This window comes from Helicobacter sp. MIT 21-1697 (genome assembly GCF_026241255.1).
Lineage (GTDB): Bacteria > Campylobacterota > Campylobacteria > Campylobacterales > Helicobacteraceae > Helicobacter_C.
The window spans coordinates 1-57,671 of sequence record NZ_JAPHNC010000003.1; the positions used below are offsets into that span (position 1 = coordinate 1).

Annotated in this window: 63 protein-coding genes and 1 CRISPR repeat array; of the genes, 26 read left to right on the top strand and 37 right to left on the bottom strand. The window is 35.8% G+C overall.

What is annotated here, in order from left to right; translation table 11 throughout:
* The 3 genes from OQH61_RS03480 to aspA all read right to left on the bottom strand — a co-directional run.
* Positions 1-1,075: cache domain-containing protein (locus OQH61_RS03480; protein WP_266025903.1), on the bottom strand; the 1,075-nt coding region annotated here is incomplete at its 3' end.
* 170 nt (positions 1,076-1,245) lie between these two features.
* Complete coding sequence (locus OQH61_RS03485; protein WP_266025904.1) at positions 1,246-1,434, bottom strand: hypothetical protein; 189 nt, start codon at positions 1,432-1,434, stop codon at positions 1,246-1,248.
* A gap of 69 nt (positions 1,435-1,503) precedes the next feature.
* The gene (gene aspA, locus OQH61_RS03490) at positions 1,504-2,943 is read right to left on the bottom strand and encodes an aspartate ammonia-lyase (RefSeq protein WP_266025905.1); all 1,440 of its coding nucleotides are present in this window, start codon (positions 2,941-2,943) and stop codon (positions 1,504-1,506) included.
* A 193-nt stretch (positions 2,944-3,136) separates the two neighbouring features.
* Between aspA and OQH61_RS03495 the strand changes: the two genes are divergently transcribed.
* The 6 genes from OQH61_RS03495 to OQH61_RS03520 are packed head-to-tail and all read left to right on the top strand — an operon-like array spanning position 3,137 to position 9,553.
* On the top strand, positions 3,137-5,200 hold the full coding sequence (locus OQH61_RS03495; protein WP_266025906.1) for a TonB-dependent receptor: 2,064 nt from the start codon (positions 3,137-3,139) through the stop codon (positions 5,198-5,200).
* 30 nt (positions 5,201-5,230) lie between these two features.
* Entirely contained in the window at positions 5,231-6,337 is a 1,107-nt protein-coding gene (locus OQH61_RS03500) for an ABC transporter substrate-binding protein (protein WP_266025907.1), read from the top strand.
* A 41-nt stretch (positions 6,338-6,378) separates the two neighbouring features.
* Positions 6,379-7,122, top strand: a complete 744-nt coding sequence (locus OQH61_RS03505) for a class I SAM-dependent methyltransferase (RefSeq protein ID WP_266025908.1) — start codon at positions 6,379-6,381, stop codon at positions 7,120-7,122.
* Positions 7,123-7,162: 40 nt separating this feature from the next.
* Positions 7,163-8,161 (top strand): FecCD family ABC transporter permease, encoded by a 999-nt coding sequence (locus OQH61_RS03510; protein WP_266025909.1) that lies wholly within the window; start codon positions 7,163-7,165, stop codon positions 8,159-8,161.
* Positions 8,154-8,918, top strand: coding sequence for an ABC transporter ATP-binding protein (locus OQH61_RS03515; protein ID WP_266025910.1), 765 nt, complete (start codon positions 8,154-8,156; stop codon positions 8,916-8,918). Before OQH61_RS03510 ends, OQH61_RS03515 begins: the two co-directional genes overlap by 8 nt.
* Complete coding sequence (locus OQH61_RS03520; protein ID WP_266025911.1) at positions 8,903-9,553, top strand: hypothetical protein; 651 nt, start codon at positions 8,903-8,905, stop codon at positions 9,551-9,553. Before OQH61_RS03515 ends, OQH61_RS03520 begins: the two co-directional genes overlap by 16 nt.
* A 12-nt stretch (positions 9,554-9,565) precedes the next feature.
* Here OQH61_RS03520 and OQH61_RS03525 read toward each other — a convergent pair whose 3' ends face one another.
* Complete coding sequence (locus OQH61_RS03525; RefSeq protein ID WP_266025912.1) at positions 9,566-11,761, bottom strand: TonB-dependent receptor domain-containing protein; 2,196 nt, start codon at positions 11,759-11,761, stop codon at positions 9,566-9,568.
* Positions 11,762-12,000: 239 nt separating this feature from the next.
* On the opposite strand from OQH61_RS03525, the gene OQH61_RS03530 reads away from it, so the two are divergent.
* Together OQH61_RS03530 and OQH61_RS03535 are read left to right on the top strand one after the other, a co-directional pair.
* The gene (locus OQH61_RS03530; protein ID WP_266025913.1) at positions 12,001-12,177 is read left to right on the top strand and encodes a hypothetical protein; all 177 of its coding nucleotides are present in this window, start codon (positions 12,001-12,003) and stop codon (positions 12,175-12,177) included.
* Between the two features lie 236 nt (positions 12,178-12,413).
* Positions 12,414-12,563 (top strand): hypothetical protein, encoded by a 150-nt coding sequence (locus tag OQH61_RS03535; protein ID WP_266025914.1) that lies wholly within the window; start codon positions 12,414-12,416, stop codon positions 12,561-12,563.
* 29 nt (positions 12,564-12,592) lie between these two features.
* On the opposite strand, the gene OQH61_RS03540 is transcribed toward OQH61_RS03535, so the two are convergent.
* From OQH61_RS03540 to OQH61_RS03550, 3 genes are read right to left on the bottom strand one after another with little or no spacing between them, the layout of a single operon-like run.
* Positions 12,593-12,859 (bottom strand): hypothetical protein, encoded by a 267-nt coding sequence (locus OQH61_RS03540; RefSeq protein WP_266025916.1) that lies wholly within the window; start codon positions 12,857-12,859, stop codon positions 12,593-12,595.
* Positions 12,860-12,880: 21 nt separating this feature from the next.
* Positions 12,881-13,228 carry a hypothetical protein gene (locus OQH61_RS03545; protein ID WP_266025917.1) on the bottom strand — a complete coding sequence of 116 codons (348 nt, stop codon included), beginning with the start codon at positions 13,226-13,228 and terminating at the stop codon, positions 12,881-12,883.
* Positions 13,229-13,279: 51 nt separating this feature from the next.
* Positions 13,280-13,429, bottom strand: coding sequence for a hypothetical protein (locus tag OQH61_RS03550; protein WP_266025918.1), 150 nt, complete (start codon positions 13,427-13,429; stop codon positions 13,280-13,282).
* 191 nt (positions 13,430-13,620) lie between these two features.
* Between OQH61_RS03550 and OQH61_RS03555 the strand changes: the two genes are divergently transcribed.
* From OQH61_RS03555 to OQH61_RS03565, 3 genes are all read left to right on the top strand, one after another.
* Positions 13,621-13,791: a hypothetical protein gene (locus tag OQH61_RS03555; protein ID WP_266025919.1), complete on the top strand. Its 171-nt coding sequence runs from the start codon at positions 13,621-13,623 to the stop codon at positions 13,789-13,791.
* Positions 13,792-14,016: 225 nt separating this feature from the next.
* Entirely contained in the window at positions 14,017-14,193 is a 177-nt protein-coding gene (locus tag OQH61_RS03560; RefSeq protein WP_266025920.1) for a hypothetical protein, read from the top strand.
* A gap of 1,069 nt (positions 14,194-15,262) precedes the next feature.
* Complete coding sequence (locus tag OQH61_RS03565) at positions 15,263-17,086, top strand: relaxase/mobilization nuclease domain-containing protein (RefSeq protein WP_266025921.1); 1,824 nt, start codon at positions 15,263-15,265, stop codon at positions 17,084-17,086.
* Here the strand turns inward: OQH61_RS03565 and OQH61_RS03570 are convergent.
* The 28 genes from OQH61_RS03570 to mnmA all read right to left on the bottom strand — a co-directional run bounded on the left by OQH61_RS03570 (position 17,083) and on the right by mnmA (position 41,236).
* On the bottom strand, positions 17,083-17,394 hold the full coding sequence (locus OQH61_RS03570) for a ribbon-helix-helix domain-containing protein (RefSeq protein WP_266025922.1): 312 nt from the start codon (positions 17,392-17,394) through the stop codon (positions 17,083-17,085). The two genes, OQH61_RS03565 and OQH61_RS03570, sit on opposite strands and share 4 nt — an antisense overlap.
* Positions 17,391-18,254, bottom strand: a complete 864-nt coding sequence (locus tag OQH61_RS03575; protein ID WP_266025923.1) for a Fic family protein — start codon at positions 18,252-18,254, stop codon at positions 17,391-17,393. Before OQH61_RS03575 ends, OQH61_RS03570 begins: the two co-directional genes overlap by 4 nt.
* A gap of 8 nt (positions 18,255-18,262) precedes the next feature.
* Positions 18,263-18,928 (bottom strand): ParA family protein, encoded by a 666-nt coding sequence (locus tag OQH61_RS03580; RefSeq protein WP_266025924.1) that lies wholly within the window; start codon positions 18,926-18,928, stop codon positions 18,263-18,265.
* Positions 18,929-19,183 carry a hypothetical protein gene (locus OQH61_RS03585; protein ID WP_266025925.1) on the bottom strand — a complete coding sequence of 85 codons (255 nt, stop codon included), beginning with the start codon at positions 19,181-19,183 and terminating at the stop codon, positions 18,929-18,931.
* A gap of 192 nt (positions 19,184-19,375) precedes the next feature.
* Entirely contained in the window at positions 19,376-20,401 is a 1,026-nt protein-coding gene (locus OQH61_RS03590) for a tyrosine-type recombinase/integrase (protein WP_266025926.1), read from the bottom strand.
* Positions 20,402-20,650: 249 nt separating this feature from the next.
* Positions 20,651-21,100 carry a single-stranded DNA-binding protein gene (locus OQH61_RS03595; RefSeq protein ID WP_266025927.1) on the bottom strand — a complete coding sequence of 150 codons (450 nt, stop codon included), beginning with the start codon at positions 21,098-21,100 and terminating at the stop codon, positions 20,651-20,653.
* Positions 21,100-22,137: an ArdC-like ssDNA-binding domain-containing protein gene (locus tag OQH61_RS03600; RefSeq protein WP_266025928.1), complete on the bottom strand. Its 1,038-nt coding sequence runs from the start codon at positions 22,135-22,137 to the stop codon at positions 21,100-21,102. The genes OQH61_RS03595 and OQH61_RS03600 overlap by 1 nt, the downstream gene beginning before the upstream one ends.
* Positions 22,138-22,148: 11 nt before the next feature.
* Positions 22,149-22,298 (bottom strand): hypothetical protein, encoded by a 150-nt coding sequence (locus OQH61_RS03605; protein ID WP_266025929.1) that lies wholly within the window; start codon positions 22,296-22,298, stop codon positions 22,149-22,151.
* Between the two features lie 116 nt (positions 22,299-22,414).
* Positions 22,415-23,266, bottom strand: a complete 852-nt coding sequence (locus OQH61_RS03610; protein WP_266025930.1) for a hypothetical protein — start codon at positions 23,264-23,266, stop codon at positions 22,415-22,417.
* A 91-nt stretch (positions 23,267-23,357) separates the two neighbouring features.
* Complete coding sequence (locus OQH61_RS03615; RefSeq protein WP_266025931.1) at positions 23,358-23,615, bottom strand: hypothetical protein; 258 nt, start codon at positions 23,613-23,615, stop codon at positions 23,358-23,360.
* 177 nt (positions 23,616-23,792) lie between these two features.
* Positions 23,793-24,002, bottom strand: a complete 210-nt coding sequence (locus OQH61_RS03620; RefSeq protein ID WP_266025932.1) for a hypothetical protein — start codon at positions 24,000-24,002, stop codon at positions 23,793-23,795.
* Between the two features lie 127 nt (positions 24,003-24,129).
* Positions 24,130-25,536 (bottom strand): PcfJ domain-containing protein, encoded by a 1,407-nt coding sequence (locus OQH61_RS03625; RefSeq protein WP_266025933.1) that lies wholly within the window; start codon positions 25,534-25,536, stop codon positions 24,130-24,132.
* Positions 25,536-25,817, bottom strand: coding sequence for a hypothetical protein (locus OQH61_RS03630; RefSeq protein ID WP_266025934.1), 282 nt, complete (start codon positions 25,815-25,817; stop codon positions 25,536-25,538). The genes OQH61_RS03625 and OQH61_RS03630 overlap by 1 nt, the downstream gene beginning before the upstream one ends.
* On the bottom strand, positions 25,814-26,374 hold the full coding sequence (locus tag OQH61_RS03635; RefSeq protein ID WP_266025935.1) for a thermonuclease family protein: 561 nt from the start codon (positions 26,372-26,374) through the stop codon (positions 25,814-25,816). The genes OQH61_RS03630 and OQH61_RS03635 overlap by 4 nt, the downstream gene beginning before the upstream one ends.
* Before the next feature lie 2 nt (positions 26,375-26,376).
* Complete coding sequence (locus OQH61_RS03640; protein WP_266025936.1) at positions 26,377-27,051, bottom strand: hypothetical protein; 675 nt, start codon at positions 27,049-27,051, stop codon at positions 26,377-26,379.
* Entirely contained in the window at positions 27,052-28,272 is a 1,221-nt protein-coding gene (locus tag OQH61_RS03645) for a hypothetical protein (RefSeq protein WP_266025937.1), read from the bottom strand.
* Between the two features lie 124 nt (positions 28,273-28,396).
* A complete protein-coding gene (locus OQH61_RS03650) occupies positions 28,397-28,858 on the bottom strand; it encodes a hypothetical protein (RefSeq protein ID WP_266025938.1) in 462 nt (153 codons plus the stop codon).
* 54 nt (positions 28,859-28,912) lie between these two features.
* Complete coding sequence (locus tag OQH61_RS03655; RefSeq protein ID WP_266025939.1) at positions 28,913-29,113, bottom strand: hypothetical protein; 201 nt, start codon at positions 29,111-29,113, stop codon at positions 28,913-28,915.
* Between the two features lie 107 nt (positions 29,114-29,220).
* Entirely contained in the window at positions 29,221-30,405 is a 1,185-nt protein-coding gene (locus OQH61_RS03660) for a toprim domain-containing protein (protein ID WP_266025940.1), read from the bottom strand.
* Positions 30,405-30,578, bottom strand: a complete 174-nt coding sequence (locus OQH61_RS03665; protein ID WP_266025941.1) for a hypothetical protein — start codon at positions 30,576-30,578, stop codon at positions 30,405-30,407. The genes OQH61_RS03660 and OQH61_RS03665 overlap by 1 nt, the downstream gene beginning before the upstream one ends.
* Entirely contained in the window at positions 30,575-30,847 is a 273-nt protein-coding gene (locus OQH61_RS03670) for a hypothetical protein (RefSeq protein ID WP_266025942.1), read from the bottom strand. Before OQH61_RS03670 ends, OQH61_RS03665 begins: the two co-directional genes overlap by 4 nt.
* A gap of 14 nt (positions 30,848-30,861) precedes the next feature.
* Positions 30,862-32,946: a CRISPR direct-repeat array (repeat unit 36 nt; unit sequence GTTTTAGCCGCTTTTTAAATTCTTTTATGCTAAAAT).
* 288 nt (positions 32,947-33,234) lie between these two features.
* A complete protein-coding gene (gene cas2 / locus OQH61_RS03675; RefSeq protein WP_266025943.1) occupies positions 33,235-33,558 on the bottom strand; it encodes a CRISPR-associated endonuclease Cas2 in 324 nt (107 codons plus the stop codon).
* Positions 33,521-34,486 (bottom strand): type II CRISPR-associated endonuclease Cas1, encoded by a 966-nt coding sequence (gene cas1, locus OQH61_RS03680; protein ID WP_266025944.1) that lies wholly within the window; start codon positions 34,484-34,486, stop codon positions 33,521-33,523. The genes cas2 and cas1 overlap by 38 nt, the downstream gene beginning before the upstream one ends.
* Entirely contained in the window at positions 34,479-37,538 is a 3,060-nt protein-coding gene (cas9, locus tag OQH61_RS03685; protein WP_266025946.1) for a type II CRISPR RNA-guided endonuclease Cas9, read from the bottom strand. The genes cas1 and cas9 overlap by 8 nt, the downstream gene beginning before the upstream one ends.
* Positions 37,539-37,617: 79 nt before the next feature.
* Positions 37,618-38,019, bottom strand: a complete 402-nt coding sequence (locus OQH61_RS03690) for a hypothetical protein (protein ID WP_266025947.1) — start codon at positions 38,017-38,019, stop codon at positions 37,618-37,620.
* 64 nt (positions 38,020-38,083) lie between these two features.
* Entirely contained in the window at positions 38,084-39,892 is a 1,809-nt protein-coding gene (locus tag OQH61_RS03695) for a phosphoethanolamine transferase (RefSeq protein ID WP_266025948.1), read from the bottom strand.
* A 91-nt stretch (positions 39,893-39,983) separates the two neighbouring features.
* A complete protein-coding gene (locus OQH61_RS03700; protein WP_266025949.1) occupies positions 39,984-40,118 on the bottom strand; it encodes a hypothetical protein in 135 nt (44 codons plus the stop codon).
* Positions 40,119-40,198: 80 nt separating this feature from the next.
* Positions 40,199-41,236, bottom strand: a complete 1,038-nt coding sequence (mnmA, locus tag OQH61_RS03705; protein WP_266025950.1) for a tRNA 2-thiouridine(34) synthase MnmA — start codon at positions 41,234-41,236, stop codon at positions 40,199-40,201.
* 143 nt (positions 41,237-41,379) lie between these two features.
* Here mnmA and OQH61_RS03710 point away from each other — a divergent pair, with 143 nt between their 5' ends.
* The 6 genes from OQH61_RS03710 (at position 41,380) to OQH61_RS03735 (ending at position 47,918) form a co-directional block, all read left to right on the top strand.
* Positions 41,380-42,222, top strand: coding sequence for an ATP phosphoribosyltransferase regulatory subunit (locus OQH61_RS03710; protein ID WP_266025951.1), 843 nt, complete (start codon positions 41,380-41,382; stop codon positions 42,220-42,222).
* A gap of 27 nt (positions 42,223-42,249) precedes the next feature.
* Positions 42,250-43,503 (top strand): adenylosuccinate synthase, encoded by a 1,254-nt coding sequence (locus tag OQH61_RS03715; protein WP_266026135.1) that lies wholly within the window; start codon positions 42,250-42,252, stop codon positions 43,501-43,503.
* Positions 43,504-43,508: 5 nt separating this feature from the next.
* Positions 43,509-43,937, top strand: a complete 429-nt coding sequence (locus OQH61_RS03720) for a flagellar export protein FliJ (RefSeq protein ID WP_266025952.1) — start codon at positions 43,509-43,511, stop codon at positions 43,935-43,937.
* A complete protein-coding gene (locus OQH61_RS03725; RefSeq protein WP_266025953.1) occupies positions 43,934-44,743 on the top strand; it encodes a MotE family protein in 810 nt (269 codons plus the stop codon). Before OQH61_RS03720 ends, OQH61_RS03725 begins: the two co-directional genes overlap by 4 nt.
* A gap of 95 nt (positions 44,744-44,838) precedes the next feature.
* Complete coding sequence (locus OQH61_RS03730) at positions 44,839-45,432, top strand: heme-binding protein (protein WP_266025954.1); 594 nt, start codon at positions 44,839-44,841, stop codon at positions 45,430-45,432.
* Positions 45,432-47,918, top strand: a complete 2,487-nt coding sequence (locus OQH61_RS03735; RefSeq protein ID WP_266025955.1) for a molybdopterin guanine dinucleotide-containing S/N-oxide reductase — start codon at positions 45,432-45,434, stop codon at positions 47,916-47,918. The genes OQH61_RS03730 and OQH61_RS03735 overlap by 1 nt, the downstream gene beginning before the upstream one ends.
* Before the next feature lie 158 nt (positions 47,919-48,076).
* On the opposite strand, the gene OQH61_RS03740 is transcribed toward OQH61_RS03735, so the two are convergent.
* Positions 48,077-48,322 (bottom strand): helix-turn-helix domain-containing protein, encoded by a 246-nt coding sequence (locus tag OQH61_RS03740; protein ID WP_266025956.1) that lies wholly within the window; start codon positions 48,320-48,322, stop codon positions 48,077-48,079.
* Positions 48,323-48,423: 101 nt separating this feature from the next.
* Between OQH61_RS03740 and OQH61_RS03745 the strand changes: the two genes are divergently transcribed.
* The 6 genes from OQH61_RS03745 (at position 48,424) to OQH61_RS03770 (ending at position 55,208) form a co-directional block, all read left to right on the top strand.
* Positions 48,424-48,735: a YkgJ family cysteine cluster protein gene (locus OQH61_RS03745; RefSeq protein ID WP_266025957.1), complete on the top strand. Its 312-nt coding sequence runs from the start codon at positions 48,424-48,426 to the stop codon at positions 48,733-48,735.
* Between the two features lie 10 nt (positions 48,736-48,745).
* Positions 48,746-49,765 carry a hypothetical protein gene (locus tag OQH61_RS03750; protein WP_266025958.1) on the top strand — a complete coding sequence of 340 codons (1,020 nt, stop codon included), beginning with the start codon at positions 48,746-48,748 and terminating at the stop codon, positions 49,763-49,765.
* Between the two features lie 98 nt (positions 49,766-49,863).
* Positions 49,864-51,531 (top strand): hypothetical protein, encoded by a 1,668-nt coding sequence (locus OQH61_RS03755; RefSeq protein ID WP_266025959.1) that lies wholly within the window; start codon positions 49,864-49,866, stop codon positions 51,529-51,531.
* Between the two features lie 93 nt (positions 51,532-51,624).
* Positions 51,625-52,101, top strand: coding sequence for a type II 3-dehydroquinate dehydratase (gene aroQ / locus OQH61_RS03760; protein WP_266025960.1), 477 nt, complete (start codon positions 51,625-51,627; stop codon positions 52,099-52,101).
* Positions 52,102-52,104: 3 nt separating this feature from the next.
* Positions 52,105-53,160, top strand: coding sequence for a M24 family metallopeptidase (locus OQH61_RS03765; protein WP_266025961.1), 1,056 nt, complete (start codon positions 52,105-52,107; stop codon positions 53,158-53,160).
* Positions 53,161-53,165: 5 nt separating this feature from the next.
* Positions 53,166-55,208 (top strand): 6-hydroxymethylpterin diphosphokinase MptE-like protein, encoded by a 2,043-nt coding sequence (locus OQH61_RS03770; protein WP_266025962.1) that lies wholly within the window; start codon positions 53,166-53,168, stop codon positions 55,206-55,208.
* Positions 55,209-55,214: 6 nt separating this feature from the next.
* On the opposite strand, the gene OQH61_RS03775 is transcribed toward OQH61_RS03770, so the two are convergent.
* A complete protein-coding gene (locus OQH61_RS03775; RefSeq protein ID WP_266025963.1) occupies positions 55,215-55,625 on the bottom strand; it encodes a Fur family transcriptional regulator in 411 nt (136 codons plus the stop codon).
* Positions 55,626-55,765: 140 nt separating this feature from the next.
* Between OQH61_RS03775 and ffh the strand changes: the two genes are divergently transcribed.
* The 3 genes from ffh to OQH61_RS03790 all read left to right on the top strand — a co-directional run bounded on the left by ffh (position 55,766) and on the right by OQH61_RS03790 (position 57,662).
* Complete coding sequence (ffh, locus tag OQH61_RS03780; RefSeq protein WP_266025964.1) at positions 55,766-57,109, top strand: signal recognition particle protein; 1,344 nt, start codon at positions 55,766-55,768, stop codon at positions 57,107-57,109.
* 65 nt (positions 57,110-57,174) lie between these two features.
* A complete protein-coding gene (gene rpsP, locus OQH61_RS03785; protein WP_266025965.1) occupies positions 57,175-57,405 on the top strand; it encodes a 30S ribosomal protein S16 in 231 nt (76 codons plus the stop codon).
* Between the two features lie 17 nt (positions 57,406-57,422).
* On the top strand, positions 57,423-57,662 hold the full coding sequence (locus OQH61_RS03790) for a KH domain-containing protein (protein WP_266025966.1): 240 nt from the start codon (positions 57,423-57,425) through the stop codon (positions 57,660-57,662).
* The last annotated feature ends 9 nt before the right edge of the window (positions 57,663-57,671 follow it).

Below are 57,671 nucleotides of genomic sequence, written 5' to 3' on the forward strand. Positions count from 1 at the left end.
GTTCGTGATTTAAGAAAGAAAAGAAAGAGGTAAGCGTGCGTAGAATTGATTGTATGCGTTTTGCTACGGAAATCCGAAGATAGAGTATTGTCCCTATGACGATAATTAATATCGTGGCTATGCTACACATTATAATAACCCATAAAAGTTTTATCAGAGATTGAGTAATAGACTTGCTAGGAATATATGATAAAGCACTCCAATATTTTCCGCCTTCTTTGAGTGGGGCAACAGAATGCATACCGATAACTCCCTCTAGTCCAGCAGCAGTGCGATAAGGAAAGATACCATTTTTACCTTCTTTGGCTGCCATAGCGATATTTTTTGCTTCTTGTGTGGGAACAATATCAACAAGCTTTTTGCCTATAAATTGAGGGTTTTGATTTACAAGAATAACGCCACTTTCATCAATAACAAAACGTTGGTCGTTTGTAAAAACCCGCGCTTCATCACTTAATAAAGGTGCGCCAAGTGTGCCAAAATCAACAAAGCAGCCCAAAGCACCTATGACCTCGCCATTTTTATTGTGGATAGGAACAGCAAAACCCTGCACAAAGTATTCTTTATTTTGAAAAGTGATTGATGTAGCAGACGATAAACTTGGTTTATTATTTGTAATAGCATCTTGAATAGATTCAAAATTTTTTATTGAATCTTCGGCTTTAATTAAATGTGCTTTCTTTCCTCTTTCCCCATTTTCTTCTGCAAGTAGGATAACTTCCCCTTTATCTGCGAGTGTGGTATATAAATACGCGTATTTTATGTTATCCACATTGTTTGGAATCCCGACAATAATATCTCTGAGATCTTCAATATTGACTACTTTTCTTTCCATTTGAGCGTTAATAATCGTGGCGTTAATAGATAGCGCGTCTAGTATCTCTGAAGCGACACTTTCTAGTAATGTGCCATATCGGTAAGAAGCTTGATGCAAGATTCTGTAACTTTCTTCTTCTAAAGTATTCTTTGAAGTGAGGATAATACAAGTTGCTAAAACACATACACAAACAATAACAAGCAAAGCAATCGCAAATGCGACTTTTGCTCCAATATTTAAACGAGAAAATAAATTCATTATTTACCTTTTATATTTATATAATGTTCAAAAAAATAATTTCATTAGGATAGCAAGAAGTTATTTGAGAATCAAGAGTGGGTAAAAATATTTTTACCTAATGTCAAAATAGTAACAAAAAATTAATGAATCATTATTACACAGGATAAAAAGCAGCCTGTGTAAAAAATTTAGGCAAAAAATGGAGCAACTAGAAAACCCAATCCTACCGCGAATATTATTGCAAGTGTGCCGGGCACAACAACGCCTAATCTTCCTGTATAGTCTGTTGCCATACCTCTTAATCGGATACCTAAAAAATTGCTCCAAATAGCACGGCTACTTGTAAAATCAGCGCTATTGTATCCATTAATAGTCATTATTTTTCATCAATAGCTCATTTATAGGGCTACACTTTCCTTAAATTGCTTCCTGCCAAAACCTAGAGGCTACGCAAAAGGCGAATTTTTTTGGAATTTTGCTCTATCTTCAGCACTCATATGTGGATTAAGCATATTTTTAGGTTGGAATATTTCATTGAGCTGCTCTTCGCTAAGAAGTTTTCTCTCTAGTGCAATATCTTTGACAGGTTTGCCTGTTTGCAAAGATTCTTTAGCGATTGATGCAGAATTTTCATAGCCAATATAAGGATTAAGCGCTGTAACAATGCCAATACTATTATAAACAAAATCACTGCATACCTTTTCATTCGCAGTGATACCATCAATACATTTACTCGCAAGGGTGAGCATAGCATTTCTCATCATAGAGATAGAGTTAAAGAGCCCATACGCAATCACAGGTTCAAATACATTAAGTTGCAGTTGTCCGCCCTCGCTAGCAAAGCTTACGGTTACATCATTGCCAATAACCGCATAGCATACTTGATTCACCACTTCGGGAATCACAGGATTGACTTTGCCCGGCATAATAGAGCTTCCGGGCTGCATTTTGGGGAGATTGATTTCATTCAGTCCTGCTCTTGGTCCCGAGCTAAGTAATCGTAAGTCATTGCAGACTTTGGAGAGTTTCACAGCTACTCTTTTAAGCACCCCGCTCACTTGCACATATGCACCCGTATCTTGTGTGGCTTCAATAAGGTCATCTGCAGTTTTAAATGGGTGTCCTGTAACTTCGCAAAGCTTCCTTTGGACAATTTTGGGATAATCAGGGTGTGAGTTTATACCTGTGCCAATGGCTGTTCCGCCCATATTAATTTCAGTTATAAGGCTTCTCGCTTCAAGCACACGCGCAATATCTTCGCCCATCATTACTGCAAAAGTATGAAACTCCTGCCCCAAAGTCATAGGCACAGCATCTTGGAGTTGAGTGCGCCCCATTTTAAGCACATCTTTAAATTCTTGAGATTTTTTATGAAAAGAAGTTTTAAGCACTTCCATATCTTTGGCAAGAGCAGAAAGTTCATCATAGAGAGCTACGTGAATGGCAGTAGGATAGGAATCATTTGTAGATTGTGAGAGATTGACGTGGTCATTTGGGTGGCAGTATTGATACTCACCTTTTTTATGCCCCATAATTTCTAGTGCTAAGTTTGCTATTACTTCGTTCGTATTCATATTTGTGCTTGTTCCTGCACCGCCTTGAAGCATATCTACTACAAATTGCTCTCTTAACTCACCTGCGATGAGTCTATCGCACGCCTTGCAAATCGCCTCTTTTTTTTGTTCATCTAGCAATTTAAGTTCATAATTTGCCAAAGCTGCTGCTTTTTTCACTTGTGCAAAAGCCTTGATAAAGCTTGGATAGCCACTTAATTTATCGCCTGTAATATTAAAATTTTGTAATGCTCTAAAAGTTTGCACCCCATAATACATATCATCGGCGATTTCAAGCTCACCGATAAAATCGTGTTCTATTCTAGTCCCCATTGTAGCTCCTTTGAGTTAGTACATAATGCGTTATCGCTGATAACTGCCAAGAATTATATACCCTCAAAATTAAAACTCATCTGAATATACATCAATAATTAACGATAATGATTTCATTATATAAAAATTTATATATCATTAAGATTTATTCATATATAATACGATATATATAATTTTATAGAATGGAGGGGAGATGAAAAGTTTATGGCACACAATGGCAAATACAAGTTTTGCATTAAGTTGTTGTCTAGGGGGGGGGCTATACGCAAATGAAGTTTATGATTTAGGGCGCATAGAAATCTCAAGTAAAAAAGTAGATAGTAATGCTACTTTAGGCATTATCACAAGCAAAGATATTGCAAATACCGCTTCAAATGATGTAGCAGCTGCACTTCGTTATACACCCGGTGTGTTTTATCAGCCACCAGCAGCAGGGCGAGGAGAGCCTACACTTGGCATACGCGGATATTCTACGATTCATATAGGAATGTTTATTGATGGAATCCCTGTGCATAGCGTTTATGATAGGCAGAGTGATTGGAGTCAGTTGAGTTCCTTTAGTATTTCAGAGATTAATGTGAGCAAGGGCTACACAAGCCCCATTTATGGCGTGAATACACTCGGTGGCGCAGTGAATATCATCACTTCTAAACCTAAAGATAAGCTGGAACTTACCGCGAAATATAATTTCATCAGCAATAATGAGAATCAAGCCGCCCTCTCCTTTGGTAGCAATGTGGGCAAAGTGTATTATCAGCTAAGCTACACCCTTACCGATAGAGATTCTCTGTCCCTCTCATCAAAGTTTAAAACTACGCAGCTTCAACCTACTAAAGATAAAGTCAATTCAAATTATAAAAATCACACTTTGCGTGCGAAACTAGGCTTTGAGCTAAATGAGAATCACGAATACTCGGTGAATTTTATCTACCAAAAGGGTGAGAAAGGCGGTATGATGGACGCAAATGGCACAAGCACGAATTGGTGGAATTGGCCCAACTATGACAAAATCACCGCCTATATCTTGGGCAATTCTACATTTAATGATGTTATCTCGCTCAATTCTAAGCTCTACTATGATAGCTTTGATAATAGATTAAAAGTCATTGGTGCTTGGAATGGGAGTAGTATTTTAAGCACTACTTGGGCAAGTTCAAGTGTCAGTCCAAACCAACCTTATATTTCGCATTATGATGATTATTCTTTAGGGCTTATAGAGACATTAAGTTTTGATTTTGATGAAAGCAAAAATCTCAAAGTGGGATTAAATCTCAAGCAAGACAATCATAATAACACCTTAACGCGTTGGAATACAAGTAATACTTTCACAAGGAGTGATGATAAACTAAAAGACATTTCTACTTCACTCTTTGCCGAATACGCCCATACTTTGAATGATACTTTTCGCCTTGCCATAAATGGTAGCTATGATAGAAATGATATGCTTAAAGTGCTGCTTGAGAATGTAGAGGATAAAACTTATAGCATTTATGGCTGGACTTTACAGGGTATCGTGTATGCCAATGCAGGAGATTACACGAGATTACACGCCAATATCGGGAGAAAATCTAAGCTTTTAACCCTCAAAGAGCGATATAGCTCAATGTGGGGCAATCGTGTGGCTAATCCAAATTTGCAAAATGAGAGTGCGATAAATTATGAACTCGGCGTAGATGTTGAGATTGAATCCACAAAAATAAGCCTTGCAGGATTCTATAATGATTTAAACAATATGCTTATCTCTGTTAATGCAGGGAATAATAACTGCCCAGCAGGGAGCAATTGTGTGAAGCTTGATAATGTCAAAGAGGGCTATTCTTATGGTGTAGAATTCGCTTTCAAGCAAGGATTCTTAGATGAAAAAATTGTCTTAAATGCGAATTATACTTATGTAGAGCGCAAAACTTCAAATGCTTCAGGCTCAAGTTTTGGTGTTGATGGGAGTAGAATCTTAGATTATCCTAATCATATCGCTAATACCACACTTGTGATTTCGTCTATGAAGCAATTTGATGTCATCGGTTTGGCGACATTTCAAAGTAAGCAGTGGTATGGCATAGGTTCTCGGCGAGCTATAACAAGTTATGGACAAAATAATGACATTTTTCTCCTTGATGTAAAGGCAAATTATCGCCCCATAGAATCTCTACAATTCTCTTTGGGAGCATATAACCTCCTTGATAGAAACTACTTCTATGGCAGTGGCTACTATATGGCTGGGCGTAGGATTATGGCTGAAGTGAAATATAGATTCTAAAAGTTTAATCTTAAATATAAAGGAGTAACAATGCGTTTTCTTATTTTTAGTATAGGCTTTGCTCTTGCACTGCTTTTAAGTGCGTGTGGAGACAAAGAGAGTAAGGCAGCAAATCAAGAGGTGGAGCAAGCACGACACGAATCTCAAGAATCTATATCAAATGAGGGTGGAGAGAGTACTACTGCTTCTCTAGCAGATACATCTTCTTGTGAGCTAAAAGCCTTTGGTGCTTCACCGCCTTTGAGTGTGCTTTTAGAAATTTTATGTCCTAAGTGTATGATAGGGCTAAATTATAAGCCTTATCCCGAAGATGTGCCATTTATGCCTGATAATGTGGTAAATCTCCCTATATTGGGGCATATAGGGAATAATTCCCTCTCTTTTGAGGAGATTGCAACACTTAAGCCCGATGTGATGTTTTTTAGTGAGCAAACTTTAGATTCTATCCTAGAGCCTTATGTCAATATCGGCATTGAGGTAGTGAAAGTGCCAACTGATGATTATATCCAAGCTATCAAAGTATATGCGGAGGCTTTAGGCAAAGATAAAATATGTGGAGAGGATATTCATACTCGCTCCTCAAATCTCATAAGATTTATAGAAAGAAGCAATGCGATGCTTGGAGCAATAGCATCTCAACTTAGCGAAGATACTGCAAATAAGCGTCCAAGCGTGTATTTCGCACAAGGCTTTGATGGGCTTAAAACACAATGTGGCAAGAACGACAAAAAAGATTTGGCTTATAAAATTGGCGGGATAAATGTGATAGATTGCGAGATTCTAAGCACAGAGCAACAAGCAGGGATTGACTTTGAACTTCTAGCAAAGCTCAATCCACAAGTGATTTTTGTGCGTGAATTGCCTTTATTTAAGGAGCTAAGCGAGAATCCAAATGAGAAGTGGAACGCCCTAGAGGCTATATCACAAAAAAGATTCTATTATGCGCCTTCAACGCCAAGTAATTGGCTTATGCGTCCATCAAGCATAATGCAGAGCATAGGGCTGATATGGGCAGCCAACAAGCTTCACCCAAATCTTATCAGTAATGAAGAGGCAAAGATTTACACCCAAGAGTTTTTTTCAGACTTTCTTAAGCCCTTAAGCGATGAGGAATACGCTAGAATACAGGGATTATAGAATCTAGATTCTATACATATCAAGGTGTATAAAGGAGATGTATGCAAAAACATTTGTGGGACAAAAAGGCGCAGACTTTTCCTCGCTTTGTCAAAGACACAGAGGATACCTTAGAGATACTTGCGTTTTTTAAAAATGAGGGCGTGAGATTTGCTCATAAAAGGGTGCTTGATATTGGAGCAGGAAATGGGCGATTTGGTCTGCAAATTGCCTTTGAGGCAGCAAAACTTTATGCAACTGATATTTCAAAAGTGATGCTTGATAATCTCCAAATAGATGCACAAAGTTTGGGCTTAAAGAATGTAAGCACTCTTTTAAGTGCGTGGGAAGATGTTGATATAGAATCTTTGGGAGAGATTGATATTGCCTTTGCTTCTATGACACCTGCACTTAATAACCTTGCAGGATTCATAAAAGCTATTAATGCTTCAAAGGAGGGTTTATGTTATGTAGGCTGGGGGAGAGTGAGAGAAAGCGCATTTTTAGATGAGATTTTTGCAGCGCATTATATCAAGGTTGAGCTTCCTGTGGGGTTGCCTCAAGCTTTGCAATGGCTCAAAGAGCTAGGATATAAAGAGCCTACATATTGTTATAAAGAGGCGGCATATACTTATAAATCAGACATACAAAAAGCCATAAATGACATAAAATGGCATATTTGTATGCATCAAGGTGAGCCAGATGAAGAGAAAATCAAAGCCTATCTGGATAAAAAGCAAGTCAATGGATATGTGAGCTATGAGCAAAAACGTGAAGTAGGGATTTGCTTTATTCCACGCGTTTAAGCATATATTAAACGATGATTGAAATGATGTAGGGGCAAAAATGAGAAAAAAGATATTTTTTCTTTGCGGCGTATTCGCGCTTCTTGTGTGTGCTTGTATTATCGCTTTAGGGCTTGGGCGATTTGATATTGCATATAGCGATATGTTTGCCCTTGTGAGAGAATATTTTGAGAATTCAAGTAAAAGTATAGATTCTATCATTTTTGTAGAGGAGCGACTAAGGCGCATTATTGCAGCCTTATGTGTGGGTGGGGCTTTGGCACTAAGTGGCGCACTCTATCAAGGTATTATTGGGAATCCTCTCGTAAGCCCGAGTATTCTTGGAGTGCTTAATGGAGCAAGTTTTGGCGCAGCTTTGGGTATGGTGCTAGGCTTTGGGATTTTGGGTATTGAGGCTTTATGCTTTGTCTTTGGTATTGTCGCAATGAGTGTTTCTGTATGTCTTGCTCATCTTTTTGATAAGAGTATGAGCATTTTAATGCTTATACTTGGTGGTATGGTAAGTGCTGCGTTTTTTGGTGCGGGAGTGAGTGCATTAAAGCTTTTAGCTGACCCTTATAATACCTTGCCAAATATCGTATTTTGGTTGATGGGTTCGCTTAGCTCTGTGCAGAGTCTCCCTTTGGCATTGCTTTGTGCGATATTTGTTGTTGGTTGTTTTTTGAGCGTGATTCTCGCCTCACGCATTGATTTACTTAATCTTGATGAAGAAAGCGCAATGAGTTTGGGCATAAATGTTAAATACGCACGATTGCTTTTTGTGTTGCTTGCTACGCTTTTAGCGAGTGCTTCTGTGGCTGTTGGGGGGCTTATTGGCTGGGTTGGGCTTATCTGTCCTCATATTGCGCGTTTTGTTATAGGGGCAAATCATCGCTTTATGCTACCATTTTGTATTCTTTTTGGTGCATTATTTTTGCTTGTGTGCGATAGCTTAGCGCGAAGTGCATTAAGCACAGAAATTCCGCTAGGCATTGTGAGTGCGGTTGTGGGGATTCCTATTTTTGTGGCTCTTTTGGCACAGAGGGCAAAAAATGTCTAAACCATTTTTAAGAGTGAGTAATCTTACCCTTTTATATCCTAAGTCTCCCGCTTTACCTTTGCTCAATAACATAAGCTTTGAAATAGCTCAAGGTGAGATTCTCTGTGTGCTAGGACCAAATGGCAGTGGCAAAAGCACACTTTTAAGAACGCTTTTAGGGGGCTTTGCCTATCGTGGAGAGATTATTATACAAGGTGCAAATGCGAGGGATTTCAGTGCCAAGCAAAGAGCGAAGTTTCTAAGCTATGTCCCACAAAATTATCATATCAGCTTCCCTTATAGTGCGCTTGAAGTGGTGCTTATGGGGAGATTTAACCATAATCGTTTATTGTATTCAAAATCTGATAAGCATAAGGCTCTCAAAGCCTTAGCAATGCTAGAGATTGAACATCTCGCATACAGCTCTTATCCTACGCTAAGCGGCGGACAAAAGCAACTTGTGCTTATTGCGCGCTCCTTAGCTCAAGAGAGTGAAATTATTTTGCTTGATGAGATGACAAGTGCGCTTGATATGTCCCATAGCTTTGCGTTATTAAAGATTCTCAAAAGTATTCAAAAAAGCATTATCCTCACTTCGCATCACCCCGAGCAGTGCTATATCGCGGATAAAATTGCTTTGCTAAAAGACGCGCAGCTTTTGTGCTATGGGGGTAGAGAAAATGTATTAACAGAAAGCTATATACAAAAACTCTATGGCATAGAATCTTTGAAAGTGCCTTTGCCAAATGGCGGAGTGTATTTTTGCCCAAAAATATAGAACACAAATCCCCTCATCGCTTTTCTATGATTGTGAGCTTTTGCCTTTGCAGTGCGCTTTATGCGCTTATGGTTATAGGGTATAACTATGCAAGTGCGCATTTTAAGACTGCTGGAGAGGCGCAAAAAATCTATCTACTCTCCTTGCAATATTTTAATAATGATGCGGGTGAAGATTCTAAGGCAATAGATAAAAAGCAAAAAGACAAGAGTAAAACATTGAAAAGCAAAAAAGCACAGAGCAAAACTCTATCAAAGAAACTTGCAAGTAAAGATGAGACTTTGTTGGAGAGTGCGCAAGAATCTGCTATCAATCAAACTCAAAGTGTGCAATCTCGCTCAAGTAATGTGGCGGAGGTAGATTCATATATGAAATATGTCTATACGCTTATTGCTAAGGCTTCTATGCGTCAAAGTGTTTTAAAACATACGACAACAAAGGGAGAAGTGAGCCTTATCTTTAGTATTGATATGCAAGGAGGCATACACGATATTCATATACATAAAAGATCTCAAGATTCGCATATTGATGAGGTGGCAATATCCACGATAAAGAGTATAGAAAAGGAGCTAAAAAAGCCAAGCAAGGAATACACGATGAGTGTAACGCTTGGCATTGGTAATAATAAAAGATAAGAATCTAAGACATTAAAAATCAAGTGTGATATTTGCCCAATATCTGCGCCCCTCTTGAATCATCGCGCCGTGCATATTGACATTCCCATTACTACTACCATAAGTATAATTTCTAAAATCAATAAAGTTTGTATCAAAGAGATTATACACGCCGCCATTTAAGCGGATAGATTCTGTAATTTTATAGCCCAAGCCGAGATTGACAATCGTATAAGGCTTATAGTATGTGCCTCCAAGTGTATTTCTAATGGCTGTTGCTTGTGATGAATCACCTAAAGCACTTGTATTCAGCAAACCTGCTTTGTGCTGTCCTTGCAGGTAGATATTGAATTTATTGTGTGTATAAGAGAGTTTGGAGACGATATTATGTTTTGCCACACTTGAGAGAGGTCTGCCTTTATTGCTCCCTGAAGTAATTTCAGAATCCACAAAAGTATAAGCCACATCAAAGCCTACGCCATAAATAGGTTTAATGCCAAAGCTAGATTCTATGCCTTGAGAGAACGCGCTATCGGCATTGATAGCTAAACTACACTGAGTACTACTTCCTCCATAATTATTGCAAGTAATCTCATAAAACGCACCTTGTGCATTTTTATTCACTCGTGTGCTTTCAATTTTATCTTTAAAGTTTGAGCGGAAAAACATTAAAGAAAAATCAATATATTTTCCATCAAAAATCGTGCCTATTTCATAGCTCACTGAAGTTTCTGGTTTCAAGTTAGGATTACCCAAAAAAGCAAGAGTGCCTTGACTTCCATAGCCATAGACAGCGTCAATGAGCTGATTAGCATAAGGAGCTTTATATCCTGTGGCTACCCCGCCTTTAAGCGCAAAGCCATCAAGAATCTCATATACAAGATATGCGCGTGGGCTGACATTTGAGCCGAATTTATCATTATAATTATATCTTGCCCCAAGTGTGAAAGTGAGCGGCTCAAAGATATTGTATTCATCTTCGGCAAAGAGTGCGAAAGTATTGCGATTATGACTTGCAGGAGTTGCAGCTAAATCATAATAATTCTCAAAGCGATATTCTGCACCCACATTTAAAATATTACTCTCTCCCAAAGGAAGCAAAAGCCGCGTATCAGCGATAACATCATTAGAGGCAATATCTCTGTTTTTACCAAGATTTGGAGAACTTGTTTTCCCTGCGACAAGTCGCCCTGTATTATTTGTGCGCATAAATTGTAGAGTGTTTTTCCAAGTCCCAAAATCATAAGAGCCTTTATGTCCAATAGCCCCAAGAATCTTATCTACACCCACTTCTTTTTCATAACCACCCCTACCTGATGAAGTATTTACACCAAGTGTGCCTATTTCTCCCTTGCGATTATCATAGGTTGATGTCGTGTAATCTACATCAGCATAGAGCATATTTTTGCTATCAGGTAGCCAAGTGAGCCGTGTGCCGACATTGAGCAATGAAAATTTTGTGCCGAAGAAAGTATTGACATCTTGCCCTAAGTCATTTTTAGGTCTATCACTTGGATTTCTGTGAATCTGTCGCACCCTAAAGGTTAGCCCTAAATGCTTTGTAAGCCCACCCTGTGTCCAAAGTGAGTTTTGATAAGTATTGCCAAAAGTAGAAGATTCTGGCACAATGATTTGAGATTGAAATGATGTGTGCCATTTCTCTGTAATGGGCTTAGTAACGATATTGACAACACCGCCTATTGCATCACTTCCATAGAGTGTGCTCATAGGTCCTTTGATAACCTCAATGCGCTCAATCGCACCCATTGGAGGGATAAAGGTATTATATACGCCAACGCCTAAGTTCGCAGTAGCTACATCGCCACTAGGATTTTGCCTTAAGCCATCAACCAAAAAAAGTGTATAGCCAGAGGGCATACCACGAATAGAAATAGCCGAAGCACCGAGTTTGTTTGAAGTTTCATCAAGACTTACGCCGGGCACTTCTTTAAGGGCTTCGCCTAAGTCTCTATAAGGTTTTTGCTCTAGTTCTTCTTTGGTGATGATATTTACAGACGCTGGAGCATCAACTACATTTTTCTCGCTCCCTGAAGCGGCGGTAACGACAGATTTTTGTAATTTGACATTGCGCGTTGCGCTTGGAGATTGCACTTGCTTTGCGGATTCTGTGATTTGAGAAGTTTCATTTCTTATCTCATCGGCATAGGCACAAAGGGATAAAAAGTAGATTATCCCCCCCCCCAATAGTATTCTACTTATTGTTCTCATTTTATTTCCTTTTATATAAAAGTATTTATAAACTGAAAGCGAAATTATAAATATACAAAACTTAAAATAAAATTTATTATAGGAATAATTACTAAAATATATAAAATAGAGTTGAGGAGAGTGATGTTGTTGAGAAATTTTGATTCTATTTTTTAGATGATTTGCATTCTTCAAATGCTTTAATATGTGTTGCATTTCTTGTTGTATAAGTATTATATATTCGTGCATAGGAGGATACATTGAAAGCAATATTACTTTTATTTATTCCTTTTTTGTTTTTGAGTTGTGCGCTCCCACCTGACAGAGAGCCTTATGCAGATTGTAGAAAGACGCACGCACTTGATTTTTGTAATTGGTGGGACGCACCACAAAAAAATGCGTTTGGCTCAAGTGAGGCAGGATATAGGGATAGGTGAAAAACCTTTCTTTGATTTGCTTACCCGATGTTTTAGCCGCTTTTTAAATTCTTTTATGGTAAAATGAAAGCCTCTATTGATAGGTTGTGTATAATAATGCTCTTGTATGAGATAAAGAGGGTAATCTGCCTTTATTTTTACCTCGTTATAGGGTTGAGACAGGATAAGCTGGTGGCTGATAGCTTTGATAAACTAAAGCAGAGTTTGGAATGAGCGAATTTTAAAAAAGGGTCAAAATGAAATATGCAATAGTTTTAATAGCATTATTTTATGCAGGGTGTGCTAACTGCGGAGATTTATGTATGAGTGCGACACAGGGTGCAGCATTTGGCGTGGGAGCAGGAATAGGTGCTGGAGCGATGAGCGCTGTATTAGGGGGCAACTAAAGTTTAGCCGCTTTTTAAATTCTTTTATGCTAAAATGCTACACCTCCCAAATACTCCTTTTTTTGCAAAGATAATCTAGCATATTGTTTTTTTGTTATTTCTAATTGTTTCTCTGTTTCTTTTAAATCAGCACATACTTTTTCATATTCACTTTGATTTTTAGCTATTTCTATATCAATAGATTCTATATCAAACAATTTCATTAGCTTAGTCTCTTTATTGTTTGATTGAGAATCTTCAACAATAGGTTCTATATTTTCTTGCTCTTGTGTTTCTATTTGTATTACATCATTCATTTTTATTACGCTGTAGGCATTTTATTTTTTATTTGTTACAACAAATGATATTTGAAATTTACCATCGTCTCTTAAATGATAATCATTCGTTTTCACATTTAAATAAAAAACACTGACTTTTCTTTTAAACTCATTCATAAATTTTGTAAAAAAATCGTGCATATCATTTCCATTATACACTCCTTCAACACCAACAATTAATATATCATCATTTTTTTTATTTATATCACACTTTAATGTTTTAATTTTATTCATATTTGAACCTAGAATACTTGTTACTAATGCCTTGATTTTATCTTTGTATCTTTCTATCTTTGCATCAACCCTAACAAATTTTTCACCCTTATAAGTTACATACTTTGGATTCATTAATGCCCCTTCGTTTTAGTTTGTAAATTATAACACATTTCTATTTTATTTTTACAAATAATTACCCGCATACGATTCTTGCCATTGCGCTGCTCTTGCAGATTTATCTTGTAATTCTCTTACATTTTCTTTTTTGACTTCTTCTTTGCGCTCTGCCTCTACATTATCTCTTTGTGCTTTAGCAATGGCTTTGTCTTCCAAAATCTTATTCCAAGTATCAACATAATGTGCATTACCAAATATGTCTCTAGTTTGTGTATTGAGTGCCGTTTTAGCCGCTTTTTAAATTCTTTTATGCTAAAATTTTCCTTTTTGTATCATAATGGCTCTATGAGTAGAAAAGAGAAAATAAAGGCAATGATTGATTTTTACAAAGCTATGATAATGCCTTTATGACTGCCTTGTTTGGTGTGCTAAGCTATACTTTTATGCACTATAAAGACTTTTTAATGCAAGAAACGATTATTGTCATTGTTTGCGTTATCAGTATTTTGTCAGTTCTCTTTGTATTTGTAAAACTCTTTTTAAGAGAAATTAATAAACTTGAAAAGGAGAAAGAATAATGGGTTTTCTTGCTCTTATTGTAGCGTTTATAGCTTTTTTTGGATTTACCACATACTTGATTTATAAACTTTCTAAAGTTACACAATAGGGGATAACGCTATTATTGTGCTTCGCACTTTGCGTTGTTTTAGCCGCTTATTAAATTCTTTATATGATAAAATATAGCGTAATGTTTATGCAGGCAATCGGACAACATTTAAATACCACAGCATAAAGGAGCAGAAATGAAATTCGCGGCATTCTTAGCCATTGTATTAATATGGGTATTGATAGGAGTAAATTGGGTAAAAACAACTGAAAGAACACAATGTAAAAAAGATATTTTGAGACCGAATGATGCCCTTAGCAACGGAATAGATGCTCTTTTTGATTGCTGGGGCAAATCATACAACAAGGAGTAATAATGGGAATGTTAGATATATGCTTATTAGTATTGGGCAGTATAGTTGCTTTTAGAGTTATACTTATATTCTATAAAAAATGGGAAAAGGAGGACTAGATTATGAAGTTTGTAAGATTATGGACAAAAATTGTTTTTAAAGCAAAGTTTAAGCTTGGAAGTGTTTTAAAAATTTGGTCGCCATAATAAACGCTTTTTTCTTAAAATAAAATTAAACTCATTTATCCCTTAAAAAATTTCTTGTTGCTCTTACTTAGAATCTTCTTAGCCTTTTTTCAATATTCATATCTTTTTTAATCACTTACCTTACGCATTTTTTAAGTTTTTGGAAATTATTTTCCACCCTTTATTAGATTTATATATAAGGGAAAAGATAGAATTATTTATTTCACTAGAAATTAAGATTTTAAGTAAAAAAGAAAAGCTTTGAAATTATAAAATCTCATTTGTTTTAAGTGTGAGAGAAATTGCTTTCAAGTGAGGTATGCAAAAGAGTTTCTTTGTTTTATATTCTACTAAAGGATTTATGAGTTAGTTCCTAAAATTGCTTCTAAGATTAAACAACATAAGTTCCTATTTTGTCTTAAATTGCTTTGAAGTGAATTTTAAAGTGCTTGCAAAGAGAAAAAAGAATAGAATTTGAGTGATGAGAAGTAAAGATTTTAAAGAAAAAAATTTGCTATAAAGTGAAATAAGTTTTGTTCTAAAGTGAGAGAGGTTTGCTCTTAAGAAATTTAAGTTTGATTTTTAGATTTATAAACTCTTTTTTTGTCTATGTTTTTTTTGAATTGAGATTATGTGTTTTTGCCGCACTTGAGTATAAATTTTTTTGCAATCTTTCCTAAAAATTGTCATATAATGATAATTTTGCTATAATTCCGCTATGTGCGGACTTTCAAACGCAAAATACACATTTTGAGGGTTATCCTGCACATTTCTGCCTTTCTCTGATTTTTATTATCTTTTCATTTACTTTTTTCTTTGGTATTTTTATACAATGCCAGTGTGAAATTTGCAGGAATTTGATACGAGTTTTAAGAAGGTCATCTAGTCAAAATATAAGGGAAAAAATGCGTGATGTCATTCTTGAATTACCACCTGAAAATTCTTATGAACAAAGCGAATTATTTGAGTATATTTCTTTCAAAAAAATTCGCAAGATTCCTGAGCATTATCCAATTAAAATTAAACGAGCTTTTAGGACAAATTTTGAGCGCAATGTTGCACTTTTCTCTCCGCAAAAGAATCCTCATCAAAGTTCTAGCAAAAATGTTGTGATTAAAAACATTGGGAATATGAAAAAAGCTCATTTGTGCAATGCGCTTTCTTATACTTTCTCTCATAGTGAATTGCAAGTAGGTTTTAATCATTTAGGAGAATGTGTTAATGCAGGAGAGATTCTTGAGGATTGGGGGCAAGACTTTTCATCAAATCCCAAAACAAATGAAGCAATGCACCTTGTCTTTTCTCTCAATGAACCACATTCTCAATCTGTGCTTGATACGCTTTTAGAATCTACACGCCAAACTATGCAAAGTTACTTCTCTGAATACAAGTGGGTTTTAGTGCCACACTCTCATCAAAACAAGCCTCATATTCATATCATTGTAAATAAAAGTAATATGTTTTCGGGCAAGAAACTTCACTTTAAATCTAAGGGAGAGATTTCTCATTTTTTTGAGGAGCTGCGAGAGGATTTTAAATATAATCTTTTTGAGTATTCAAGAGGCAAACTTGATTATACCAATGAGGTAAAATTTGATAAGAAATTTCGCCAAGATATGTTGAGCTCCAAAATAGAAAAATTAGAGCAGCTTAACCTTATTGCTCCTGCCCAAAAAGAAATTGATTTTATGGCAAGTTATAAGGAAGCCATTACCGATGTGAATCAGAGGCTTAATGGTTTGGATATGCGCGCTAAAAATACAAAGAAATCTTTGCATAACAATACCAATCATCTAAAAAATATCCAAAGCAAAATTGCACAGCGAGAGGAACAGGGCTTAAATGTTGCCTTACTTTTGGAAAGAGCGCGAATTGTGCAAGAAAAATTAGATAAAGACAAACGAGATATTGATGAAATTGAATTACGCAAAAGTGAGCTTGAAAATTATATGCGACATTTCTTAAATTGGGAGGAGAATTTTTCAAACTTTACAAAGAATTTCCAAACACAACAAAAGCAAAAGGCTTTTCTTAAATCTTTTAAAGGATTTGAGCGATACTTATCTATTGAACTCAATACCAAGCTCCGTGATATACAAAGGAGTATTTTGCATAATGAGAAATTAATGCAAGAAAGCTTTAAAAATATCAATGAGGGTATGCTTGCATCTCTTAGTGATATGAAACCTAAAAGTAATGTTTTTGTGTTAAAAAAGCAATATTCTAAGCTTCTTTTTTATAAAGGTATTGTCTCTAGTATTGAATTTGAGAATAATGCAAATTTGCGTGATAAAAAAGCACAGAGCATAAAAGAACTTAGTGCGCTTCAGGCACAGATTGTAAATATGCTCAAAGAGCAAGCAAATCAATTACCCCGCTCTGTCAAAACAACATTACAAGAAATAGAGAATCTTAAAAGCAATACTTCTCTTAATGATATTGAATTAGCAAAGGCTTATGTGCGATATACTAAGAGACTTTCATTTTATGAAAAATCCATAAAAGCCCTTCAAGGATTCCAAAAGCAATATGGCATTGACTTTAAACTTGAGAGTGAGTTAAAGGGTGCGCAAGATATACTAAAGCAAACAGAGATTACAGAGCAAAACAACATAAATGCTCCACAAGAAGCCAAACAGATTGCTTTAGATAATCAATCTATAAAAGTAACCAATAAAAGTGTGCCTGAAGCGGTCCATACAAAAATAGGTGAGCGAACAAAGACTTAGTATTGATTAAGCTTTTCAATTTTTTCAAGGAGGCGAGTTTTAATATGAGCCTTTCTTTGTGCAAAATAAGAGCGTAAGGCGTCCTCTACAAATTTGTTTTTACTCTCTTTTCTTTCGCCAAACTCATTGAGAAATTCATCAATCTCCTTAATGAGATTTTCATCAAGAGTGAAGGTAAAATTGCGCCTATTGTTACCCTTTTGTTCCTCTGCAAAGTCTTTGTCTTTAATGTTGTTGCTAAGTGCTTGCGCTTGTTTATTACTTTCTATCTTGTTGATTTGCTCTAGTTTTTTTGTGGTGTATTTCATCGTGTTTTACCTTTTTGTCTGAGTGATTTATTCGCTTGAGGGGCTTTTGTAATATCTAATTTGTGTTGTAGATTCTGAAAGTTTTGCAATGTTTGCAAAGTATTTGCATATTCACGCACAAAAAAATCCACAAAATTTTTTGTCTCTCCTTTTTCATAATAGGCAAGCATTGCATCTTTATACTGCGCTTTTATCTCTGTTGCTGCCCTTAGGGCATTAAAGGATAAAAAAGGTAAGCCATCATTAAGCAAACTAAGATTTTGCACAATTCTTGCTAGTCTCTTATTACAATCTTGAAAGTATTGCAAATAGGCAAGATTATTGTGAATATAGATTGCCTTATCAAAGGGATTAAAAATCTTATTAAAATAAGTAAGCATTTTATCCATTTGCACTTCTAGTTCTTGGGGATTATTCAGAGGAATATAATCGCTATTTCCTATGGTAACAGCAATATCTCTCACGCCACCTTGTGCTTTTTTGGGGAGCAATCCCTGCGAAAGCATTTGATGAATCTCTCTTATAGTGTGCTTTGTAATAGGAGGCTTTTCCTCTAGGACATACTCAAGGGCAGCTTTGATATTTAAAAGCATATTGGCTTCATCTATACTTTTAGAGCTTATGGGTTTGCGTGTTTCAAAGAGTGTTTGTGCCTCGCCTCTCGTGTAAGTATTGCCCTCAATAATGGCTGAAGTATAGATAAAATCAAAGCAAAGCTTATTTGCAATGGATTTTTCATCTTGTGTCTCTGTTATAAGAGAATCTAGTGAGATTCCTTGAGCGAGACTTATCAAGAAATTGTTTTGCTCTTGGGATAAAAAGCTTGTTATATCCAAAAATTCGGGGTTGTAGGCTATCATCTTATTCCTTAATTCATTATTTCGCTAAACACTTCTTCAAACTTTTGTTTTGCCTTGTCATCGCTATATTCATTTATGCCTAAGCCCTCACTTATAGCGCGTTTATATGCAATTTTATCATAAATAATATTTTCGCAGATATGAATATCATTTATTGAACTTTCTTTGCAAAGTGCAAATATAGCTTCTTTAAAATCGCTTAATTCTTTGCTCAAAAAAGGATTGGGAGAAACTTTATTAATAAGCACATACACTTTGAGATTTTCATTAAAATCTCTTACCTCCTTCACTCTTTCTAAAAAATCACAAAGCACATCAAAATCAAGTTGGCTAGGAGTAGTTGGAATAATGAGCCTATCTGCATAGAGCATAGCTTTACGAGATTCCACGCAATCACTCCCTTTTGTGTCAATAACAATATATTCATAAAGCTCTAAGCTTTGTTTGAGGCTTTGGGTTATATCTCCGCTTCTATTGGAGAGAGTAAAGTAAGGAAGATTTCTCTCTTTGTTTTCTTCAGATTCTCTAATGTTTGTAAAACTTTCACAATTTTTTTGTGAATCTGTATCAAGTAGCAAAACTTTCTTTGATTGCTCTAGTAGTCTTGTTGCTATATTGATAGCAAGTGTGCTTTTTCCACTGCCTCCTTTTTGATTGGCGATTGTTGTTATCATTTACTCTCCTTGTTCTTTTATGTCCGTCTTTTGTTTGCCTGAAAATCCTAAAAAGAAAGCTTTTGCAAATTGGAATTTGATTGTAAAATCTTTTATCAGTTGTTCAGAATCTATACTTTTGTTTTCTATTTTCTCTTTGGCAATAACATAAGCACCTAAAATATAAAGGATTTCAGATTCTAATATAAACAACTCGCGCTTTGTTTGTGGGAGCTGAATATTAGCAAGTTCCTCTTCAAGATTGATATTTATCATAAATGTCCTTTTAATAGAATAGGATATTATACAATATTTATAAAATAATTGCAATATAATACAATTATTTTATTTCATATACAATAACTTACAATAATTATATTTCTAACTAAATATTATATTATAAAATAATTACTTGTATTGTGCTAAGAATAAGTTTTTTTGAGGCGCAATACTTTGTAATACAAGATATTAAAAGAGACAAGAAACTCTCTTGTGCGTATCTTGATTCATATGCACATAGATTTGGGTATTATTGATTGAGGAATGCCCTAATGCGTTTTGTGTGAGCAATAAGTCCTTTGTCTCTCTATACACAAATGAGGCAAAGCTATGTCGCAAAAGATGCAAATGATTACCTTGTGGCTGCACGCACTCAAGCCTTTTTAGAATTGATTTTACATCAATTCGTATGTGTGCGGGCTTTTGACTATTTTTTAGAGATATGTTAAGGAGATAGGGAGAATTTAAGCCCTGTTGTTTCTTTATGGTTTTAAAATTTTCAAACAGCGCACCTATTAAATCTTTTCTAATAGATACAAATCGCTCCTTAGCACATTTGCCCTTGATTTTAATAAGATATTGCTCTCCATCTTCGTCTATATCATCAAAGCTTATGTGCGAAAGCTCACGGCTGCGTATGCCCGTATAAGATACGATTAACAAGGCAAGCTTATCACGCTTTTGTCGGAGTGTGTTCTCGTTGAGATGATGCACTTCTTTTAAGAATCTTTTATATTGCAAATCATTAAGAAACGAGGGAAGCTTATTGTCTTTCAAAAAGTTGAGCTTGATATTTTTGATGTTCTTTGCAGGAATCCCTTTTGACATTAAAAAGAACAAAAAGAGATTTATTGAGCGATATTTTACCATAATCGTTGAGGCTTTAAGCGTTTTTGTAAGATTGAAAAAATAATCAATATATTTTTGCTCTGTCATATTTGGCTCAAAATAGCCATCACGCATAACAAAATGCTCCACACATTTAAGAGAATGGCTTAATCCTCCAGCACTAATAATGCCAAGCTTTACCGCTTTAGATATGAATACAGACAAAGATTTAAAACTTTTAAAATCGTGTTGCATTGAGAGAAAGATTGCTGCCTTTCTTTTATCATATACGGAGTTTTGCGAGAAAGTTTTTGCCTTAAGAATAAAGTATTCACCAAGCAATTTAACGATTTGCGATTCTTGGAGCTTTATTTTTTGATTTTCCATTGTGCTTCCTTTAAAATTTATTGAATTAATTATATCGGCAAACAAATGAGCCAAAGTGGTGAAATCACACAAATACGCCTTTGTTTATCCCTTAAAAATAATAATAAGACTATTGTTGGGTTTTGCAAATATGTAAGATTGAATGCGGATTGTCTTTGTTTAAAGGAGAAAGCAATATTCAAACAAAGTCGTTACTATAAAAGAACATAGCAACGCTTAATGCTTGAATAATGTCTTAATAATGGAGAGTTAATTATCGGGCATAGTGTAGATTTTTTCCATAAATTCTTCGCCACTTATGGTTGTAATGCTTTGTAAATCTTGCTGTGGATTGCTTGGTGGAGGTGTAGATTCTGTATTTTGTGCAAATGTATTTGTGTTTTTGCCAAAGACAAAAACTTTTTGAGCAATAATGTTTGTTCTTGAATGTTTTGTACCATCTTTCTCCCAATATTCTGCGTTAAGTGTGCCTTGAATAAAGGCTTGAGTGCCTTTTTTGAGACTTGGGCAAATCTTTTCTGCATAAGGTCCATAGATAACAACTTGAAAAAAGATTGATTTTTTCTCAATGTTACCACGCTCATTTTTAAAATGTTTGCTTTTGCCTATGGTAAAGGTTACACAAGCGGTGTTTTTGCTGCCGATATATTTAAGTTCAGCGTCCGCTGTGAGATTACCATTTATGCTTACACTATTCATTATCTGCCCTTTCCTTGCACTTTTGCTTTCTTGGTTGCTGGTGCTTTAGCTTGAGTTTGTTTTTCTTGTTTTGGTTGTTCTTTTTGCACTTCTTGTTTTTTAGAATCTTGCTCTTTGCTATTTTGATTGTCTAGAATCCTTTGAATATCTTGCTTTTGCTGTTCGTTAAAGCCTTTTGGCACATTATAATCCCTGTTGAAATTTTGTGCATTAAAATAATGCGTGAGTTGCTCGGCAGTTACAGGATTAAGTTGCGCTTTAATGTCTTGCAATACAACTTTTTTGCAATCAGCTTGATAATCTTTTGAATTACTAAGAATATGCTTGTATTCTGTGCTTTTATTAAGGGGTTTAAACTTGTTGAAGTTTTTAATTTCTGCCGTATTGATGTTTTTACCTGCTTCAAGCTCTGCTCTTGCCTCTTTTACTTTTTCTAGTGCTTGAGCCACACTTGGAAATTCCGCAATATTATAAACAATATCAGTTTTTAAGACGGGTTGAGGCAAATCCCTTAGTTCTGTTTTAATTTTCATATAAGGCTTATTAGTTTTATGGTCAATAACAGGATTACCTTGAGCATCAAGCTGGGGGGTCATTTCAAACTGATATAAAGGATTCCCATCTTTGCCCATTCTTGGTTTGCCATTCTCATCTAAAAGAGGGAGAGGCTTTCCGTCTTTATCTGTTTTATATACATTTACCACTTCTTTTTTAGCAATATATTGCACTTTTACAGCTTTATCTTGCCAAGAGCTTTTTAGCATATCAATTTCCGCAGTTGGTGCGCCTAAATACGCAGCATCTTTGATAGTAACCCATTCATTGCTTGGGTAATTCTTTTCTGCTTTTTTAATATCAAACATTAGACTATTTAAGCCCTCCCAAGAATTACCATTGCTTGGATTATAGGCTCTTTGAAATTCTCCTGCCTTTACATCTCTTGCGAATGGTGCATATTTATTTTTAATGCTTGTAGCAATCGTGGCTACGATATTGGTTGTAATAGATTCTCTTACTTGTTCATATGTTGTAGGCATTACATACTCCTTTAGTCATTCATTTTTAGCTCTTCTAAGAGTGCTTGATTTTGAGAATCTTGCATAGCTTGCAATTCCTCGTCCATTAAAATCGGAATCCCATATTGATACAAATGAGCAGCATCAATATCTTGAAGTTTTACTTCTTCTACTTCTGGCATTGTGTCTCCTTTGGTTAATTTAAATGCGTGTGAAGTGTAGCTAATTTTTAAAGTTATTTGATACACACTTTTTAAAGGAGAGTAAAAATGTGTATTGTCTAATAAGTTAAAGAGATTTAAAATGTCGGGAATCCAAAAGCATCAAGTTTTGGATTCGTATTTTCTATTTTGATGGCATTTGGATTATTATCATTGATTTTTTGTTGCATTTCTATGGTTTTTTGATTATACATATCATCATCAATCATCTTTCTATGCACGCCTGCTTGTCGTTCTTGTTCTTGTGCAACCACATTAGCCGTCATTGCCATTGTTTCATTTAAAAATGAAATATGTGTGGCAATTTCTCGTAAGTAATCAATCATCAAAAACTCTCTATCAGCTTGTGATTGGGATTTATCTGTATTTGAACCATCTTTAGCTTTCTCTAACATCTTTTTTTCTTTATTTTTAACATAATCAAGGCTTAATAAAATAGGGTCGCAACCCCCACCTTTTGTTTTTTTGCAATACTCTATATTATCTTTTGAGGCAAGGCTTGGGTCAGTTACTCCAAGAGAGAGTTTCATTTGCTCCATTCTAATTTTTAAGGGAGCAAGCTTTTTTTCAAATTCTTGCTGCTCTAGTTTGTCTTGGGCTATAACTTGTTTAATTTTTTCTTGTTCTTGCTTTTTATATTCCTCAAAGTCTCCATTGAGCAGCGCTTCTTTCATTTTATTTTCAATTTCTGCATTTTTTATAGCTTTTTCATATTTTTGTAATCTCTCGCACATAAGTATAGCTAGAGGTAAGCCTTTAATGCTGTTATTGAGTGTTGAAATATCGTGTGCTGTAATATCTGTAAATTCTGTGAGCATAAGTTCTATATCAGCTTGAATTGGTGTTTGTTCGCCTATTTTTACTGCTTCTAGCGTTGTGCTTTCAGGGTCTATGCTCTCAAGGTCTAAAAAGGGGCATTTTTCTTGCAAATTTCTCCTACGAATATTTTGCGTTATATCCCAATCTTGAGCTGTTCTCTTAAGGCGTTCCGCGTTATATTTTATGGATTCAAGAGTGTTGTTAAGATTTTTCCAATACTTCTCTTGGGTCAGCGATTTTTAATCCGTCTTTCATCATTAGATTATTTGCACTATTCATCATATTATTGATTTCATTGAGGCGATTAACCTGTTCATTTGCTTTTTCAATCATTTGTTTGTATTGTTCATAAGATTTAAGCATTTGTGCTAAAAGTGATGGTGATTCTACAATAGAGGCTACACAAAAGCTATAAGTAGGTAATAATGCCAATAAGCACATACTTAACAACTTTTTCATACTTTCTCCTTGCGTTAAAACGAGGGATAAAGCAATAGTATTTTTTACAGGATTTTTTATATTTATACGATTAAGAAGTTATAGCTTATCCCTCTAGGGCGGGATTATAGCATTTAACAAAAAGTTTTTAATACACACTTTTTAAGGGGAATGAAAAAATGTGTATTAAGTTTGCAATCACTCAAAATGCAGATTCTGCTCTAATCCTGCATCATAAAGATGAGAGAGACGAGAAATACAACTACTTGAAAGCTCAAGATTTAAAGAATTATCCTCATTTGTCTCTACTTCAACTAACACATCACCATTATGGCAATATGCCCCAATGCCCATATTCAACAAATAGCTTACGCATTTTTGTCTATCGTGTTCATCAATTACTTGCATTTGCACTCCTTTATAAGAATATTGTCCTAAGACAGAGGTATTATAAAACAAACAATAGATTACAAATACCTAATGCAAGCCATTCACACGCATTTATTCCCTTAAATATGTTTCTTTCTTAATATTTTCAAGTATTTAATTCTTTTAATTGATTTCTCACATAAGAGAGAACCTCTCTTGTTGGGTGTTGGTTGTATCTACCCTTTAATTCAAAGATTGCAAATTGCTTTCTTTTCTTTTCAATCTCTAAGGTATAATCCTTCTTCTTATAATTTAAATTATAAATGGCACTTAATCCTTGATTGATTCTATTTTTTCTTGTCCAAACACAATTATGTTGTTTTTGCCCTTGTAAATAAAGCTCTTTTTCTGTTTTTAAAAGTGTGAAGTTTTGAGGTAGGTTTAAATGGATAAACTCTGCACTAATTTTAAGTTTTTTATTCTTTGGAATCTTGCTTTTCTCTAGTTCTTTTACTAATACATCGTGTTCTTGTTTTATTCTTTTAATGGATTGAATCTTAAGATTGAAGGTAGATTTTGTTTGATAGACTAATTCTACATAGTCTTTTAGTAATTGTCTATTCTCTTCCTTACTTGGATTAATTTTCTCTAGCAAATAAAGATAACATAGATTAAAGCAATTAAACTTCTTTCTCTTATAAAAAACTTGTTTGCAAGATTTAAAAAATTCATTCTTACAATCATTCATCTTATAGCTTAATAAGAATTGATATATCTTATTTCTTTCTTTTTCCTCTATGAAAGGTAAAGAAACTCCAAAGGATAAAGCCATAAATAAGTTGAGCTTATTGAGATTAAAAGGGATTTTAGTCTTTAGAGTATTTTCTACTACTTCTTGAATTACTCTTGCATTCTTTAAAAGATTAAACTCTAGTCTCAAGCTAGATAAAACAAAGTAGGGTAAGAGATGTAAATCTTTAATGATAGGTGTAGAAATTCTTGCTAAAAAATAGGTTTTTAAAAGTTTATCGCTAAAGAGATAATCACAACGATTGGTTTTAATAAAAATCTTTGAGTTTCTATAAGTGTTTAAATTAAAATTACCTAGTATAATACTATCGTCTTCTTTAATGATGAAGTTTTGATTTTTTTGCCAAAATTCAGATTCAAGTTTAAAATGATTCTCTATTCTTTTAAAATAGATTTTCTTTTTATAAAGAAAAATATCTTTATTCGTGCTATCATAATCAAGTCCATAAAAGATATTTTCCTCTCCCTCAAAATTACAAAAGCTAAATTCAAATTTTAAATCCTTATTTGCTTCTAAGACTTTCTCCATAAAGATAAGGAGAGATTTGGGGAGAATTAAAATCTTTGGAGAATCATCAATGGGTAACTCATAGAGTAAAACAGAATATTCTTGTTTGATACTCTCTAAAAAGAATAAGAAATGACTATCCTTTCGCCATTGCTTTAAATCAAAACAGAGAGGGTGTTTCTTTAGTGTGTCTTGACTAAGAGAATTAAAATCCAAAGGAATATAGTCTTTAATGAGGCTTGTATTGGTTTGCATTATCTAGTCTTTAATAACTCTTTATTCTCGTGGATATTGCCGATGACTTCAAATTTAAAGTCAAAAATAAAGGAAAGTTCAAAAAGAGAAAATATTGTATTACAATCTCCCCATTGCCCATTTTTATTTTTGATTTTGTATTTTCGGGGGATAAAAAACGAATATCCTGTATCAAAGTTCCCATACTCTATACCAATTCTATTGTAGCTTCTTTCTAAACTTAAGTAGAAAATTTCTGCTATAAAAGATTTTTCAAGTGAATCAAAATCTTTTAGTTTCATTTACTCCTCCTTATCTCATCTCTTGGTATATGAGCATTTGCCCACTCCTTATATTGGGATATTTGTTTTCTATAAATGCTAGGTTTTATAGGATTTTCTTCACTCCATAAGCCTTTGTGAGCTAGTCTTGCTTGTATTTCTAAATGCACATAGGCTAAAGAGTATTCTTTATATGCCCACGCTAAACCATTTTCTACTTGATTGGCATTAACATCAATGCCATTACAAAAGACTATGCCTACAATTCTGTTGTATTTATCTTTATCTTTGATTTTAATTGTTGCTTGAGAATTAAGAGGGCAGAGTTTTAAGAGATTATCTTTTGAGGCTTTACCAAAGCTCTGTTTAGATTCAGGTGCATCAATCCCATAGAATCTAATTTTTAACTTTTCTTTATTGTATAAGAGTGTAAGTGTATCACCATCAGCAACTTTTATAATCTTGCCTGTGATGGATTTGCCCTCTATATAAGCGAGGTTATAGCCAAAGAATTGATTTATAATTGCAATAATGACACAAAGAGCGGATAAAATAAGTGTAAGATGTTTTTTGGACATAGCTATCTCCTATAATTGTGGGATTTATTGTTTGATATTTTTGTTTTTGTGGATTTGGTAGATTGTTTATTTGATTGTGTATTATCTATGGTTTTCTCTACCTCTTTTTGAGGCACAAGATTTTGATTTTTAATATAGAGCTTAATAGCTCTTTGTTTTTCAATAAGACTAAGTTCTGTCTCAATAGCACTTAAGGCGTTTGCTTCATTGATTCTGAAGCTATCCGCGCTTTGATAGATTCTTCCAATGCTTCCGCTCGTTCGGCTAATGCCTCCGCTTTCTCTGCTCTCTCCTCCGAGTATTGCACTACTGCTTCCATAATATGAGGTGGTATTTCTGCTTCCAAGAATGCCATTTTCTTTGGATTGCCGTGTGCTTTCAGGATTAATTGTCTTAACATCTCCAAACCCTTCTCTGTGGGTATTGAGATATGGGCGTTCTTGTGTGGTGCTTGTATGTGTTTGTTCATTTTCTTGCTCCTGCATTATATGGGTGAGTATTGTAGCAAATTCATCACCATTGTTGGCTGAATGTTGTATATTTTCTTGTGGAGTAAGAGAATCTTTATGTGGAGTAGAATCTTTATTTTGTTTTTGATTGTGTTCTTTGTTATGTTGATTGCTCTCTTGCTTTGTGAATCCACCAAATAATGCAGAGATTTTGCCTTTGATATTCATTTAACGCCCTAGTTGATGAGAGAGCGCACTTTTTTCAAGTGATAAAGTTTTATTCTCAATAATAGCATTGAGCTTTTTATTTGTTTCCTGCCAAAGATTTGGTGAGTTTTCTTTGATTTTTTGTGCTATTTTCTTGTTTGCTTCTTCACTCATACGCTTATCAATAGTATTTTCTGATTGTTTCATTTTAAGGGCTGTTTTTACAAACTCATTCGCATTTTCATTGCTAACTTTTTCACCTACACTTGCAGTGATAGCAGATTCTAATCCTTTATCAAGCAGCTTATTATTTTGGAGATTGTATTTTAATCCTTGCTCTATCATATCTTTATGTTCTTTGCTCAGTATGCTTGGTTCTTTGTTTTGCAAGATGAGCAGAATCTTCATTTCATTTTCTCCCATACCATTTTTACAATACTCAAAAAACTCTTCTTTAAATGCTTCTTTGCTAATGGGCATATCAAGATTCTCTATCTTTTTCTTTTCAAACCAATCTACCAAATCAGTGAAGTAAGTATTTGGATTGAGTTTTTTGTCTTGCTCCATTGATGGTGTATGTCCTAATTCCTCTTTTACTTCTTTCATAAAGCTATCAATGAAATTTTGGGAGTTGTGGTGCTTTTGTCTTATTTTTTCTATATCAAAGCCTGTTTTTGGCTGCCACTCTGCTTTATTTGAAGCATTATCATAATCAAATTTTAAGGCTTTAAGCTCCTCTTTATCAAGTAAAAAGTCATTATTATAAATACTCACACCCTCTTGTTGTTCATCATTTTTTAAAATCCCCATTTCTAAAAGTTCATTTTGATGTTTAAGTGTAAATTCACTTAAGGCATTTTGAATTTTCTCATCAAAAGCAAGTAGATTTTCTACTTTTTCTATGGGCATAGATTCTGAGCGTTCCATTTCTTTGTCAAGTTCTGCATTTGGAATATCTTGAAGATGCTCTTTAGATTCTTTGGATTGAGCTAAATTTTGTATTTGCTCTTGAGGATTTTTTAGTTCGCTCTGTTCTTTTTCTATGTTTTCATTTGTCTGTGTTTGCTCATTTTGTGGAGATTGATTTTGTAATTCTTGCTCTTTTTTAACCTCCTCTACTGCCTGAATAAGCTTTTTTAAAAATATATCTCTATCTTCAGGCATTAAAAAATGGAAAAATCGTTTAAATTCATTCATTATTTCTTCGCTCTGCACATCATTTAAGTGCTGCATAAAAGACATTGCAAATCCTTTCAAATGGAATAGATATGCAATCATAATAAAAAACTTGATTTTAAAAATACACACTTTTTAAGGAGAATGAAAAATGTGTATTTTAAGGGAAAGAGGTTAAGCCCTTTTGTGCTTAGGGCTTAAGTTGTTGGAGCAAAAACATTATAAGGGTAGCATTTGCACTTACTGAAAGGAGGGCTGCTGATACACCAACACCCACAACCCATTTAATCATACTTGATTTTACTTCTGCTATTTCAAGCTTCAACTCTTGCCTTACTTCTGCTATTTCAAGCTTCAACTCTTGCCTTAACTTTGCCATTTCAAGCTTGAGTTCTTGTTTGGCTTCCGCTATTTCTGCTCGCACAAAATCTTTTGTTGCAAGCTCCCCTCTAATTTTTTCAATAGCTTCATCTTTGAGTTCATCTATACTTAAGGCACTATCATTACTTACATCTTGTATAAGTGCCTGTGCTATTTGTATGCTCTCTTGTATTGTTTGTTGCCTTTGTGCTTCATCTTTGAATTGAAAATACTTATTCACAAAGTTTTCAATAAGCAAAATTGAGCTTTGACGCAATGTTAAGTTTTTCATTTTTGCTCCTTTAACTAATAATATCATATCAAAAAAGCTCTTTATAGAGCTTAATCACTTTTTGAAATAAGGAAAGGGAGGGATTAAATCTAAAATCTCTTTTTGATAAATAAAAGCCTTAAACTCCTTTGTTCGTCTTATTTTCTTTACCAAAAAATCATCTCTGCAATCAAGTGAATTTAAAAAAGCCATTACTTGCATACTCACAAGCTCTTTATTGCTTCTTGTATTTGAAGCTCTGCGTAATGTTTTCATCTCTTACTCCTTTTGTTTTATGTGGATATTATAAAACAAACAAGAGCCTGTAAATGCCTAATACAAGACATTCACACGCATTTATTCCCTTAAAAAGATAAAGAGTATTAAAGCGATTTAATTGCCTTATGCTTTGGTTTTTTATTAAAAGCTTCTTTGCTTTCTTTTGGAAGTGCTTTAAGCGTATCGGCTTTGCGTATAGTCTTTAAAAGATTAGCATTTTTTTGTGTATCGTTTATTCTGCCATATTTAAGAATCTGCATATCTATCCAATCTTTATAAGTGTGCTTATTGAGTTTTTGCAAACCTGTGATATTTCTAAGCTTTAAATCATCATTGCAATCTTTACAAAAAGGAGTATAAACGATAGGAAATTGCTTTTTTGCCTCAAATACTAACTTTTGCATATTTTGACTTAGAGTTTGTCCTTTTTCATCATTATCAAAAGCAAGCGTAATTTTTGCATTATGAGCCTTTTTTATCAGATATTCTAAGCCCTGCTTGGTATTTTCACTAAATTGTCCTGCTGTTGATAAAAGCATAGTCTCATTGGCTTTATAATCTTTTATTTGTGCAAAGGAGAGAGAATCAAAGATAGATTCTGTAATAATGATGTTTTGAATGTCATTTGATTCTTTATTGATATTGAGAATCTCTATGCCCTTGCTCCCATATTGAATGTTTTTGATTGGCTTATCAAGTTGATTTCCCTCTCTATCTTGTGTAATGGGAAGTGATAACCTTTTAGTATAGCCACAAATGCCTAGCAAGATTCTATTTTCATCTGTGAAGTCTTTATTGATATGCTGAAGTTTGTAATTTGGAATAATGATATTATGATAAGTATCTTCTTTGATAAAGCCTTGATATTGAGTAAGAAATTCCTTATCAAAACCTCTAAGTTCTAAAAGTTTATTGTCTTTGACATTAGCTTGAGTGAAGTTCTTATAGCTTTTTAGTGCATTTAACTCGCTCATTTGTGTGTGGGATTGCGAAAAGAAATTGTGATTATAGTGTTTGGCTGTATGAATACTCTTATCAAAATTTGCCACCATTTGGTGCAAATCATATCCGTGATTGCGTGCAAAGGATATGATATTGCCCCTATCAAAATCATCGTGGCGATTAAAATAAAGGTAATTCTCTCCTTTTTTAGATACAATGATTTTTATATCTTTATCTTTGTTGATGAGTGCAGGGTAGTTTTTTGAACTTTTATTTCTATCAATTTCAAAGCCATTAGCAAGTAATATCTCGTGCAAGGGGAGCTTAGTTAAATCTTGAGATGGCATTAATGGAATCTTTTGCTTTTTTGCTTATGTGCGTTAAAATTTTTAAGAATATAGCGCAGAGTGCCAAGCAAATAGCGGTAATGATAGTCTTGTTTGTTTTTTGCCTTTTCTTTTTCAAGGATAGGAATAAGTTTATAGGCAAGATATTCTAGCTCACTTTGATGTTTTTTCATTGTTTCTCTTTTTTAGGCATTTTTTTACAATTCTCATCAATGAATTTTCGTGCAATGCGATAATCCTTTTCAATACCTTGTGGCATTGGAATCTTAAGCGTAGCAGATATATCTTTGCAAAACTTCATTTGTGCCTCACTTGGTGGATAGTCTTTTTTCTCTTTAGGCTCTACTTTAAGAGGCATAAAGTTCATTTTTGAATGAATGGTTTTCATAAAATCAACATAGCTTTTTTTGCCACAAGCAATTTCATCAAGCTGATTTTCCATATCTGAAGTAAAGGGTTTTAGCCGCTTTTTAAATTCTTTTATGCTAAAATCGATATGCTCTCTATTCAAGAAGCAATGAAGTTTTAGCCGCTTTTTAAATTCTTTTATGCTAAAATTAGATAATGAACTAAAAAAGAAAAAATTGGGTTTTAGCCGCTTTTTAAATTCTTTTATGCTAAAATCCACTTTGGGCACGACACGAATAGCGGTGTGTTTTAGCCGCTTTTTAAATTCTTTTATGCTAAAATGAAAGGGTTGTAAGTGGTGAAGAGTTTATGGTTTTAGCCGCTTTTTAAATTCTTTTATGCTAAAATAGGAGTAAATAAATGGAAGCACTAATGATAGTTTTAGCCGCTTTTTAAATTCTTTTATGCTAAAATAAATTGCAGTAGCAGGTTCCATCATACACAGTTTTAGCCGCTTTTTAAATTCTTTTATGCTAAAATTCAAAAGCTGTGCACCCTATACGTAAATAAGTTTTAGCCGCTTTTTAAATTCTTTTATGCTAAAATTTTTTCAAGGTATTTGAATGCTGGGATTACGTTTTAGCCGCTTTTTAAATTCTTTTATGCTAAAATTTTGTAATGATTTGTCTCGTCAATGTAGTAGTTTTAGCCGCTTTTTAAATTCTTTTATGCTAAAATATGAATTGAAAAAAGGAGTGTAAGTGGAAAGTTTTAGCCGCTTTTTAAATTCTTTTATGCTAAAATATGTGTATAAAAAAGAGAGAGAAACTTATGGTTTTAGCCGCTTTTTAAATTCTTTTATGCTAAAATTCAAGTAATGATATGTTGGAGAAACAAATAGTTTTAGCCGCTTTTTAAATTCTTTTATGCTAAAATGTAATAGATTTAGGGCGTTATCGCAATAAAGTTTTAGCCGCTTTTTAAATTCTTTTATGCTAAAATTTTTCTTCTATATGCCATTACAAATCCTTTGTTTTAGCCGCTTTTTAAATTCTTTTATGCTAAAATCAATAGAGACGCGATAACGCCTAGCCACAGGTTTTAGCCGCTTTTTAAATTCTTTTATGCTAAAATATTCAACATTTGCAACAACTGATATTCTATGTTTTAGCCGCTTTTTAAATTCTTTTATGCTAAAATCATATAAGCTGGAACAAATCCATATTTCTCAGTTTTAGCCGCTTTTTAAATTCTTTTATGCTAAAATAAGAAGTGCGTAGCATATCTCATGTAGAAAGTTTTAGCCGCTTTTTAAATTCTTTTATGCTAAAATTAAGGAGTAAAAAATGGCAAAGCAACAAAAAGTTTTAGCCGCTTTTTAAATTCTTTTATGCTAAAATGGATTTTTACTTAAAGCATCTTTTGCAATTGTTTTAGCCGCTTTTTAAATTCTTTTATGCTAAAATTCACTTTTACGTGAACCATCAGTATCAAAAGGTTTTAGCCGCTTTTTAAATTCTTTTATGCTAAAATCCTAAGAGGGGGCTTAATCATTGTGTGAGCGTTTTAGCCGCTTTTTAAATTCTTTTATGCTAAAATAACCACCACCACTATATGAGGCAACAACAAGTTTTAGCCGCTTTTTAAATTCTTTTATGCTAAAATAGATGCCTTGAACCCCCTTTTGAACCCCCTGTTTTAGCCGCTTTTTAAATTCTTTTATGCTAAAATCAAAGCATTAATACCTACGTCATTGCTGCGGTTTTAGCCGCTTTTTAAATTCTTTTATGCTAAAATACAGGTGGTGTAGATTATACCATTGGCAATGTTTTAGCCGCTTTTTAAATTCTTTTATGCTAAAATCTCTTTGTGTTTGCAAGTCTGCAGTCATAAGTTTTAGCCGCTTTTTAAATTCTTTTATGCTAAAATAATAGAGACGCGAGCACACCAAGCCATAGGGTTTTAGCCGCTTTTTAAATTCTTTTATGCTAAAATTCTTTTGATACCTTTAAGTGCTCTAAATTGGTTTTAGCCGCTTTTTAAATTCTTTTATGCTAAAATATTGGGCATTTTTGTAAAACCCTCATTACCGTTTTAGCCGCTTTTTAAATTCTTTTATGCTAAAATTCCGAATGACCGACCGCTTCAAGCTCGCAAGTTTTAGCCGCTTTTTAAATTCTTTTATGCTAAAATATGGTAGCTGGAAGGCTTTGTTTTAGGATATTTGAAAGATTCAAAAGTCTAAAATATTCTAATATATATAGCTTAAGAAAGTTTGGGTATAATCCTTTCAAAGAATTTAATAAGTGGCTAGAATAAGGGAAGTGAGCTTCCCGCAGGGTTAAGCTAACACAAGGGTGTTAGCCTAGTTAATCCCTAAGCTCACCCGAATTATTTTATAAATATTATTTCTTACTTAAAAAGTTAATTTAGTCTCTAAAATATCTTTAACTGCAAATCTTTTAGTGTCAAATCTAGCTTTCAAAAAAGCGTAAGCTGTCTTGGTGCGTTGGCTTTTTCATTTTCACTTCTTGTTCCAAGTAGCAATCGCATATTATCAAATTGCTTTTCAGTAAGAATCAAAGCCCTAATATGCCCTTTGGGAGGCACAATCAAACCCACCTTATCCAAATAATTATTGGCACTTGCTACACCTTTGCAGATTCTCATATACACACTATATTGCAACATCATAAAGCCATCTTTAATAAGATTGTTGCGGAATCTTGCATAATCTTTACGTTCTTTTTTGCTGCAAGTTGGCATATCAAACATCACTAGCACTCTCATAAATTTTTCTTCCATTACTCTTTTCCTTGCAAAATAGCGGCAGTTTAAGCTTAAGATGTTCTGTCTCAACGCATTTCACTACACTTTGCACATTCACTATTACTGCGCGACTAAGTGGATAAAGCTTATTCTCTACAATAACCGCACTCTGCAAAATATCTACTAGCTTCACGCGATTTTGCAAACTTAAACTCTCCCCCAATTCCCCAATCTCAACCATTTGCACGACAATAGAATCCACAAAAGGGCGATAAGGCTCTATCAAATCATCTGCAAGATTAAACGCATTAAACTGATTTTTGTGATTTATCCCAAGTGCAGGATTAAGCCCACTTGCGCAAAGGCTTCTTGTGATAACCCCTCTTGTCAGTGCATAAGCATAATTAAGTGCAGCATTTATCGTTCCCATTTTACTATCCTCAAAAATCTGCACTTTGCGAGAGAAGTCTTTACCAAAAAGTGCTTTGAAATAGATTGCTGCTGCTTTGGCTTCGTTATTATAAGAATCTCCAAGCTGCACGTTTTTGGCAAGGGATTCTAATTGTGCAGATTCTGCTAAGCCACACATTTGAAGCAGTCGTGCTTGGTTGGTAATCTTTGCCTTGATGATTTGCTGCCACAGAATCGCCTTTCTTTGTTTGCTTAGTTCTATTTGAGATTGCAACACACTTAAGCTCCTATAATGCCCTAAAAATGGCATAAATAACCCACTTGGCAAATGCGATTCATTGCAGGTAAAAACAATGATTTTATGCAAAGCAAACGCATTTAGCAGTGCGTTGGTAAGTGTGATTTGATGAGATTCTAACATCACACATAAAATATCTACAAGTGGAATCCTTACGCTCTCTTTGTCCTTTTGGGCAATGCAAAGATGTTTATCTGCTAGGCTTAGCCTTGCAGGGGTGCTTAGAAAAAGTGTGCGAAACGCGGCATCAAACATTGTTTTTCTTTTTAGAATCTTTTGGACTAGATTTTAGTGCAATGCTCTGTCGCTCTTGCTTTGGTGCGATTTCAACTTCACCTAAGGGTGAGACCTGGTATTTTTCAAAGGTTTTAAGATTTTGGATTCCTATGCTTTTGCCTACCACTTCTTTTGGTGTAGCATTAGAATAGAGTAATTTTTCATTCTCGCTCAAACCCTCAAATTTATTGTTATGTTTTTCTACATTAATTTGTGCATTGGCAGAGCCAAAACTTACAAAATAGCACAACTCTGCCTTTTCCATTTCCTTTTTCTGCACTAAGATTAAATCATCCTTAAAGAGTGAAAAGCAAAATGTATAGTTAGAATCCATTTCTATCCAATCTTTAATCACCCCATCTTTTTTGCCCTGCACTACTGCTTTATTAGGCAGGATTCCAAGTGCGAAATCCATTGTATAAATTGGCACACCATAAAATTTACCTTTTTTATCCTTAAAAATATCCACGCGCACCATTGCGCCATTACTCACAATCTTTGTGCCTACTTGGCGGATTTTGCCTAGCTCTATTGCCCTTTCTACTCCTTTTTGCCCTCCATAACTTTTTAAAAGTTTTTCGTCCTCAAAAGAATAGAATGTCTCCTCGTGTAAAGCTCCTCTTGCCCTTTTTCTAGGAGGCTTAGAGACAAAGATAGAATCCACTTTATCTAAAACTTTTTGTCTAAAATCCTTAGGCTTAAAAAATGCTCTTTGTTGCTTGTAATCAGATTCTGCCATTTGTTTCGCATAGAATTTCGCCCTATTTTGCTCTTGGTTCTTTTTAAAATCTGAAAATGACTTAATCGTCTGTGCATTTGTGTAGGCTAAGATGATTGCATCTAGGGCGTGGTGCAGGTGGGTATTTCTATCTTTATTGCCTAATCCCCAATAATGCCGCAAAGTTGCAGTCAAGTTTCCACTTACTACCTCTATATGCACCTTGCTCCCCTTGTCCCCAGCAATGGTTACTTCATTTTCGCTTAGTTTTTCAAACTCTAGGCAATTTTTCGTCCATTGACTAGCCAACCTCGCGATATAACCCGTATCATTGAGATTTCTCGCAAGAAATCCTGCTTCCTTATCCTTAAAGTTTTCATTACAGATTCTACTTTGCTTTTGTTTAGGCAGCTTCGCGCTAAGGCTTAGAATTTTCTCCCATTTTTCTTTATCATTTCCAAAGGCTTCAAAAGGCGTTTTGTTGCCCTTGTTTTGATTTTCTTGAGTGAAAACAAGCACTTTGTTATTGTAACTATCATCAAAGCTGCGTGAGTAGGGGTAAATATGATCAACCTGTAAGGCATTAGAATCCCTTAAATGACTTTCGGTAATCTTTTTATCACTATACGCACAACTCTCTTTTTGTTCTATCCAAAGCTTCATTTTAAGAATATTTGTGCCATTAATGGGCAATCCTAGAATCTCGCATTGCTGCATTGCTTTTTGGTTTGCGTCAAAATGCTCTTTTTGCTCTTTCTCATACTTTTGTCTCTCTTTTGAGCTTAGCTTTGCCTCACGCGTAAATTCTAAGTGAATCTTATGCGCTTTTCCATATTTTTTAAGCAGGGCATTTAGCACCTTGCGATACTCACTTAGTGCGCGTGCAACAACAGGATTTGCGAGATAGGGTTCATACTCTTGAAGTGGGAGCAAGAATAAGCCTTTTTGTGTATGCTTCCTGCACTCTTGTAATCCCGCTGCTTTCACCGCCTCATCATAGCGTATTCCCTCCCGCATAAAGGGCAGAATCTTATTCAGTGCCTTGAGGCTCAAATCAATATGTTTTGAAAAGTTAAGATTGCTTAAAGATTCTATTTGCTCCTTGCTTAATGCGGAATAGTTTTGCAATTTTTTAGCTAAATTTTCTTTGCTTTTGATTAAAGCAATATCGGTAGCGATTCTATCTAGTTCCTCACGAGCAAACTTGCTAAAATCTCCACCCATTGCTTTTTTGAAAGCTTTAAGATTTTTAAACTTAATAAACTCTATCTTTTCAGCTTCTTGCACTCCTTTTGTATAATCAAGCTTAGAATCTTTAGCAAACAACACCCGCTCATCAAGACTTAAAATCTCACGCAATTTTTTATAGCTTATCTCGCCTTTATCTAGCACGATTTGCAAAATCTCTTGGATTTTTTCTTTTCCATACACTTCGCCAATGCCAAGATTTTTGCTTTTTTCTTCAAGATTCTTTAGGGCATTGATAATGCGCGTGAGTGCGACAAACTCCATAGCACTTAGAGTTTCTTTAGCAGCTCTCTTTTCCTCCTTAATAAAGGTGCATTCGCCCACTTTATCCTCAAAGCTTTTTAAATCCCTTTGGTAAAAGGCGGTTTCTATGATTTTCTTTTCAAAATCTTCGCTAAATTTCGCGCCAAACCCTTTTTGCTTTTGAAAAATCAGCTCTAACTCTGCCTTTACTTGCTCTTGTGCCACACAATGCTCGTAATTTTCTCTTTTATTGCGCACATTTTTAAAGTCCTTGCTTCCCTCTTTAGCAACTTGATAAAACTCTTTATAGAGGTATTCACCCACGCTTTGATAATGCTTGTCGTTCATAGCTGTTTCATTTGTTTTAATCGCACTTAGCACTTTTCCAGAATCTTTATCATTCCCTATTTTTGCGTGTTTATTCCCATAGCCACGATGTTTAGCGATATGCAAAATCACTCGTGCCAACTCTTTAGCTTCTAGCTTTTGGCTTAAGGCTAAAGTGCGTAATTCATAGGGGCTTTTGGTATCTTTTGTAGTCTCGTAAGCCTTTGGCAGCGCACCATCGGTAGCAAGATAATCGCTTAAATTTAGCTCAAATTCTTTGCAAAGTAGTCTTTTAATCGCATTAAGTCTAGTCTTTCTCCGCGCTAGTCTCCTCCTTGCACTTCGTGCCTCTCTGCGCGGAGTAGCAAGCGAATCACCATTTTTTGGATTTTCTGCTTTAGTGAAGATTCTCACTCCACAATCTTTGAGTTCATTATCCTCCACATATGCCCAACCAATGCTTGTAATGCCTATATCAAAACCCAAGATTTTCATTTTCTCTCTCCAACCATTATAAATTAAGAATTATATAAATAGTATAGCAAACTTGAAATATGCTAGTTGCAGAATCTTATCACCGATATAAGCCTTGTTCGCCTACGAGAATAGCCTTTACTTGAGGGTCAAAAAATGCTTGTGTTTGCATATTTTGCCACCAATCTTGCCCCTCATTCCAAGTAAGCAATGGCATATCTACCCATTGACTATTTTCATAATATCCAAAATGAGAATCTTTAATAAAATCATACAAATAATAAGGAAAGCTCAAGGCACTTATATTGCCGCTTTGAACGATTGTGTGTATTTCATCGCGGATTGTTTGAGCTTTTGTTTCTAAAATCTTAGATTCATAATAGGGCACATAGTAGCTTGTGAAAAATCCTTGTCTTTTAAAGACATCAAGGGATTTATAATTGTGGCTTTCAATGATAAGCTGTGAGGGTGAAATGTCATAAGTTAAGCAAAGCCGCTGCATTTCTAAAAGGGCGGCGTGTTTATTTTCCTCACTTAAATTTTTAAAATCAATCCAAAGATTTATCTTATCCCCCCCCCCCGCTTAAATGTTGAATATTTTGCTTTTGTATAAGGGCAAACATTTCTGCAAGGTTGAGATTTATGCTTGAATCTTCTCCATCGTGCCCGACATCAAAATATGGCGTAGGATTTGCTAAAAAATGCACATCAATTTCAAAACCACGATATTTTTCTTTAAAATCTTCAAATTTTGCCTTCTCATCAACACGATGAAGCCATAAGCGTGATGGCACGATAGAGACTTCATTATACTTAAAAGTATTGTGTATTTTTAAATCCCTATCATAATCTTTGCCGCTAAAGATTCTCGCTCGGTTTTGGTTATAGCTTGGGCTAAAGATAGAGCGTGAGGATACAGAATCTTTGCTCACAATGCCCAACAAATCAAGGAAAGAATGGATAAAATCATCGCTCATAAAAGGTTTATCTTTTGCTTGCTGCACTTTGGTAAAAATATCGGGATATTTTTCTTTGAATCCTTCACTCATATATACCATAAAAGGCACTTCTATCATAAAGCGCGAACCCATTGATTCATTATGTCCGGCAAAATCACGAAAATCATAGACTTCATCGCCGTGGTCGCTTAAATAAATGATGAGAGCCTCTTTGTCTGCAAAGGATTCTATAATAGAGCTTACAACATAGTCATTATACAAAATAGCGTTAAGATAGTGAGATTTTGTTTCAAGTTGAGAATCATCAAGCTTTTGGTGTGAATGCACAAATGTATCAAGATTGTGTGCTTTTAAAGTTTGTGGAGAAAATTGCGCGAATGCTTTTGGATAGCGATGTCTATATGTCATATGCGTTCCCATTAAATGGAATGCGTAAAAATTTTTCGTATTTTCAGATGGAGGCACATCTTGAAGCATAGATAACAAGATGCCATCATATAAATTCCCAGCCCTATAACTATCATTTTTGGAACTAAAGGCGGTATATTGCGCTCTTTGTGAAATCACTTCAGGCACATTGCCATAGATAGAAACCATTTCTTGATTGCTCAACCAATGGGTTTTATATCCTGCAAGGTTGAGAATATCAAGGATATTTTGCTGCATAAACCAAGGGATTTGTGTATTTTCATAATTGCTAAAGGTAAGCACTTTTTGCAACGCTTGATTTGTATGTGAATGTGGAGATATGACATCATCAAAGACGATGAGGTTACCGCTTTTGACAAGTGCATTAAGCTTAGGAGTAGTGGGCAGAGCATAGTTATACAGCGACATATAATTGCGCTGGGTAGATTCTCCAATAATGAGCACAATGGTAGGGAGCTCAAGCGTATTGCTTAGAATCTCATTTTGCTCTCTTTGTGCTAAATTTTCTTTTAAGGTTTGGGAGAGATTTTTATATTGAGTTATATAAGAATTTGTTTCAATAAGTGTGAGCGTAATTACATTGCCATAGCGAAAAAGAGCGTTTTTTTGACTGAGCCAACCTTGTAAAGAAGCAGAATAGATTCTAGGTGTAAGGACAATGAAGATAACAAGAAATAAAATAAGCCCAATTAAGCGGCTATGATGAGATTTGAGTGTGAAATGTAATAAGTGTATTATATTGTATTTAGGAAATAAAAATACAAAACTTAAAAGGCTAAACACAAAGAAAGAAAAAAGTACCTTTGGGGAGAGGGCATAAAATGATAAAAACTCTTGTGTTTCTAAAAGGTTGGTTGAGAGAGTGATACCAAAAAATATAGGATTAAATTGCGTTTCAAACACAAGTGCAAGGAAAATTTCAATCAAGCCTATGATAAAAAAACACAATACTAAAAAATATTCTATGATTCTATGAAAAATACTCAATGGAATCAAATAAAGAAAATAAAATATGCAAAATGCAAATAAAACATTATTGAATATGTTTTTGCAGGTGTAGTAGAACAGGGAATCTCCATTATGCCCCCCCCCCCACTAAAAGCCACATATCTAAAGCATAAATAAACCCATTCACTAATGCTATATACCAAAATCGTCTATTGAAAATCAATTCTATTTGTGGCAAAAATCGTGGCGCGCAGAAACGATGCATCAAAATTCCCCCTGATTTTGACTTAAATAAAAATCTAATTATAAAATTTAAATCTTAAAATTAAATTTATCAATGATTTTTTATTGCGCTTGTGTAATCACCCCTCCACCCAAAACACAATCTTCTTGATACAACACAAGAGCTTGACCTTGTGCTACACCATAGGCAGATTCTAAAAGTTTTGCATAAATGTAATCGCCTTGTATATCAATTTGCGCTTTAAGTGGTGTAGAGCGGTAGCGCACTTTGACATCATACACTCCTCCATTAAAGGCTTGTGGTAGGCTTTTATTAAGGGCTTTTATAGAATCTATGGCAAGTTCTTCTTTTGTGCCAACAATGATTTCATTATTGTGTGGATTAATCGCTTTGACATAGTGAGGTTCGTGCGAGCCAAAAACGCTAAAGCCTTTGCGTTTGCCGATAGTATAGTGCATATAGCCTTTATGTGTGCCGATAGCTTTGCCATTGCTATCACGCACAATGCCTTCATTATCCACTTTTTCGTGGAGTTTTAAAATATCAATATAGCTTTCTTCCACAAAGCAAATTTCTTGAGATTCTTTATAAGTTTGAAGTGTGCCTAGAAAGGGCAAAAGCTCAAGTGCAGTTTTTTTAATATCTTCTTTGAGAAGTGCGCCTAGGGGAAAGATGATTCTATCAATGGCTTCTTGAGGCAAGGCATAGAGGAAGTAACTTTGGTCTTTACTCTCATCAACCGCCTTTGCAATGCGCTTTATGCCATTTGCTTCTTTAATCTGTGCATAATGCCCTGTGGCGATATAATCGCAACCCAATTCTTGTGCCTTTTGTAGCCCTAATCCAAACTTCATCAAAGGATTACAAATCGCACAAGGATTAGGCGTTTTTCCCTCTTTGTAGGAGCTTACAAATGTATCATATACGCTTTTTTTAAACTCTTCGCGCAAATCAACAACCTGAAAATCAATATGCAAATGTGCGGCGACTTGTTCGCAGTTTTTGATATAAATATCGTGTTTTTTGTTTTTGTTATGGAGCTTGAGATAGAGTCCTATGACTTCATAGCCCTGTGATGAGAGCAAGTGAGCGCAATAGGAGCTATCTACGCCTCCACTCATAAGTAACGCAACTTTCACTTGATGTCCTTAATTGTGAAATTTATGCGTGAGTGTAGCATTTTCAAGCAAATACGCATCAAAAATTATTTTATGGTATAATCTAGGCTTTTTGAATAAAGAATCTTAATTTAAAGATAAAAATAAATTTGTAGAGGTGCATTGTGATTTTAGAGCACGAACTGCCGCAAGGAAGCAAGCTTTATTTTGATATGTCTGCCAAGCTCAAGCGCGATATAGAATCTTGCGCCATTAAAGCATTTTATGAGAATGATTATAGAGAGATTGTAACGCCTTCATTTGCATTTTTAGAACATCAGGGGGATATGTTTAATCGTGAGATTGTGCGTCTAAGCAGTGAAAATAATCATCAAATTGGATTACGTTATGATACGACTCTTGATGCAATGCGTATTGTTACTAAGCGTATTATGCGCTCTAGCACACATAAGAAATGGTTTTATATTCAGCCGGTGTTTAGCTACCCTACTACTGAAATTCATCAAATTGGGGCAGAATATTTAGGTGGAGAAAGTCTCTCTCCTGTTATGTGCTTAGGCGTGAGTATTTTACAAACATTGAATCTCACCCCTTATCTCCAAATCTCAAATATGAAGATTCCGCTTTTATGCGCCAAGCATAGCGATGTGGATATAGAAGTATTTGCCTTGCAAAATGTCGGCAAATTGCTCCAAATGGAAGGATATATGGCAGATTTGGTGCATATTAAAACAAAGCAGGATTTGCAAAAGGCAATTTTAAACGCACCCGCATTTTTAAAAGAAGAGTTAGAGCGTCTGCTTGAATGTGCAAGTTATTGCGAATATGAGAAAACTATCTTTTCCCCACTTTTTTTTGCGCCTAGCCCATATTATGAAGATTTATTTTTTAGAATGTTTGTGGGTAATTCAACTTTATTGCAAGGTGGCAAATATAGTGTAGATGAGCAATTTTCCTGCGGATTTGCAATCTATACTGATGAGGTAGTAGAATGCCTCTTATCTTAAGCTTTATTTTTATGGTATGAATGGGAGATATGTATGGCTGATTTGATTGTGGGGATTCAATGGGGTGATGAGGGAAAAGGCAAAATAGTTGATGCGTTGGCTGGAGGATATGATTATGTGGTGCGCTATCAGGGCGGGCATAATGCAGGGCATACTATTGTCGTAGATTCTAAAAAAATTGCACTCCATTTATTGCCCTCTGGTGTTTTATATGAGCGATGTAAGAATGTCATTGGCAATGGCGTTGTGATTAATCTTGAACAATTATTAAATGAAAGTAAATCTTTTGGGAATCTGCAAGGAAGACTTTTTGTGAGCGATAAAGCGCATATTATTTTGCCCTATCACGAGATATTAGATATTGCAAAAGAAAAAAGCCGACAAAGCGCAGCTATTGGCACTACGGGCAAAGGGATTGGTCCTTGCTATGGCGATAAGGTTTCGCGTAATGGCGTCCGATTAATGGATTTAAAAAATTTAATTACATTGAGAGAAAAAATTGATTCTATCTATCAGCATTTGCAATATGTCCAAACTCTTTATGATATGGAACTACCAAGTGTGCAAAGTGTAATGGAACGCATAGAATCCATTGCGCCACAGATTTTGCCTTTTGTAACAGATACAACCCAACTTTTATGGGCAGCGCAAAATCGCGGCGAGAAGATTCTATGTGAGGGCGCACAAGGGAGTATGCTTGATATTGATCACGGCACTTATCCTTTTGTAACAAGCTCAACAACAATCGCTTCAGGCGCGTGTAGCGGGAGTGGATTAGCACCGCGTGATATTGCTCACGTGATTGGAGTTGCAAAAGCATATTGCACAAGAGTAGGCAATGGTATATTTCCAACTCAAGAAGATGGTGAGCTGGGCGAAAGATTGCGTCAAGCAGGTGGAGAGTTTGGCACAACTACTGGGCGTGCGAGACGATGTGGGTGGTTTGATGCTGTTGCTGTGCGTTATGCCTGTCGTCTCAATGGTTGTGAGAGTTTAAGTATTATGAAACTTGATGTGCTTGATGGATTTGAACGCGTGAAAGTGTGTGTAGGCTATGAATATGAGGGAAAAGAGATTGATTATATCCCTACTGATTATGATAATGTCAAGCCTATTTATCGCGAGTTTGCAGGTTGGGATAAAACCTGTGGTGTGCGCACATTTAGCGCTTTGCCCTCACAAGCGCAGCATTATATTAAAGAGCTTGAAAAGATTATTGGCGTAAAGATTTCTATGGTATCTACAAGCCCAGAGCGCGATGATATTATTATGTTAGGGTAGAGTGTATGAAGACAAAGTTTGCTCCTATTGTTTCTTTGCGCAAAAAAGATATGCAGATGTGTGAGCACGCAATGATGCAAAATGAAAGTAAAATTGCACATAAGCAAAAACAAATAGAGCATTTGCAAAAGGATTTTTTGCAACTTAAGATACCTCAAGCTGGAACATTTTATGCTTTTAAGGCATTTGAGGAGACTAAAAATATGCTTTTAGCTCATATAAATCTTGCTCGTGATGAGCTTGAAACTCTTTTTGCACAAAGAAAAGTGCTTCAGGAGCAATACAAAAAGTGTAATATTGAGTATGAGAAAGTGCATTTTTTGGATACAAAAGAGCAAAATGAGATGATAAAAAATGCCAAATACAAAGAAAAGCTAGAAGTTGATGAGATTGCAGTAATGCTTTATAATAATGCAGGAGGCAGAGCGATATGATATATCACACACAAGGGGGAATCTACTACAAAACACTAGGTGGCATTATAGCAAGTGCATTCTTGTGCAATGTAGCTTTAGGGGTAGATTCTCAACTTCTTGATTGCAGTATTATTTTTGAAGCGCGTAAAAGTGAGGTAAAAGCACAGCTTGATGAGATTGATGAGCGCCAACAAGCTTTGCAGGTGCTCCAAAATGCTACGCAAGTGCTTCTTGACGAAAAAGAGCGTCAGCTTAAAGATAAAGAGGCAGAGATTGACCAAAAAATTGTGCTTTTTTCACAGGAGCAAGAAAAATCAAAGGCTGAAATTGAAGAACAAAATAAGAAAAATACAGAGGCTTTAGAGCAAAAACAGCAAGAAATAGAGCAGCTCATTGCTAAAAATGAGGAGATTCTCTCTCAAATTAAAGAAGTAAAAGATGATAAGATTATCAAGGCTTATAAGGGTATGAAAGAAGCCAAAGTCGCTGCTATACTTGCAGATATGCCAGAATCTGAAGCTGTGGAGATTCTCTCCCAAATGGAAATCAAAGATGTGGCAAAAGTTTTGGGCAAAATGGATGACCAGAAAGCTGCTAAAATTACCTCTCAAATGCGTGCAGTAGAATCAAATCGTATGTCAAATCCACAAGATAAAGCCTTGGGAAAACCGCAAGATACACAAGAGACAAATGAAATACAAGATACTCAAGATGCGAATGTGCAAGATGAGAGAGCACAGAATCAACCTCAAGAAAATGCGCTAGATGCACAATCAGATACCACAGATAATAACGCCCAAGACACAGAAAATAGCCCCCAATAGCCTTATTTTTACAAAAAAAAAAAAACGCTTTTAAGTTGATTTTTATCAAGTTTAATGTATCTTTTTAGCTTAAAATTGTTTTAAAAGGAGGGTATATGAATGTGTCAATAAAGCCAATCGCATTTGCAACACTCATATTTGTATGTGTGCAAGGGAGTGAGATAAAATATGCTTCCAAAGTCAAATCACTTTACAAAGAGGGTGGAGATAAGGTTGTGGGGAGGCTTTTGCCAACAGCTCAAGTTGAGGTGCTAGAGCACAAAGGTAACAAAGTGCTTTTACGCATTCAAGGTTATAAACAAGTAAATAATCAAGCAGCCTTGTATTTTGCGCCTAATCGGCGGATTCTTAATGTAGGATTTTCTAAAAATGCGGGTGTGGCTTTTAAAAGCATAGAATCTTTTAAAGAAAGCGAAAGCAAACAAGAATGGGAACTTGCAAGCGTGGATTTATGGAGTGATGATACGCATTTGGTTGAAAGTGTTGAGCCGCTGTATAAAGAGGCAAATGAGCTTTTTGCAAATTGTTCTATTTGCCACGCTTTGCACCCGCCTAAGGAATTTAACGCAAATGCGTGGCCTAGTGTGATTAAGTCAATGAAAACGCGTGTAGGTTTTGATAATGACCAAGAATACTTAGTATCTCAATACTTACAAAAAAATGCTAAAGATATGCCAAAGGAGAAATAATGAATACATTAAGCAGACGACAGGTGCTTCAAGCAATGGGGAAAGGTTTGGCAATATTTGCTCTTGTGCCTTTTGTGGGCTGTGATAGCGAGAGTAAAAAAGCAATCATAGAATCGGGTGTGAAAGATTTTAGTGAGAATCTTGTGCTTGATGGTGAAGTTATCACAGGGGCACATTGGGGGGTTCTTAAGGCAAAGATTAAAGATGGCAAAGTAATTTCAAGTAGCAATGCACTTAAAAACTCTATGCCAAATCCGCTCCATAGCACAATCCCTGATTTGATTTACTCACCTACACGCATTAAGTATCCTATGGTGAGAAAATCTTATTTGGAGAATCCTGCGAGTCCTAAACCTGAATTACGTGGAGCTGATGAATGGGTGAGAGTGAGCTATGATGAGGCGATTGCGCTTATTGCTAAGGAACTTAAAGCTACTTATAAGCAAAAGGGTAAAGAGGGTGTGTTTGCTGGGAGCTATGGCTGGAAAAGTAGTGGGAATTTGCACAATGCGAGAATCTTATTGCAACGATTTATGGGTATGGCAGGTGGCTATGTGGGCGTGAGTGGGGACTATTCCACAGGCGCTTCACAAGTGATTATGCCTTATGTAGTGGGGAGTATTGAAGTCTATGAGCAGCAAACCTCTTTTTCTAGTGTGCTAGATAATAGTCAAGTGGTAGTGATTTGGGGAGCTGACCCTATGGCTACATTGCGCAATGCTTGGACGCTTAACGAGGGCACAGGACTTGATTTTTTTGAGCAGCTTAAAAAATCTGGCAAACATATTATAAGCATTGACCCTGTGCGCAATATGACTTGTGATTATTTGGGTGCAGAGTGGTTAGCTCCATTGCCAAATACCGATGTGGCTTTAATGTTGGGTATTATGCATACAATGCTTGAGCACAATCAATATGACAAAGATTTTATAGAGAACTATACTACCGGATTTGAGCAGTTTAAAGCCTATCTTTTAGGGCAAAATGATGGCACAGCAAAAAATGCTGCTTGGGCTTCTAAAATTTGTGGCATCTCTGCTCAAAAGATAGAATCTCTCGCACAGCTTTTCTTTAATAATCGCACTATGCTTATGTCTGGCTGGGGTATGCAGAGGGCTCATCACGGAGAGCAGCCACATTGGGCTTTGGTAACTCTAGCGTGTATGATAGGACAAATTGGATTACCCGGGGGCGGATTTGGTTTGTCTTATCATTATAGCAATGGTGGTTCTCCTACGGCGACTGCTCCTGTGGTTGGTGGGATTAATCTTGGTAATGTAGGAAGTAGCGGTGCAGAATGGCTTATGCAAGGAAGTGATAATAATTTTCCTCTTGCGCGCATTTCTGATGCACTTCTTAATCCGGGTAAGAGCATAGAGCATAATGGCAAGAAAATCACTTATACTGATATTGATTTTATCTATTGGGCTGGGGGCAATCCGCTCGTGCATCATCAAGATACAAATACTCTTATTAAAGCGTGGCAAAAACCTAGAACGATTGTCGTTAATGAGATTTATTGGACACCAACAGCGCGATTTGCAGATATTGTTATGCCTATTACCACAAGTTATGAGCGCAATGATATTTCAATGAGTGGGGATTATTCAAATTTGCACATTGTGCCAATGAAGCAGCTTGTGCAAAAGCAATTTGAAGCTCGTGATGACTATCAAGTGTTTTGTGATTTGGCTAAGGCTTTTGGCGTGTATGACACATTTAGTGAAGGCAAAGATGAAATGCAATGGCTGAAAGAATTTTATGATGGAGCGCTTAAACAAGCCGAAGGATTGATGGTTACAATGCCTGATTTTGAGAGCTTTTGGCAAGCAAATGAGCCACTTAAATTTGAGATTCCATCAGAATCTGAAAATTTCGTGCGATATGCAGAATTTAGAGAAGATCCTATCCTTAATCCCCTTGGCACAGAATCTGGCTTAATTGAGATTTACTCTCAAAGCATTGCAAAATATAATTATGCGCACTGCCCTGCTCACCCCACTTGGCTTGAGCCTGTTGAGTGGCTAGGAATGGAAAACAAACCTGCCGAATTTGCACTTATCACCTCTCACCCTGCGTTAAGGCTACATTCTCAATGTGCGAATACTTCTTTGCGTAAAGATTATGCGATTGCTGATAAAGAGCCTATTTGGATTAATACCAAAGATGCAGCAGATAAGGGCATTAAAACAGGCGATATTGTGAGCGTGAGCAATCAAAGGGGCGAAGTGTTAGCTGGTGCTTTTGTAACAGATGCGATTAAGCAAGGTGTTGTGCGATTGTGTGAGGGAGCGTGGTATGACCCACAAGAACCCGGAAAAATTGGCAGTGTATGCAAAAATGGCTCACCTAATGTCCTCACACTTGATATGCCTACATCTCCTCTTGCTAATGGAAATATTGCACACACAGGGCTTGTAAATATCAAAAAATATGAGGGCGAAGTAAAGCCTCTTAGTGTCTTTACCGCCCCTCAAGGTGCGTAAGATTCTATATTTGCAGAATCTTTACCTATGCTCCTATTGCCTTGTGTTTAAGGAATAGGAGCTTTTGTAGAATCTTTTAGCTTTTCTTGACTTTGTTTAACTACTATGTTTTGGCGATATTGTGTGAAAAGTTTGAGATTTTGCTTTTTAATAGCCCTCTATAAACCATCAAAGAAGTTTTGTATATTGACCTCCAAAACCTGAGCGATTTTGAGTAGATGTTCTATGTTGAAATGCTGCTTTTTGTGGTAGATTTCAGCACAAGAGATGACACTCACAGACTTATGCCCTATGGCTAAGGAAAGTTCAAGTTGCGTTAGACCCTTTAGCTCCCTCGCTTTTTTAACATTTAAACCTATGATTTTATACGCATTGTCTATAAATTCATCTTGTATCTTTTGCATTTTTTCAACTTGTGATGATAAGGTAAATTTTATTCTAATTTGATACAATATGTTTATCAACTTGTTATAGCAAGTTTAGATATTTTTTAAGGGGGCAATGTTTGGATAGTTTTCCTTGCGCAAATTGCGGTGCGTGTTGTAAAAATATCAGCGGCATTAAAGAACTTAAATCTTTTGATTTGGGCAATGGCATCTGTAAATTTTTAGATATGCAGAGCAATTTATGTAAGATTTATGAAAACCGCCCAGATATTTGCAGGGTTGATGTGATGTTTGAAAGAGTATATTTTAAACATTATACTCAACAGGAATTCTATGCACTCAATATAGAATCTTGCAACATATTGCAAGAAAAAGAGGGTATAGATAAGGATTTGAGAAACGAGATTGGATTCTCAATAAAAGAAAAATAAGGAGAATAAAATGCCATTACCATTAATACCTGTTGTTTTAGGAGGAGTCGCCCTTGCGACAGCTGGATATGGAGTAAAAAAAGCCATTGACGCTTATGATGATAGCCAAATGGCTGAAGCATACCACGAAAGGGCAAAAAAGAAGTTTAATGAGGCACAAGCTAGATTAGATTCTAAAAATGCGAAAGCACAAAAGCGTTTTGAGTCGCTTGGGCTACTTCAAGAGCAGATTGTAAGAAATGAATTGCAAAGGTATGCAGATATTGTTGATAGGCTACATCTTAAAGATAATGCAGATTTACAAGATATAGTAGGGCAAGAGACCCTTGATGGACTGGCTAATACACAACAATCTATTGTTTCATTAGAAACAACGCTTGGCGGACTTACTGGCGGAGCATTAGCTGGAGCTCTTACTGGATTTGGTATGTATGGCGGAGTTGGATTATTAGCAAGCGCTTCTACTGGGACAGCTATTGCTTCTTTAAGCGGTGTAGCTGCTACAAATGCGACATTAGCTTGGCTTGGAGGAGGAAGTTTAGCAGCTGGTGGGCTTGGTATGGCTGGGGGCACTATGGTGCTAGGCGGTATTGTAGCTGCGCCTGTGATTGCTGTAATGGGTTCTGTTTTTGCAGCAAAAGCAGAGGAGAAAAAATATGATGCTTATTCATATTATGATACTGTATCAGCTGTTTGCGAAACTATGGAAGCACAGGGTCTTGTGTGGAAACAACTCTCAAAAAAAGCTAAAGAAAAACGAAGTACTCTTAGGGAAAGTAGAGTTGTATTTGACATCTCACTTGAAAAGATTGAGGGCATTATGGAAAACAAAGGGGTAACTGATATTAAAAACTCTTGGAACGCAGAAGAACATAGAGAACTTAAAACTTTAATGCAGCTCGCAGAAACTCTAGTTGTTGTCATCAATGCTCCAATTATGAATGATGATGATAGGCTTACCAAAGAGTTGATAGCACATCAAAAAGAGTGTAACAAACTTATGGAAGAGATTCAAATAAAATGGGGGTGAGATACCCCTTTGTTATTGGGGTAATGCCTAATATATTTAGGTAAGAATAAAGCAAGATACAAGAATCTTTGCTTTAAATTTCAAAATAAGGAGACTTAATGGCGACAAAAGCACTCTATGAAGAAGTGATTGATGAAATTGGCACACAGACTTTGGCAAGATTTGGGCTGAATATTTTTAATCTGCCTGTGAATTTTAGCTTTTGCTCTTATGAAGCTTATGGCGCTTCAGTAAGGGCTACACAAGATACATTTAAGGCATATAATACTCATAAAAAGAATGATAAATATTTTGGGCAAACTTTTGAAGAGATTGATATAGGGCAGCAAAATATCAAAGATTCTTTATTCAATGGCAATAAAACTTACACGACTGATACTCTCGCAGATATTAAAAATGTGCGAGAAATAAACGCAAGTGGCAAGGATATTAAGAATCTCAATCCAAAAGATAGAGAAAAATATGAGCATATTATGGCATACTATGCCGATGAAGTGAAAAATATGGATTTTGAAAAATTGGGGAATCTACCGACTAAAAATCATAATACCACTGATTCGGTAACACTTGATAAAAATGGCAATGTTGTAAAGACTGCGCAACTCAAAGTGATTAAAAATACAGAGGGTTTGCTTAAGGATAGGTATTTAGAGGGAGATGCGGCAGTAGATGAGCTCAAAATGCCTTTTGATGATTACAAAAAGCATAAAGAGAATTTAGAACAAATGATTGAGAAAGGCAAAAATAATCCCAATGATGTTAAAGTAGTAGATAAGGCAGCAAAGGCAGAGAAAGCCCTAGAAAAACTCAATGCAAACAACCTGTGCAATCGCTTTTTTTGTGAGAATCCAAGAACAACTGCGGTAGTAACACAAAGTATCGTAGCAAGTGGGCATATAGCTCAAGCAGGGTTTAGTGATGCTTTAATCGCAGCCCTAGCAACTCTTGCTAATGGCATAATATGGGAAATTAAGGATATGTTTAAAGGTAGCATAGGCACAGAGACTTCCATATTAAAGCGCATTAAAAGGCTTTTACAAAAGACAATAGAATCTTTTCAAGCGACATTTGGCAGAGGAGCTGGATTTGGTGCTATTGATGTAGCTGTGGGTATTGTCGGGCAGATTTTTAGAAGCATAGCTGGAAGCTTAAGGCTTATATGGGATAAGATTCGTGAGGCTGCAAAGTCTATTCATAGTGGCATTGTTTCTTATTTTAAAGGAGAGGTATCAAGCCTAAGAGAATTATTAGGGATAATCTTAAAATCTCTTTTTTCTGCTGCGTGGGTTGTCAGCACTTTGGCATTAGAGGAAAGTTTAAAACCAATCTTAATGAGTGTAGCACCTCCACTTTTACCATTTACACCTATTTTTGCTATTGTTGCGGGAGCTTTTGCGGTTGTGGTTACTCATAGAAGCATAGATTTAGCCCTTGATACAATCTTTTGGGTTTTTGCTGCAAGAGATAAAGCAAAGCTTAGAGCAGAAGAAATAGCCGATATTGTTGCAGCAAATCTTCCAACACTCATTGAAAAAAGAGAAGAGCTAGAGCAGCTTATAGAATCTACACATAAGGAGCGATTAATGAGTTTAGAATCTTCTTTTGCAGATTATCAAAAAGCTTATGCAAATGCTGATGATAATGCAATATATGAGGGATTAAATCGTATTTGTAATCTCTATGGGAGTGATTTAAACATTAAAGATATGAATGATGTAGAAAGTGTGTTGAAAAATCCAAATAGAACAGGTCAATTGAAGTGGTAGTCCAAGAAGCGAAGTTTATCTTTATTTCACAAATTTCGCTATAATGTGCGCTTTAAAGGAATCTAAGCAGATTCTATCATTTAAGGAGCATAAATGAAAATCTTAGTCATTCAAGGACCAAATCTCAATATCTTAGGGCATCGCGAGCCACATATCTATGGAAATTTCACACTAGAGCAGATTCATAACAATCTCCAAGCCCAAGCCAAGCAAAATAATGCAGAGCTAGAGTTTTTTCAAAGCAATTTTGAGGGCGAGATTATTGATAAGCTCCAAGAATGTATCGGTGGGGAATATGCAGGGGTTTTGATTAATCCTGCTGCTTTTTCGCATACCTCTATCGCCATTGCCGATGCGATTGCGAGCTGCGGTGTGCCTGTGATTGAGGTGCATATTAGTAATATACACGCCAGAGAGGAATATCGCTCCAAAAGCTACACAGGCGCAGTGAGTGCGGGAGTGATTACAGGTTTTGGCGCGTTTGGTTATCATTTAGCCCTTATGGGAATCTTGCAAATTGCCAATGAAATCCAAGCTCTCAAAGCACAACAAAATAATCAAAACGCCTAAGTTATGAGAGATTCTAGCTCTTTGCCCTATCTTAGTCTCAATGAGAGTGCGCAATATTACGAATGTGGCTTTAGCTGCGATAATGCACTAGTTGTGCGCGTGGAGGAGAGCAGATTTTTTATCACAGATTCTCGCTATACCCTTGAAGCCAAAGAATTATGCGCTCCCCACACCGAAGTGATAGAATCTACAAATTTTATCCAAAGTGCGCAAGATGTATTGCATAAGCTCAATGTGCGCAAAATAGTGTTTAACCCGCAAGAGCTAAGCGTGCAGATGTATGAAAAGCTCAAAAATGCGCTTGAAACACATAAATGCGAACTTATCCCTCAAGAGAATTTCCACCAGAAGCTTAGAATCTGCAAAAATGAGCAAGAAATCACCCTTATTCAAACATCACAAAAGCTTAATAAGAGGGCATTTAAACACTTTGGCAATTATTTAAACAAGATTCTTAAAAAAGCCCCGAGTGAAAAGGCACTGCATTATCAGGCTATGCAGTTTTTAAGTGATTTTGGGCGATATGAGCTAAGCTTTGAGCCCATAGTGGGCATTAACGCTAATGGTGTGAAACCTCACGCTTTGCCTAATCCAAAATGTCATCTAGCAAAAAATGATATTTTGCTCTTTGATGCGGGCATTAAATACAAAAGATATTGTTCGGATATGACACGCACAGCCGCAATCAGAGGCGAAATACATTTTGGCAAAAAGCAAAAATTTAAGAAAGCAAAACATCAAAAAATCTATGATATTGTCTTAAAAGCCCAAGAGGAAGCTATTTCAAAGGCAAGAAGTGGTATGAGTGGTAAGCAAATAGACGCTCTGGCGCGTAATATTATTGAAAAAAGTGGCTATGGCGCATATTTTGTGCATAGCACAGGACACGGCGTGGGGCTTGATATACACGAATTACCGCGCATTTCACGCTTAAGTGAGGAATGTGTAGAAGATGGTATGGTGTTTTCTGTTGAGCCCGGTATTTATCTCCCACAAGAATTTGGTGTGCGAATTGAGGATTTGGTGGTGATGAAAAATGGACGTGCAGAGGTGCTATAACATATATGGATAATGCACATAAAGCGCAAACGCAAACTGCCACAAGTCTTCGGGCTATTTGCCAAAGTGGCGCATTGCATTTTTTGGAATCTTACACAGCCAAACGTTATGCGCTTAATATGGATTTTTTTAGCTTAATCAATCCCAAGCTGTTTGAAGAGCTCAAATCCCCTCCTATGCAGTATAATGTGTATTGCAATGGTGAAGATTTAAATATCATTGATGTGCAGACTAAGAATTTTGTCTATCCCACGCGCAAAAAAGGGAAGAAACTTGAGCATACAATGATAGAGCAAAATCTTGCCCTCGCACTCAATCCGTTGAATAATTCAGCCTATACTCTGCATACAAATCGTCTTGCTCTCCATAAGCTTGATGAGGAAAAGTTAGCACTTACTGCGGGGATTTGTAATCCTATGATTGATATGATGCTTAATGAGTTTGGTGGGGCAAATCGCTTTCATCTCCCTTCACATTTTTTGCCAAATATGACGCTTTTTGGATTGCTTGGGGGTATGTTTTTGCAATTTTTGATTGAAGAGGGCTATCATTTTCACTCTTTATTGCTTTTTGAGGAGCATATAGATTTTTTTAGAATCTCACTTTATTTTGTGGATTATCCTTTGTTGTTTGAGCGTGTAAGTGAGCGTTCGTGCTATGTATTTGTCAAGGATTTATTACATAAGGAATTTGTCCAAAATTATTTTACACAAAGAAGAATCACAAATAACTTTTTGCGTCTCGAATTATGCTTGTATGATAGCCCTAAGTTGCAGGCTGTGCAAGAGAGTGTTGCAGAATCTTATGCAATAAATTCTAGGGGGTGGGGGAGCTTTGACGATGAGATGATAGGCGTGAAAAATACACTTATCAATTTAGGCATAGACAAAACGCATTTATCTTATCCTATTTTGCACTTGCCACAGCGTGTTAATGCCCCTATATGCGTTGTTGGCAATGGACCAAGCCTTGATATGCTGTTACCTTTTATCAAAGCAAATGCAAAAAATATGATTATTTTTAGCTGTGGCACTGCGCTCAAACCACTTAAGAATGCAGGTATTGAGCCTGATTTTCAAATTGAAATTGAGCGGATTTCGTATCTTAAAGATGTTTTAGAATCTGCTCCTTTGGGCGAAACCACGCTTTTATGTGGCAATATGGTGCAACCTGATGCGCTTGCTCTCGGGAAAGAGGCATATATATTTATGCGTGGAGGGAGTGCAAGTGCGTATTTTGGCGGGGTAAAGAGTGTGGTAGAGTTTGCCGCACCCTATGTGGGCAATGCAGGATTCGCGTTGGCTTGCTTGTTAAGTGAGGAAGTGCTTATTTGCGGGCTTGATTGTGGCTATATTAAAGGGCAGAGCAAACACGCGCAGGGTTCGTTTTATGGAGAAGAAGAGAGCAACATTCCTCAAAATGCTTATGCTGTGCAAGGCAATGGAGAGAGCGAAGTGTATGCTGATGCACTTTTTTCGCTCTCAAGTGCGATGATGAGCAAAGCCATAGGGATATTTAAGCCTAAGTTGGTGATTAATCTAGGGCAGGGTGCATATATCCGCGGTGCTCGTCCTGTTTGTGTTGAAGACTTTACATTGCGTGAGATTGATAAAAATGCGCAAATATTGGCACTCAAAAGCTATATGTCTGCTCATAGGCAAGCTGTGCTTACACGAGATGATTATAGATTCTATCAAGAGAGCATAGTAGCCTATAAAGAAGAGATTTTAAACGCATTACGCGAAAGCATAGGATGTAAAACAGCAGATGCAACACAAAGAAATGTTGCTCATAAAGTTGAGCTTTTTAAACGCATTGATATGCTTTATGCCCTCACTCTTAAAAAATCTGCAAACGAGCCATTTGTAGGCTTACTTTTTGAAGGCAGCATTTCGCATATTTTGCATACAATGATGCTTTGTGCATTGCACATTCCTAATGATAATATTGCGCTTTTTTATGCGCGATGTGTAGAGATTATAGAATCTGGATTAAACAAAATGGCTATGAGTTATAAAATGCAAAGCACAAGCTATATAAAAGGCTAGATAAGCCTATGACACATCTTTGCACTCTGGGCATATACCAATAAGCACTGCTGAAATATCCGAAATTGTATAGCCACTATTTGCACTACAATTTTTTTCTAAAGTTTGCGTATCAAGTTTAATATCATCTAATTTGCCACATTTTTCGCAATATACGTGTAAATGCTTATCACTGCTTAATTCATATTTTTGCTTATCTTTAGGTGCTTTGATTTCGCGCAAAATATTTGCTTTGCACAGCGCATTGACATTTTTATAAATTGTAGCAAGAGAAATAGATGGATAGATTTGTTTAATCTGCTCATAAATCTCTTCTACGCTCATATGTCCATTATTATAGATTTGATTAAGTGTAGCAATGCGTTGAGGAGTGATTTTTAAGTGTTTATCTCGCAGATGTTGCTCAAAGTTCATCATTGTATAATCCTTAAAATATATTAAAGTATCTCTATAACTATAAAGATTTGAGGCAAATAAAAGCATAATAAAAGTGATTTTTCTATAAAATCTCCCTTATATAAAATGTATTGAGATTCTATAATTTGAAGGAGAGTTTTGTGTTTGATACGCTGACAAGTTCATTTAAGGGCATTATCAATAAAATTCGTTTCTCTGATGATGAAAAATCATTGCAAAGGGCGTGTGATGAGTTAAAAAAGACATTATTAAAAAATGATGTGTATCATAAGGCAGTCAAGCAAATTATACAGGAAGTGCAGCAGCGCACCAAAGAAAAAGGTATTGGCAAACAAAATTTTATAAATGCACTTCAAGAATCTCTAAGCAAGATTCTCCAAGTTTCAAAAAGTTATGGCATAAGTTTTTCGCCCACACCTCCAAGTGTCATTATAATGATGGGCTTACAAGGAAGCGGTAAGACAACCTCAAGTGCTAAGCTTGCTTTTTATCTGAAGCAAAAGGGCAAAAAAGTGCTACTTGTAGCGTGTGATTTACATCGTTTGGCGGCTATTGAGCAGCTCACTCAACTTGCGCAAAATATAGAGGTAGATATTTTTATCCCTTCATATGCAAGTCAGCCAAATAATGCTATATGTGTGGCAAAGGAAGCAAAGCAAAAGGCAACTCAAGCGCATTATGATATGGTTATTATTGATAGTGCAGGACGATTGGCTATTGATGAAGTATTGATGAATGAGCTTGAGGAAATAAAGCGTGCAGTGGCTGCGAGTGAATGTTTATATGTGGCAGATTCTCTAAGCGGACAAGATGGAATCCGCTCCGCACAGCATTTTAATGAAAAGATTGGGATTGATGGCGTTATTCTTTCTAAATTTGATAGCGATAGCAAGGGTGGAATAGCCCTCTCAATCGCATATCAGATAGGTATTCCGCTTAAATTTATCGGAAGTGGAGAAAAAGTAGCAGATTTTGACATTTTCATTCCTGATAGAATCATCTCGCGTCTTATGGGGGCAGGAGATATTGCTTCGCTTGCAGAAAAAACAGCAAATGTTATTAATCAAGATGAAGCTAAAAGCATAGCAAAAAAAATCAAAAAGGGGCAATTTGGATTTGAGGATTTTATCGCACAAATTGAAAATGTAAAAAAGCTTGGTTCAATGAGTTCAATTGCTTCAATGATTCCGGGTCTTGGAGGTATGGCAAGTGCGCTTAAAGATGTGGATTTAGACAAATCAAGTGAGATTAAAAATATTCGCGCAATGGTAAATTCTATGACAAAAAAAGAACGGGAGAATCCAGATTTGCTTAATGGCTCAAGGCGCAAACGAATAGCGCAGGGGAGTGGGCTGGAAGTGAGCGATATAAATCGGATTATTAAGCAGTTTGACCAAGCTGCGAAATTTGCCAAGAAACTCTCTCAAAAAGGCGGTATGCAGGAGCTTATGAGTATGATGGGAAATCTTAGGATACCAAAATAATGATGATTTAAGCAAAATAAACTATAATGCGGCTTTTAAAGAGTTAAATTTCTTAAGGAGAGTAAATGGCAACAGTGATTAGACTTACCAAAATGGGACGCAAGAAAAAACCTTTTTATCGTATCGTAGTAACAGATTCGCGTAAAAAACGAGATGGGGGCTGGATAGAATCTCTTGGATATTACAACCCTTTGGTTGAACCTGTGCTTGTCAAATATGATGCGCAGCGGTTGGCATATTGGAAAAGTGTTGGTGCAAAAATGAGCGAGAGAGTGGCAAAGCTCACCTCAAAGTAAAATAAAGAAGTTAAGATATGGTTGAAGATTTCATTAGGGAATATGCAAAAAAGATTGCAAATAAACCTGAAGCAATACAAATACAAATGCAAGATATGGAGGATAATACTTGTGAAATAATTATCCTTGCTGATGCTGAAGATGTGGGGCGATTGATTGGACGTGATGGTAAAATGGTGGGTTCTTTGAAGACTTTTATATCTGGCACCAAAGCCAAAGATGGCAAAAATTATAGAATTGCTGTGCAAGCTCATTGAGATATTTAT

Bases quoted from the DNA above. Each gene is read 5' to 3' on its own strand.
- OQH61_RS03485 (WP_266025904.1), bottom strand. From the start codon at position 1,434: ATGACTATTAATGGATACAATAGCGCTGATTTTACAAGTAGCCGTGCT.
- aspA (WP_266025905.1), bottom strand. From the start codon at position 2,943: ATGGGGACTAGAATAGAACACGATTTTATCGGTGAGCTTGAAATCGCC.
- OQH61_RS03495 (WP_266025906.1), top strand. From the start codon at position 3,137: ATGAAAAGTTTATGGCACACAATGGCAAATACAAGTTTTGCATTAAGT.
- OQH61_RS03500 (WP_266025907.1), top strand. From the start codon at position 5,231: ATGCGTTTTCTTATTTTTAGTATAGGCTTTGCTCTTGCACTGCTTTTA.
- OQH61_RS03505 (WP_266025908.1), top strand. From the start codon at position 6,379: ATGCAAAAACATTTGTGGGACAAAAAGGCGCAGACTTTTCCTCGCTTT.
- OQH61_RS03510 (WP_266025909.1), top strand. From the start codon at position 7,163: ATGAGAAAAAAGATATTTTTTCTTTGCGGCGTATTCGCGCTTCTTGTG.
- OQH61_RS03515 (WP_266025910.1), top strand. From the start codon at position 8,154: ATGTCTAAACCATTTTTAAGAGTGAGTAATCTTACCCTTTTATATCCT.
- OQH61_RS03525 (WP_266025912.1), bottom strand. From the start codon at position 11,761: ATGAGAACAATAAGTAGAATACTATTGGGGGGGGGGATAATCTACTTT.
- OQH61_RS03535 (WP_266025914.1), top strand. From the start codon at position 12,414: ATGAAATATGCAATAGTTTTAATAGCATTATTTTATGCAGGGTGTGCT.
- OQH61_RS03540 (WP_266025916.1), bottom strand. From the start codon at position 12,859: ATGAATGATGTAATACAAATAGAAACACAAGAGCAAGAAAATATAGAA.
- OQH61_RS03545 (WP_266025917.1), bottom strand. From the start codon at position 13,228: ATGAATCCAAAGTATGTAACTTATAAGGGTGAAAAATTTGTTAGGGTT.
- OQH61_RS03555 (WP_266025919.1), top strand. From the start codon at position 13,621: ATGACTGCCTTGTTTGGTGTGCTAAGCTATACTTTTATGCACTATAAA.
- OQH61_RS03560 (WP_266025920.1), top strand. From the start codon at position 14,017: ATGAAATTCGCGGCATTCTTAGCCATTGTATTAATATGGGTATTGATA.
- OQH61_RS03565 (WP_266025921.1), top strand. From the start codon at position 15,263: ATGCGTGATGTCATTCTTGAATTACCACCTGAAAATTCTTATGAACAA.
- OQH61_RS03570 (WP_266025922.1), bottom strand. From the start codon at position 17,394: ATGAAATACACCACAAAAAAACTAGAGCAAATCAACAAGATAGAAAGT.
- OQH61_RS03575 (WP_266025923.1), bottom strand. From the start codon at position 18,254: ATGATAGCCTACAACCCCGAATTTTTGGATATAACAAGCTTTTTATCC.
- OQH61_RS03580 (WP_266025924.1), bottom strand. From the start codon at position 18,928: ATGATAACAACAATCGCCAATCAAAAAGGAGGCAGTGGAAAAAGCACA.
- OQH61_RS03585 (WP_266025925.1), bottom strand. From the start codon at position 19,183: ATGATAAATATCAATCTTGAAGAGGAACTTGCTAATATTCAGCTCCCA.
- OQH61_RS03590 (WP_266025926.1), bottom strand. From the start codon at position 20,401: ATGGAAAATCAAAAAATAAAGCTCCAAGAATCGCAAATCGTTAAATTG.
- OQH61_RS03595 (WP_266025927.1), bottom strand. From the start codon at position 21,100: ATGAATAGTGTAAGCATAAATGGTAATCTCACAGCGGACGCTGAACTT.
- OQH61_RS03600 (WP_266025928.1), bottom strand. From the start codon at position 22,137: ATGCCTACAACATATGAACAAGTAAGAGAATCTATTACAACCAATATC.
- OQH61_RS03605 (WP_266025929.1), bottom strand. From the start codon at position 22,298: ATGCCAGAAGTAGAAGAAGTAAAACTTCAAGATATTGATGCTGCTCAT.
- OQH61_RS03615 (WP_266025931.1), bottom strand. From the start codon at position 23,615: ATGAAAAAGTTGTTAAGTATGTGCTTATTGGCATTATTACCTACTTAT.
- OQH61_RS03620 (WP_266025932.1), bottom strand. From the start codon at position 24,002: ATGCAAGTAATTGATGAACACGATAGACAAAAATGCGTAAGCTATTTG.
- OQH61_RS03625 (WP_266025933.1), bottom strand. From the start codon at position 25,536: ATGCAAACCAATACAAGCCTCATTAAAGACTATATTCCTTTGGATTTT.
- OQH61_RS03630 (WP_266025934.1), bottom strand. From the start codon at position 25,817: ATGAAACTAAAAGATTTTGATTCACTTGAAAAATCTTTTATAGCAGAA.
- OQH61_RS03635 (WP_266025935.1), bottom strand. From the start codon at position 26,374: ATGTCCAAAAAACATCTTACACTTATTTTATCCGCTCTTTGTGTCATT.
- OQH61_RS03640 (WP_266025936.1), bottom strand. From the start codon at position 27,051: ATGAATATCAAAGGCAAAATCTCTGCATTATTTGGTGGATTCACAAAG.
- OQH61_RS03645 (WP_266025937.1), bottom strand. From the start codon at position 28,272: ATGTCTTTTATGCAGCACTTAAATGATGTGCAGAGCGAAGAAATAATG.
- OQH61_RS03650 (WP_266025938.1), bottom strand. From the start codon at position 28,858: ATGAAAAACTTAACATTGCGTCAAAGCTCAATTTTGCTTATTGAAAAC.
- OQH61_RS03655 (WP_266025939.1), bottom strand. From the start codon at position 29,113: ATGAAAACATTACGCAGAGCTTCAAATACAAGAAGCAATAAAGAGCTT.
- OQH61_RS03660 (WP_266025940.1), bottom strand. From the start codon at position 30,405: ATGCCATCTCAAGATTTAACTAAGCTCCCCTTGCACGAGATATTACTT.
- OQH61_RS03665 (WP_266025941.1), bottom strand. From the start codon at position 30,578: ATGAAAAAACATCAAAGTGAGCTAGAATATCTTGCCTATAAACTTATT.
- OQH61_RS03670 (WP_266025942.1), bottom strand. From the start codon at position 30,847: ATGGAAAATCAGCTTGATGAAATTGCTTGTGGCAAAAAAAGCTATGTT.
- cas2 (WP_266025943.1), bottom strand. From the start codon at position 33,558: ATGGAAGAAAAATTTATGAGAGTGCTAGTGATGTTTGATATGCCAACT.
- cas1 (WP_266025944.1), bottom strand. From the start codon at position 34,486: ATGTTTGATGCCGCGTTTCGCACACTTTTTCTAAGCACCCCTGCAAGG.
- cas9 (WP_266025946.1), bottom strand. From the start codon at position 37,538: ATGAAAATCTTGGGTTTTGATATAGGCATTACAAGCATTGGTTGGGCA.
- OQH61_RS03690 (WP_266025947.1), bottom strand. From the start codon at position 38,019: ATGCAGCGGCTTTGCTTAACTTATGACATTTCACCCTCACAGCTTATC.
- OQH61_RS03700 (WP_266025949.1), bottom strand. From the start codon at position 40,118: ATGCATCGTTTCTGCGCGCCACGATTTTTGCCACAAATAGAATTGATT.
- OQH61_RS03720 (WP_266025952.1), top strand. From the start codon at position 43,509: ATGAAGACAAAGTTTGCTCCTATTGTTTCTTTGCGCAAAAAAGATATG.
- OQH61_RS03725 (WP_266025953.1), top strand. From the start codon at position 43,934: ATGATATATCACACACAAGGGGGAATCTACTACAAAACACTAGGTGGC.
- OQH61_RS03730 (WP_266025954.1), top strand. From the start codon at position 44,839: ATGAATGTGTCAATAAAGCCAATCGCATTTGCAACACTCATATTTGTA.
- OQH61_RS03735 (WP_266025955.1), top strand. From the start codon at position 45,432: ATGAATACATTAAGCAGACGACAGGTGCTTCAAGCAATGGGGAAAGGT.
- OQH61_RS03740 (WP_266025956.1), bottom strand. From the start codon at position 48,322: ATGCAAAAGATACAAGATGAATTTATAGACAATGCGTATAAAATCATA.
- OQH61_RS03750 (WP_266025958.1), top strand. From the start codon at position 48,746: ATGCCATTACCATTAATACCTGTTGTTTTAGGAGGAGTCGCCCTTGCG.
- OQH61_RS03755 (WP_266025959.1), top strand. From the start codon at position 49,864: ATGGCGACAAAAGCACTCTATGAAGAAGTGATTGATGAAATTGGCACA.
- aroQ (WP_266025960.1), top strand. From the start codon at position 51,625: ATGAAAATCTTAGTCATTCAAGGACCAAATCTCAATATCTTAGGGCAT.
- OQH61_RS03765 (WP_266025961.1), top strand. From the start codon at position 52,105: ATGAGAGATTCTAGCTCTTTGCCCTATCTTAGTCTCAATGAGAGTGCG.
- OQH61_RS03770 (WP_266025962.1), top strand. From the start codon at position 53,166: ATGGATAATGCACATAAAGCGCAAACGCAAACTGCCACAAGTCTTCGG.
- OQH61_RS03775 (WP_266025963.1), bottom strand. From the start codon at position 55,625: ATGATGAACTTTGAGCAACATCTGCGAGATAAACACTTAAAAATCACT.
- rpsP (WP_266025965.1), top strand. From the start codon at position 57,175: ATGGCAACAGTGATTAGACTTACCAAAATGGGACGCAAGAAAAAACCT.
- OQH61_RS03790 (WP_266025966.1), top strand. From the start codon at position 57,423: ATGGTTGAAGATTTCATTAGGGAATATGCAAAAAAGATTGCAAATAAA.